Annotated in this window: 47 protein-coding genes (1 of these 47 running past the window's edge); 19 read left to right on the forward strand and 28 right to left on the reverse strand. The window is 45.4% G+C overall.

Annotated elements, in window-relative coordinates; all coding sequences use genetic code 11:
• Positions 1–219: 219 nt before the first annotated feature.
• The 3 genes from FHS57_RS10230 to FHS57_RS10240 are packed head-to-tail and all read right to left on the reverse strand — an operon-like array spanning position 220 to position 4,017.
• Positions 220–423: a hypothetical protein gene (locus tag FHS57_RS10230; protein ID WP_183973191.1), complete on the reverse strand. Its 204-nt coding sequence runs from the start codon at positions 421–423 to the stop codon at positions 220–222.
• Between the two features lie 44 nt (positions 424–467).
• Positions 468–1,445 carry a hypothetical protein gene (locus tag FHS57_RS10235; protein WP_183973193.1) on the reverse strand — a complete coding sequence of 326 codons (978 nt, stop codon included), beginning with the start codon at positions 1,443–1,445 and terminating at the stop codon, positions 468–470.
• Between the two features lie 4 nt (positions 1,446–1,449).
• On the reverse strand, positions 1,450–4,017 hold the full coding sequence (locus FHS57_RS10240) for a hypothetical protein (RefSeq protein WP_221225595.1): 2,568 nt from the start codon (positions 4,015–4,017) through the stop codon (positions 1,450–1,452).
• Between the two features lie 337 nt (positions 4,018–4,354).
• Between FHS57_RS10240 and FHS57_RS10245 the strand changes: the two genes are divergently transcribed.
• From FHS57_RS10245 to FHS57_RS10260, 4 genes are all read left to right on the forward strand, one after another.
• Entirely contained in the window at positions 4,355–4,882 is a 528-nt protein-coding gene (locus FHS57_RS10245; RefSeq protein ID WP_183973197.1) for a hypothetical protein, read from the forward strand.
• 103 nt (positions 4,883–4,985) lie between these two features.
• Positions 4,986–5,531: a hypothetical protein gene (locus FHS57_RS10250; RefSeq protein WP_221225596.1), complete on the forward strand. Its 546-nt coding sequence runs from the start codon at positions 4,986–4,988 to the stop codon at positions 5,529–5,531.
• A 122-nt stretch (positions 5,532–5,653) separates the two neighbouring features.
• Positions 5,654–6,328, forward strand: a complete 675-nt coding sequence (locus tag FHS57_RS10255; RefSeq protein ID WP_229601311.1) for a sensor histidine kinase — start codon at positions 5,654–5,656, stop codon at positions 6,326–6,328.
• 8 nt (positions 6,329–6,336) lie between these two features.
• Complete coding sequence (locus FHS57_RS10260; RefSeq protein ID WP_183973203.1) at positions 6,337–6,984, forward strand: response regulator transcription factor; 648 nt, start codon at positions 6,337–6,339, stop codon at positions 6,982–6,984.
• Here the strand turns inward: FHS57_RS10260 and FHS57_RS10265 are convergent.
• Positions 6,981–8,345 (reverse strand): monooxygenase, encoded by a 1,365-nt coding sequence (locus FHS57_RS10265; protein ID WP_183973205.1) that lies wholly within the window; start codon positions 8,343–8,345, stop codon positions 6,981–6,983. The genes FHS57_RS10260 and FHS57_RS10265 overlap by 4 nt on opposite strands.
• A gap of 626 nt (positions 8,346–8,971) precedes the next feature.
• Positions 8,972–9,184: a cysteine-rich CWC family protein gene (locus FHS57_RS32155; protein ID WP_183973207.1), complete on the reverse strand. Its 213-nt coding sequence runs from the start codon at positions 9,182–9,184 to the stop codon at positions 8,972–8,974.
• Between the two features lie 108 nt (positions 9,185–9,292).
• On the opposite strand from FHS57_RS32155, the gene FHS57_RS10275 reads away from it, so the two are divergent.
• Genes FHS57_RS10275 through FHS57_RS10290 form a run of 4 tightly spaced genes read left to right on the forward strand, consistent with a single transcriptional unit; the run spans position 9,293 to position 11,493 of the window.
• Positions 9,293–9,652: a PadR family transcriptional regulator gene (locus tag FHS57_RS10275; protein ID WP_183973209.1), complete on the forward strand. Its 360-nt coding sequence runs from the start codon at positions 9,293–9,295 to the stop codon at positions 9,650–9,652.
• Between the two features lie 31 nt (positions 9,653–9,683).
• A complete protein-coding gene (locus FHS57_RS10280) occupies positions 9,684–10,208 on the forward strand; it encodes a hypothetical protein (protein ID WP_183973211.1) in 525 nt (174 codons plus the stop codon).
• A gap of 40 nt (positions 10,209–10,248) precedes the next feature.
• A complete protein-coding gene (locus FHS57_RS10285) occupies positions 10,249–10,653 on the forward strand; it encodes an energy transducer TonB (protein WP_183973213.1) in 405 nt (134 codons plus the stop codon).
• Positions 10,654–10,671: 18 nt separating this feature from the next.
• Entirely contained in the window at positions 10,672–11,493 is an 822-nt protein-coding gene (locus FHS57_RS10290; protein ID WP_183973215.1) for an energy transducer TonB, read from the forward strand.
• 193 nt (positions 11,494–11,686) lie between these two features.
• Here FHS57_RS10290 and FHS57_RS10295 read toward each other — a convergent pair whose 3' ends face one another.
• A complete protein-coding gene (locus tag FHS57_RS10295) occupies positions 11,687–12,373 on the reverse strand; it encodes a hypothetical protein (RefSeq protein WP_183973218.1) in 687 nt (228 codons plus the stop codon).
• A 236-nt stretch (positions 12,374–12,609) separates the two neighbouring features.
• Here FHS57_RS10295 and FHS57_RS10300 point away from each other — a divergent pair, with 236 nt between their 5' ends.
• The 3 genes from FHS57_RS10300 (at position 12,610) to FHS57_RS10310 (ending at position 22,517) form a co-directional block, all read left to right on the forward strand.
• The gene (locus tag FHS57_RS10300) at positions 12,610–17,961 is read left to right on the forward strand and encodes a GEVED domain-containing protein (RefSeq protein ID WP_183973220.1); all 5,352 of its coding nucleotides are present in this window, start codon (positions 12,610–12,612) and stop codon (positions 17,959–17,961) included.
• A gap of 73 nt (positions 17,962–18,034) precedes the next feature.
• Entirely contained in the window at positions 18,035–19,843 is a 1,809-nt protein-coding gene (uvrC, locus tag FHS57_RS10305; protein WP_183973221.1) for an excinuclease ABC subunit UvrC, read from the forward strand.
• 34 nt (positions 19,844–19,877) lie between these two features.
• Positions 19,878–22,517, forward strand: a complete 2,640-nt coding sequence (locus FHS57_RS10310) for a DUF5686 and carboxypeptidase regulatory-like domain-containing protein (protein WP_183973223.1) — start codon at positions 19,878–19,880, stop codon at positions 22,515–22,517.
• Positions 22,518–22,579: 62 nt separating this feature from the next.
• Here FHS57_RS10310 and FHS57_RS10315 read toward each other — a convergent pair whose 3' ends face one another.
• Positions 22,580–23,920, reverse strand: coding sequence for a 3-deoxy-D-manno-octulosonic acid transferase (locus FHS57_RS10315; protein WP_183973225.1), 1,341 nt, complete (start codon positions 23,918–23,920; stop codon positions 22,580–22,582).
• Positions 23,921–23,983: 63 nt separating this feature from the next.
• Here FHS57_RS10315 and ytxJ point away from each other — a divergent pair, with 63 nt between their 5' ends.
• Positions 23,984–24,325 carry a bacillithiol system redox-active protein YtxJ gene (ytxJ, locus tag FHS57_RS10320; protein ID WP_122931923.1) on the forward strand — a complete coding sequence of 114 codons (342 nt, stop codon included), beginning with the start codon at positions 23,984–23,986 and terminating at the stop codon, positions 24,323–24,325.
• Here ytxJ and FHS57_RS10325 read toward each other — a convergent pair.
• From FHS57_RS10325 to FHS57_RS10355, 7 genes are all read right to left on the reverse strand, one after another.
• The gene (locus FHS57_RS10325; RefSeq protein ID WP_183973227.1) at positions 24,320–25,102 is read right to left on the reverse strand and encodes a class I SAM-dependent methyltransferase; all 783 of its coding nucleotides are present in this window, start codon (positions 25,100–25,102) and stop codon (positions 24,320–24,322) included. The two genes, ytxJ and FHS57_RS10325, sit on opposite strands and share 6 nt — an antisense overlap.
• 6 nt (positions 25,103–25,108) lie before the next feature.
• The gene (locus tag FHS57_RS10330) at positions 25,109–26,014 is read right to left on the reverse strand and encodes a glycosyltransferase family 2 protein (protein WP_183973229.1); all 906 of its coding nucleotides are present in this window, start codon (positions 26,012–26,014) and stop codon (positions 25,109–25,111) included.
• 79 nt (positions 26,015–26,093) lie between these two features.
• Positions 26,094–27,254 carry a DegT/DnrJ/EryC1/StrS family aminotransferase gene (locus tag FHS57_RS10335; protein WP_183973231.1) on the reverse strand — a complete coding sequence of 387 codons (1,161 nt, stop codon included), beginning with the start codon at positions 27,252–27,254 and terminating at the stop codon, positions 26,094–26,096.
• 417 nt (positions 27,255–27,671) lie between these two features.
• Positions 27,672–27,998, reverse strand: a complete 327-nt coding sequence (locus FHS57_RS10340; RefSeq protein ID WP_183973233.1) for a DMT family transporter — start codon at positions 27,996–27,998, stop codon at positions 27,672–27,674.
• A 71-nt stretch (positions 27,999–28,069) separates the two neighbouring features.
• A complete protein-coding gene (locus tag FHS57_RS10345; RefSeq protein ID WP_229601312.1) occupies positions 28,070–28,678 on the reverse strand; it encodes a Crp/Fnr family transcriptional regulator in 609 nt (202 codons plus the stop codon).
• A 16-nt stretch (positions 28,679–28,694) separates the two neighbouring features.
• Entirely contained in the window at positions 28,695–30,032 is a 1,338-nt protein-coding gene (locus FHS57_RS10350) for an amidohydrolase (RefSeq protein WP_183973234.1), read from the reverse strand.
• A gap of 13 nt (positions 30,033–30,045) precedes the next feature.
• A complete protein-coding gene (locus tag FHS57_RS10355) occupies positions 30,046–30,627 on the reverse strand; it encodes a YdeI/OmpD-associated family protein (RefSeq protein ID WP_229601313.1) in 582 nt (193 codons plus the stop codon).
• A gap of 144 nt (positions 30,628–30,771) precedes the next feature.
• On the opposite strand from FHS57_RS10355, the gene FHS57_RS10360 reads away from it, so the two are divergent.
• Together FHS57_RS10360 and FHS57_RS10365 are read left to right on the forward strand one after the other, a co-directional pair.
• Complete coding sequence (locus tag FHS57_RS10360) at positions 30,772–31,251, forward strand: N-acetyltransferase (RefSeq protein WP_183973236.1); 480 nt, start codon at positions 30,772–30,774, stop codon at positions 31,249–31,251.
• Entirely contained in the window at positions 31,241–31,753 is a 513-nt protein-coding gene (locus FHS57_RS10365; RefSeq protein WP_183973238.1) for a helix-turn-helix domain-containing protein, read from the forward strand. The genes FHS57_RS10360 and FHS57_RS10365 overlap by 11 nt, the downstream gene beginning before the upstream one ends.
• A gap of 489 nt (positions 31,754–32,242) precedes the next feature.
• Here the strand turns inward: FHS57_RS10365 and FHS57_RS10370 are convergent, their stop codons facing one another.
• The 4 genes from FHS57_RS10370 to FHS57_RS10385 all read right to left on the reverse strand — a co-directional run bounded on the left by FHS57_RS10370 (position 32,243) and on the right by FHS57_RS10385 (position 35,466).
• On the reverse strand, positions 32,243–32,719 hold the full coding sequence (locus FHS57_RS10370; protein ID WP_221225597.1) for a hypothetical protein: 477 nt from the start codon (positions 32,717–32,719) through the stop codon (positions 32,243–32,245).
• A 224-nt stretch (positions 32,720–32,943) separates the two neighbouring features.
• A complete protein-coding gene (locus FHS57_RS10375) occupies positions 32,944–33,336 on the reverse strand; it encodes a hypothetical protein (protein ID WP_183973242.1) in 393 nt (130 codons plus the stop codon).
• 194 nt (positions 33,337–33,530) lie between these two features.
• Positions 33,531–34,025, reverse strand: coding sequence for a hypothetical protein (locus tag FHS57_RS10380; protein WP_183973244.1), 495 nt, complete (start codon positions 34,023–34,025; stop codon positions 33,531–33,533).
• Positions 34,026–34,158: 133 nt separating this feature from the next.
• Complete coding sequence (locus FHS57_RS10385; RefSeq protein ID WP_183973246.1) at positions 34,159–35,466, reverse strand: hypothetical protein; 1,308 nt, start codon at positions 35,464–35,466, stop codon at positions 34,159–34,161.
• 140 nt (positions 35,467–35,606) lie between these two features.
• Here FHS57_RS10385 and FHS57_RS10390 point away from each other — a divergent pair, with 140 nt between their 5' ends.
• Positions 35,607–36,800: a DegT/DnrJ/EryC1/StrS family aminotransferase gene (locus FHS57_RS10390; protein ID WP_183973248.1), complete on the forward strand. Its 1,194-nt coding sequence runs from the start codon at positions 35,607–35,609 to the stop codon at positions 36,798–36,800.
• A 25-nt stretch (positions 36,801–36,825) separates the two neighbouring features.
• On the forward strand, positions 36,826–39,153 hold the full coding sequence (locus tag FHS57_RS10395; RefSeq protein ID WP_183973250.1) for a beta-N-acetylhexosaminidase family protein: 2,328 nt from the start codon (positions 36,826–36,828) through the stop codon (positions 39,151–39,153).
• Positions 39,154–39,243: 90 nt separating this feature from the next.
• Here FHS57_RS10395 and FHS57_RS10400 read toward each other — a convergent pair whose 3' ends face one another.
• The 6 genes from FHS57_RS10400 to FHS57_RS10425 all read right to left on the reverse strand — a co-directional run bounded on the left by FHS57_RS10400 (position 39,244) and on the right by FHS57_RS10425 (position 47,796).
• On the reverse strand, positions 39,244–40,749 hold the full coding sequence (locus FHS57_RS10400; RefSeq protein ID WP_183973252.1) for a 3-keto-alpha-glucoside-1,2-lyase-like domain-containing protein: 1,506 nt from the start codon (positions 40,747–40,749) through the stop codon (positions 39,244–39,246).
• Between the two features lie 33 nt (positions 40,750–40,782).
• Entirely contained in the window at positions 40,783–41,628 is an 846-nt protein-coding gene (locus FHS57_RS10405; RefSeq protein ID WP_183973254.1) for an energy transducer TonB, read from the reverse strand.
• Positions 41,629–41,770: 142 nt separating this feature from the next.
• Positions 41,771–42,934: an AraC family transcriptional regulator gene (locus FHS57_RS10410; protein WP_183973256.1), complete on the reverse strand. Its 1,164-nt coding sequence runs from the start codon at positions 42,932–42,934 to the stop codon at positions 41,771–41,773.
• A complete protein-coding gene (locus tag FHS57_RS10415; RefSeq protein ID WP_183973258.1) occupies positions 42,935–44,188 on the reverse strand; it encodes a sugar MFS transporter in 1,254 nt (417 codons plus the stop codon).
• Positions 44,189–44,256: 68 nt separating this feature from the next.
• Positions 44,257–45,117: an ROK family protein gene (locus tag FHS57_RS10420; protein ID WP_183973260.1), complete on the reverse strand. Its 861-nt coding sequence runs from the start codon at positions 45,115–45,117 to the stop codon at positions 44,257–44,259.
• A gap of 99 nt (positions 45,118–45,216) precedes the next feature.
• Complete coding sequence (locus tag FHS57_RS10425) at positions 45,217–47,796, reverse strand: family 20 glycosylhydrolase (protein WP_183973262.1); 2,580 nt, start codon at positions 47,794–47,796, stop codon at positions 45,217–45,219.
• A gap of 102 nt (positions 47,797–47,898) precedes the next feature.
• Between FHS57_RS10425 and FHS57_RS10430 the strand changes: the two genes are divergently transcribed.
• From FHS57_RS10430 to FHS57_RS10440, 3 genes are all read left to right on the forward strand, one after another.
• Positions 47,899–48,990: an acyltransferase family protein gene (locus tag FHS57_RS10430; RefSeq protein WP_183973264.1), complete on the forward strand. Its 1,092-nt coding sequence runs from the start codon at positions 47,899–47,901 to the stop codon at positions 48,988–48,990.
• A 257-nt stretch (positions 48,991–49,247) separates the two neighbouring features.
• Complete coding sequence (locus FHS57_RS10435; RefSeq protein WP_183973266.1) at positions 49,248–50,180, forward strand: metallophosphoesterase family protein; 933 nt, start codon at positions 49,248–49,250, stop codon at positions 50,178–50,180.
• A 19-nt stretch (positions 50,181–50,199) separates the two neighbouring features.
• Positions 50,200–52,614 (forward strand): hypothetical protein, encoded by a 2,415-nt coding sequence (locus FHS57_RS10440; protein WP_183973274.1) that lies wholly within the window; start codon positions 50,200–50,202, stop codon positions 52,612–52,614.
• A 54-nt stretch (positions 52,615–52,668) separates the two neighbouring features.
• Here FHS57_RS10440 and FHS57_RS10445 read toward each other — a convergent pair whose 3' ends face one another.
• From FHS57_RS10445 to FHS57_RS10460, 4 genes are all read right to left on the reverse strand, one after another.
• A complete protein-coding gene (locus FHS57_RS10445; protein WP_183973276.1) occupies positions 52,669–53,115 on the reverse strand; it encodes a cold-shock protein in 447 nt (148 codons plus the stop codon).
• 264 nt (positions 53,116–53,379) lie between these two features.
• On the reverse strand, positions 53,380–54,777 hold the full coding sequence (locus tag FHS57_RS10450; RefSeq protein ID WP_183973278.1) for a purple acid phosphatase family protein: 1,398 nt from the start codon (positions 54,775–54,777) through the stop codon (positions 53,380–53,382).
• A gap of 16 nt (positions 54,778–54,793) precedes the next feature.
• The gene (locus FHS57_RS10455; RefSeq protein ID WP_183973280.1) at positions 54,794–55,774 is read right to left on the reverse strand and encodes a Gfo/Idh/MocA family protein; all 981 of its coding nucleotides are present in this window, start codon (positions 55,772–55,774) and stop codon (positions 54,794–54,796) included.
• Positions 55,775–55,807: 33 nt separating this feature from the next.
• On the reverse strand, positions 55,808–57,671 hold the 3' portion of the coding sequence (locus FHS57_RS10460) for a hypothetical protein (RefSeq protein ID WP_183973282.1). The gene runs 257 nt beyond the window's last position; only the last 1,864 of its 2,121 coding nucleotides appear in the window; its start codon lies beyond the right edge, outside the window — the gene reads right to left on this strand; its stop codon occupies positions 55,808–55,810.

Consider the following 57,671-nt stretch of genomic DNA (forward strand, 5'->3'; position numbering starts at 1 on the left):
ATGAGAGAATCCTTAGCATGACCGTATTTTCAAAGAACGAAAAATGTACTTAACTAAATGTTATAACTTGTACTCAAATTTATGTCGCACAACAAGGTAGTAAAAGTTGGGGCGTTTTACAAGACAGCGGCAGCTCTTTTTGTCATTGACTGTTTATGCACAATTAGAAGTGCATTTTACTAATTGTGCATAAATAGTCAACTTTACAAAATCGTTAGGTTATGCTGCTCGTGAAACAGTTTTGTTTTGAGCATTTTTGGTAAAAATCAACGCTTGTCGCCGATTGCGCGGTCCAAACGAAACGTGTACCCAAGCGTCGAACTCTTGAATCAGTTGGTCGTAAGGGAGCGCAGAAGTTCGCACTAAGTCAAAAAGTTGTTGTACCGTAAATCCTTCGACGGTAAAGTGGGAAGTGAGGTTCATAGGGAAGGGAACTGCTCATCTATTTTGCATGGTTGTTATTTCCTTTACGGAATCGTAATCGTAGCTGTGGATGTAGTTTTAAGTGGCGTGATTATGCTGAACGCTGCGCGTAGTTTCTGGGTTGAGACATCGTAGAGCGAGTCTCGGGCTATTACAAAATAATCAGTATTGTCGGCCAAAGTTCTAAAAAACACGTTACCTGTTGCATCGGTTAATTGTGATTCTAAGACCCCCGTGGGTTTTTTGGCACTACGGGCGGTTTCTGCCTGGGTAGCATTGGCAAATACAAGCACTTCTGACCCAATCATAGGCTTCATAGCGGCATCTTTTACCGTAATGCTAAGTTTGATACTTGCCAGAGCAGGGGTAACCAGCGTAACTGGATGATGATTGATAGTCGTATAGTCGTTAAAATCAACTGTTGTTGTGGTAGTGACAACATCAAATACCTGTTTTTCGCGCGTTCCTGCTACGTAGTAGGTGTTGGGGGCTAAGTCATAGAAAAATGCGATACCGTTTTCATTGGTAGTTTCTTTCTTGATATGCCCTTTGGCCTCACCTGCTGCGACTGATCCTGCTAATGTCTTATTGACAAACAAATATACCTCTACACCATTGACGGGCTGTTTATTGCTATCCGTAACAATTACCTTGATTTTGCCTCGTGGGTAGCGGGGCGATAACATTAATTCTGTACCATTGGACAGTAACTTTATATTTCCTTTAAACAAGATGCCTCGGCTGTCTTTCCATTCGCCTACCAAACATAAATTCTCACGCTTTGGCTCAAAATCAATGGTGAATTTAGCTTCTTTGTCGGCTTTGAATTTGGTGATAAATGGGTCAGCTTCGGTATTGGGAGATATAAAAATGTCAGCCTCGGCAGCGAGATTTTTAGAGTTTTTGATTATGGTGTCTTGATAATATACTGTTCCCTGGGCTTTACTCGGCACAAACTCATCGCCTCTTTTACAATTTACTAATATGATGCTGATAGCTAAGAATAAAAATATCTTTTTCATGATTTTAGAAAGGGTTGATGAGTTGAACGAGACGCTTGAAAACCTCTACATCGGTGGTAATAGAATAATAGACACCCCCACTCGCAAGGCGTTCGTAGCTATTGAGGAGTTTGCCATTTTCTATTTCGTAAGATCGCTTGAAATAAAAGTTATAGCCCGCGTTTATATTGATGCCTGGAATAATGTCATAGCCAAGACCGACAAAATAGTTGCGGAGAAACTTGTAGCGCACCCCAAGACCCACAAACATCGACAGCCGATTGATATGGCCGTTACCGCGCAAGTAATCATAGCACTTGCCGTAATGCGTATATTTGGCCAACTTACAAGTTCGCATTTGGTTCATGGGTTTAAAAAGATAGATTTTTGCGCCTACTACAATATCTAACTGCTGTGGCTCGGCGTTATTGACAAATAGGCCTTTGGTTTCGTCATAGACTGAGGTATAGCGTGGCTTTGGTATGTAAGCCAGCCCCACACCATACCAGAACCTTGGTAAATCATACTGCTTATAAGAAGCATTTTTGACAACTTTGGTAGCTGTTTTGCCATCGCTTACCGATAAGTCGTAGCCTATTATTACCGCTCCTTTCTTCTCTTTAATCTCTCTGGCCTCGGCCCAGTCGGTGTGATAGAGAGTATCGGTATTGGGCTTTACATTGATTTGTAAAGGTGGGTTGGTTTGAGCATTAAGCCATTTTAGCTGAGCAGTAGCGAAGCTAAAACGTTGGCGCGATTGTAAAAAAACTTCTAACAATTTCTTTTTTTGCTTTATTTCGGCTCTCTCTTTATATAATTTAATAGTATCTTGCTTAAGTAGTTGATAACTTTCTATTGATTCAATAAGGGAGGTTTTTGTTATTTCTCCAAGTGTTCTAATAGCATTTATCTGTTCTTTACTGTTATTAATACTCGCTTTTTTGATTTTCTCAGCATCTTCTGTAATTTTTTTGTTTGGTTTTTTTTGTTGGGAATTTGGGCTCTCAATTTCACTCATTCGAAAAGTTTGTTGTGGTACTGTTGTTCCAGAATTATCAGTGAACGTTGCTAACGTTTTTGTAGTTTCAAAAGAAATTTTTACATTATCAAGAGATTTTCTTTTGGCCTCTAATTCATCATTTACTATTTTTTCTTTATTGCTTAAATTGGCTAAAATAACATTTGTAGCTGCTACTGAAGAACCTACATTATTGGCCTGAGCAAGAATACCATCAAACAACTTTCCCCAAGCATTGAAAGCATCAGTAATTGGAGTAGTGAGGGTGAAAGGGGTAACGGTTTCTTCGGCAAATGCTTTCGTGCCTCGTCTTAGGTTAAACACCAGCGGGCGCACTGCGTCAATGTCGGCTACTACGCTCGGAATGCTATTGGGGGCGTTGGATAAACGATAGTTGTTGAGAGCATTATAATGGGGCATCCAGTTTATCTGCTCCGCCTCAGATACAAACAGCGTACCTGCGTAGAGCAAATTAGAACTTATCTCGCGTTCAATCAACCATTTCTCGTAAGCTTCTTTTCGGTTGGTTAGGTCTTTTTTCTTATCGGTCAGTTCTACTACTTTTTGTTGGAGTGTGTCCAACTCGTTGAGGTATTTTTTGATGATTTTGTCGTTGTTGTCGCTTAGTTGGCTGTTTTTTATTACCAGTCCTATGGCATCAATCCGTCTTTGCGTGGCAGCAAGTTCTTTATCAACATTTAAAATACTATTGTTGTCTATCTTTATTTTGTCAAATGGATTCATGGCGGGGGTATTAAGCCCCGTGAGCCACAGCCATTTTTTCATCCATTCTTTATTTTCGGGTACGTTCAGCAGCGCTTTCTCCAAGTAGGTATTTACCGTTGTTAAGTTGTTGTTATCTTTCAGCAGTTTTTGAAGGTTTTCGCTTGGCAGTGAGTCTTTCACAGTGCCCATGAGTACACTGTAATCAAAAGCGTGTAGCGAGTCATCAATAACTTTGGCTTTTTTGATAAAATCGTTTTTTACTTTGTTAAAGTTAGGGGCATATTGTCCCCACTGTCCGTAGCAATCTTTATTTTCTTTGAGATAGCTGGCCATCAGTATGTTATCAATATTTTGGCGAGTAAGTGTGAAGCCAACTTGAGCTTCATCCAAATCGCAAGGCACCTCAAACACCTTAGAAATAGCAACCGAGTCGCAAGGTGCTTTGGTGATATCAAACGTTAGAGTATCTGTTTTGGGGCAATTTTTTTTTTCTTGCCATTGCACTGAGAGCGTATAAATAGAATTGATATCAATTTTATCAATTTGGGGAAGATAACTGCTTATGCTTTTTTTGTATTCTTCAAAAGCCGTACTATCTGGAAAAAGCAACTGGCTCTCTATACTCAAGTTTTTATATTTGATTTTACCTAACTTATCTTTGTATTCTTTGATTTTCTTTTGCAAAGGTGAGTTGGTGAAATCTGGGCCTTCGATGGCAAAAAAAAGTTTGTCGCCTTTTCTAAAAATGGAGGGCATATCGCCAACGAGTTGGCCTTTTTGGTTAAAACGAATGAAGTGTTCTCTATTGCCAAGGTAGTTCTGATTGAATATATCGCACTCGCATTTCATTATTATTTTACAATCATCAACACAGGGGCTTGGTTTATTTGTGGTTTTTGATTTTTTTCCTTGAGAATGAATGTGAGTGGGTAAAATCAAAAATATCCATATTGTCAACAAGTAAGGTATATTTTTCATAAATTTTAAGTTTTAAGGTATGCAAAAATTAAAAGTATGAATTTAATTGCAAAATTTCAATTCGTTTTTTTTATATGTTACGGGAAAATTCCCATATTTAACACTGTATTTTTCCCCAAGAAAAAAGGGGTTTTGCTCGTAAATGTACTTGACTTTTACTTATAGCTTTGTGAAATAATTTTAAAACACATAAATCCTTTTTATAGCTATGGCAAAATTGAGAAGTAAATCGAAGCTTTACCAAGAAATAGACGGAAAACCAAGCCAAGGAGGTATTGGGTTTTCTCCTGAAAAGGCTAGCGAAATGGTAAGGAGCTTGTATATTAATGAAAACAAGTTGAATCAGGGAGGAAAAGGTTTAATTCTCAATGGCAGCATTGTGGAAGCAACTTTTGATGAAGCTCAAATTCTGAGAATTTTAAGAACAAAAGGAGTAAGAGGAATTCGAGTTTATTTAGCTCTTTCTGATAGAAAGTATAATAAAGCTACTGACGAATGTGAAGAAGTACCACTCCATTTAAGTTTTGTTTTAGTCGGCATTGACGAAAATGGGAAGGACAATGTATTAGAGTTTGATAGTGGTAAAAAATTTCTTGTGACTTGTGAGTGTGGAGGAAACTGTGAGCGCTGCCCCCCTGTAGTTAATACTGAGGTGAGTGATTCTGCTTTAAAAATGATTTTAAGCGGCCAAAAATTTAATGGTATAGACACTGATTTAAGATTGCTTGAGTTTTAGTATGGCATTTTCACAGTATATATATCTATCTTTATTAATCTTGTGCTTTTTTATAAGCCTGTCCCAATATGTAAAATATGGACAGGCTTACACTTATAAGGTTTTGTTTTTTTTACTTGGTTTTGGCGTTTTTACAGAAGTTATTCAGTTTTACATGCAAGAAACAAGCAATAAAAATGTAGGATTTATCTATCATTTTTATAATCCTATAGAATATATATTGTATGCTTTCTTATACTTAGACTTTTATATTAGCACAAAAGCAAAGAAAACGCTTTTGTGGTCAATTCCAATTTACCTGATTTTCGCTATTCTTGGGTCATTATTTGTGTATGGAATACTTGATGGCAAAAAAGATGCTCATAATCATATTATTGGCGATCCGTTGAAAGTCATTTTACCATTGTATTACTTGTATGAATTATATAATGATGACTCGCAAGAATCAGTGATCATTTTACCTATGTTTTGGATTAGTGTTGGTACAATGTTCTTCTTTTCTTTAGTAGCTGTTTTTATGTCTATTCGAGTGGAACTTTCAAGTTTAGATAAAGAACTAGAAAGAACTCTACACTTTTGGCTTAATACTGTTCCCAATTATGTTATGTATATTATGTACAGTATAGGTATGTTATGGCACCGTCAATAGAACATTTGGTACTCGCAATTAGTATTGGAGCATTCCTATTTTTACTGTTAACCTCTTTTATAGTTATTTTTTTATTGTTACAAAAAAGAAAATATCAAGCTAATCAAAAAAAAACGGCTGCCATGCAAGCCGCCTTCCAACAAGAAATCCTGCAAACACAGTTAGAGGTGCAAAACCTCACCATGCAGCAGCTAGGGCGGGAGTTGCACGATAACATTGGGCAGTTGCTGTCGGTGCTGAGGCTCAATCTCAACGTATTAGAAGAAACAGTGGAAGACGAAGGGACGAGAGGGCAGATTGCGGAGAGTAATCAGATTGTCGAGCAGACCATCGCCGATGTGCGGGCGCTTACCAAAAGCCTCGATGGCGATTTTGTCAAAGATTTTGGGTTTATCGATAGCCTTTCGCATGAATTACAGCGGATTCGCAAAACCCGCCGCTACCAAACCGAGATTACTACTTCGGGCACCCCTTACTCGCTCGGGTATCAGCACGAAATTGTCTTGTTTCGGATAGCGCAAGAAGTAATCAACAATGCTCTCAAACACGCCGCCGCCACTACCTTGCACGTATCCGTAGGGTATGAGCCTACAAATTTTGGAATTACTATTAAAGATAATGGTAAAGGGTTTGATTACGAGGGTATTATGAGAAACGAGTTGAGCAAGTCGGGGGCGGGACTGCGAAATATCCAACGCCGCGCCGAGCTTATTGGTGGAAAGTGCGTAGTGGAAAGTAAAATAAACGAAGGGACTACCGTTTGTATTAAAATTGAACATTTTCCAGTGGGGAATTAAGGGGCTGTATGAAAACTACGATTGCAATTGTCGATGATCATGAGTTGATGGCTAGAGCGCTGTCGGGTTTGGTTCAAAAATACGAAGCCTACGAGGTGTTGTATGAAGCAACTAACGGTGAAGAACTGATTAAGCACATCAAACTTGGCATGATTCCCCAAATCGTGCTGCTCGACATCAACATGCCCGTGATGGATGGCTACGAAACGGCGATGTGGCTCAAAAATAACCACCCCGAAATCAAGATTTTGGCTTTATCCATGAATGACAACGAAGCGTCCATCATCGGAATGCTTCGCAACGGCGCGCACGGATACCTGTTGAAAGGCTGCAAACCCTTTGAATTAAAACAAGCGCTTGATTCTCTGGTAGAAAGAGGGCGTTATTACACCGATTTTGTCACGAGTCAGCTCATTAAAAGCTTGAATCCTGAAACGTTGCTGGATCCTGTGGCCGCTTTGCACCTCAATGACCGAGAGATGGATTTTGTCCGTTTGGCGTGCAGTGACCTCACCTATGTGGAAATTGCTGACAAAATGTGCGTCAGTCCGCGTACCGTCGATGGGTACCGAGAGAGTGTTTTTCAAAAAATGGGGGTCAAAACCCGCGTCACGATGGTGATGGAGGCTGTTCGTCTGAAAATCGTGGAACTTTAAGGCTCGTAATAATACCCAAAAATAATCCCCATTTCGTCTTCACTCGTCAGACCAAATCGTACTGCTTTGGTCGTAGTATTGTTGTAGGTAATCTCCGACATCAACCCTTCGCCTTTTTTAAATTCCAACGCCACGGGGAAATTTTTAATCACAGGGTGTTCCCAATCGGTACTTTCGTAAACCACTTCACCGTCGCGAGCGCCCCCCACAATTTTAATGACAAATTTTTCGCCGAGTTTATGATTGTGCGACGTGAGCATGAGTACTTTCGTGGGTTTTGAAAACAGAAAGTTCTTCGTCACTACCGTCCGTTTGCCTGCGGGTAAGTTTAGGTCTTGGTTGTTGAGGTCAAGCGAATTGGCCACAATTTTTACCTTCGACTTGTCTATTTTATACAAGTTGACATACACTTCTCCAGGGATTTTACCCGAAGTTTTGTTGACATAATGCGAGTTGAAATCAAACGAATAATTGGCAGGAACCCGAAGCGCAATGCCATCGGGGAAGCTATAATCATGTTCTTGGGTTTGTGTTCCTGCCCAGAATACGTGGTTTTGCATACTCAAAAAAGTAAGCAAATTGCTGGTGCCATCGGCATTGCGTAAATCACGTACTTGCCCTAAAGACGGAAGATTTGCTTGGTTTTTGAAATCATACAAAATAAAGTGGTGGCTTCCAGGCCGCATCCGAGATTGAATCCGATTGATGTACAATTCGGTGGTATTACCGACGGGTTTTCTGACAAAAATCTCCCGCTCAAACGTGTTTGAAACCTCAAAGGGTTCAAGGTGAAGTTGAAAGCCGTCATTTGGATTAGGCGCTTCGAGGGCAGTAAAATTACTGCCAAATCCTGAGCCGCAAAGCGGGACGGAATTAGTGATAAGTGCCGCATCGACCGACCCGCCCGACCGTGGCGCACCTGCTTCAATCCATTTGCGAACAAACTCAATTTCGCCCACCGAAAGGCTATTGGCGCCCAAAGGCATGGGGTTGCCGTACTGACGCCCTGCCAATAATGAGGCCCCACTGCAATTGATTTTGGTAAACAAAAAGCTTTTCGCAACATCCCCTGGCGTAATCAAGCGCATACCATCGTCTTTAGCGACGGTGTTTTTTGGGAATTTATTAACTAGATTGTCGTAAGAGACTTTGCTGGTAAGTACAAGGCCGTGTTGTTTGTAAGAAGCGTCTTGTTCGGACGAATGGCAGCCCGACGTGGCACACGATTTATCGAAAATTTGGGTCTGAACCAATTTGAAAGAGCCTTCTTCTAGCACTGTTTCCGATTCGGTATGGCACGAAATCAGAACGATAAATAGGGCCGAAAAGAGAAGTAGTAAAGTAAGGAAACGGGTTTTCATGCTAAAAAATCTTAAAATCGTGTGAAGATAACGAATAAAAGTAAATTGTTGATGTTCAGGTTATTGATGTGAGGATTAAATTTTCAAAGTACATCCGCCGTGGCATTGATTACTTCGTGGCATTGGTTACTCCTAACCAATGCAGAGGTTTCTCAAAACCTCGTGGCTGATTTTTTATGAAGGTTTTGAGAAACCTGATTCTTCTGGATATGAGTATCCAGAAGCACGTGTATTGTGGCATTGATTACTCCTAACCAATGCAGAGGTTTCTCAAAACCTCGTGCTGATTTTTCTTATAGAGGTTTTGAGAAACCTAATTCTTCTGGATATGCGTATCCAGAAGCACGTGTATTGTGACATTGGTTACTCCTAATCAATGCAGAGGTTTCTCAAAACCTCGTGCTGATTTTTCTTATGAAGGTTTTGAGAAACCTGAATCTTCTGGATATGAGTATCCAGAAGCACGTGTATCGTGACATTGGTTACTCCTAACCAATGCAGAGGTTTCTCAAAACCTCGTGCTGATTTTTCTTATGAAGGTTTTGAGAAACCTAATTCTTCTGGATATGAGTATCCAGAAGCACGTGTATTGTGACATTGGTTAGGAGTATCCAGAAGCACATACGCTACGTAGCCAGCAACACAGAAGTACGTGCTAGTTCCTGCAAACATTTTATGCACAAACAACCTTCATACTGCGTACGCAAATCAGAAAGTGTTTGTTCGGATAGCGTGATTTCTGAACAAACACATAAACCCTGTGTTGTAAGCTGACAACGAAATGCTTGCCCACAGCGAGGGCAAACTGGAATTGGGCTTGAATTTGAGGAAGTTGCCATAAAATGGAAAAAAAATTTCGCAGGTTGTTTGATATATAAAAAACTTATATATATATTTGTTCACACAATTTAAGAAAATAGTAAGAAAACGAGCTAACCACCGATTTTATGGAAGCATCAAGTAATGAATTTTTACGAGGCACGCTCAAAACGATAGTATTAAAGCTTTTGGCCGAACAAGGACGTATGTACGGATATGAAATTACGCAGTCGGTCAAAGAGCGTACGAGCGGTGAAATAACGCTAACCTTTGGCGCGTTATATCCTGTGTTGCACAAGCTTGAACAAGACGGATTCCTGATGACAGAGTCAGAAGAAGTGGATGGACGGCTTCGCAAGTACTACTCGCTTACTCCGAGTGGAAATGCGACAGCCGTTCAGAAAGTGTCTGATTTTGAGCGCTTTGTTGAAGCTATGCAAAGCTTGTTAAGACCCCAAAATGGGGAAATATCTCTCGCTAAACTCTGATTTTGGAATTGAATTCATAACCACTACCGACATGAAAAAATTAACTCCGCAACAACTTAGCACACTGCACGACCATCTTATTCGGCAAAACACCAATGATCGCTTAGTTTCCGAATTGCTCGATCACTTGGCTTGCGAAGCTGAAGAGTACCTCTGGAAAGGTTATAACTTTGATTTGGCGTTGGCAAAAATTACGCAAGAAGCCAACTCTATGGCTGTAAAGTACCTCCGAGATACCTACCAGCACGAGGTTGCCATGACCGAAGAACAACTTCAAAATGCGAGTTTGGACGATATTATCTTTGAGTTTCGCAACAAAGACTATGGTGCTTACGACCTGCGCCAAGCCTACCCATTTGCCTTGCGTAGTGCCTTAATTTTGGGAATTGGGTTGTTTTTGATGATGATGGCGTTTTTGTCGGGAATCGTCAAAGGCTCTTGGGACTTCTATTCTCCTTCAGGTTTAATGTGGGTGCTTGGCGTATCAGGGGTAGCCTATTCAATAGGCTCTTGGTTCCTGAAAAGCCGACAACTCAAGCAGTTGACAACCACTTAATTTGAAAATTGGTTAATTAATAACTAATTGATTTACAGCCATGAAACTGCTTCAATGGAAGTGGTGCGGTATTGCTTTGTGTTTTTTTGTTTCATTGTCGGTAGTGGCACAAAACAATACTTCACGCGAGCCCGTCTTTTCATTTGTGGAGCAACCCCCATCGTTTAAGGGTGGAAAGGATTCTCTATCTCTTTTTTTGAGAAAACACTTTGTCAATCCCGAAGCGGCCAAAAGTGCCAACGTGAATTGTAAAGTGATGGTCAAGTTTATTGTAGAACCCACAGGGCAGTTGTCCGATATTGAACTAGCTTGGAGTGCTGGTCATGGCTGCGACGAAGAGTCTCTGCGGGTTGTAAAATTATTTCCTCCTTGGGAACCTGGGCGGCAAAGCGGAAAAGCCGTGCGGGTTCGAGTTCATTTGACTCTTAACTATCCGTTTCAATAAAATAGCCTAAATACAACCATGAAGACAACAGTTTTAGCAGCGTATGATACGCTGGATGACATCGTTTTTGCCCAAAGGAATCAAGCCTATGGGGCGTATGAACTACGGAAGTCGTACCCTAAAGTGCTCCAAAAAGCGCTTATTATTGGAGTTACGGTGTTTTTGCTTATGTTGCTCGTTCCGACCATCTATGGAAAACTAAAAACGAATGAGCAGGCGCAAATAAACATGAAAGAATACACGCTTGAGAAAGTGCAAATGGAGAAAAAAGAAGAAAAGCCGCTACCCGAACTCGAAAAGCCCAAGGAAGAACCTAAGGTGGCGTCGGTTCGGTATCGGGTACCTGAAGTGGTTGAAAATCCGCCTATTGAGGAGATTCCTCCTATGGTAGAGGACTTGGAAAAAGCCAATCCAGGACAAGAAACGGTAGCAGGAACATCGGACGAAGTGGCGGTAGTGGCGCCCGTGGAAGATGCGCCTGCTCCCGAAATTACAAAATCGGTGGAGGTGGAAGCCAAAGAACCCGAAGTATTTGAACGCGTGGAGGTTGATCCTGAGTTTGCGGGAGGAATCAATGGCTTACGTACATTTTTGATGAATAATTTAAGGTACCCATCGCAAGCACAACGCAGCAACGTGCAAGGAAGAGTCTATCTGAGTTTTACGGTTGAGCCAGATGGTTCGCTGTCCAACATTAATGTTACCCGAGGAGTTGGGTTTGGTTGCGACGAAGAAGCCGTGCGTGTGATGAAACTCATGCCCAAATGGAAACCTGGCAAACAGTCGGGACGGGCAGTACGGGTAAAATTCAACATGCCCATTGTGTTTACGTTGGAATAAAAAAGAAAGACATACAGCTATCAGTTATAATTACATCTCACACACTTGACAAAGCCTCCCGAGAACGTTGCTGTTCTCGGGAATTGCTGTGTTATGAGTGGCCCTTTTCGACAAAACCAAGAAAAAGAACACTTGCCCTTTGCCTCTTGCTCCTCGCCCCTTGCCTCTTCACTTGCTCCTTGCCCTTTGCTTTCTACAATCCACCAATTCGGTAATTGATACCTACAGAGGCAAAATAGGGGCTTCCAAAGCCGAGCTCGCCGTTTAGTCCAATGCGTTCGGTGACGTAGCCACGTAGCCCGAAGACAATAACCTGTACTTGTGGCATGGCAAAACCTGCCCCTACTTTGTTGCCAATGATTCCGCGCCAAAGTCCGCCACCACCTGCTTCTTTGAAGATTTCATCCATCTTGCCATCTACCGCGCTAGAACTTCCACTGACGCCCCAAATTCCAATCCCAAGCCGTACGCCTGAGTACATGTCAAGCCGATTGGCATTGCCGTAGTGAAATAGCGCCCGCGCACCAATTGTAAGGCGCGACACCCCCAAGGTAACGTCGCCGAGATTTTCGTTTTTCTTATAGACAACGTCGTTGAGCTGGAGCAAAGATTTGTTAAAACTGACGGCGCCACCTACCGAAAACCAGTGGTTGATGCCGTAATCGTAGGCAAGGTTGATTTGCGGAGTAGTCGAAGCTCGCCCCGAAGAAAAAGCGACAGTCGTGTCAGACGATTGGGTAGAACCTGTGATATTCCCCCGAAAAAAAGAAAATAAACTTACGCCCGACTGAACGCTTACAACATGCTTGTAATCTTCATTTTGTGCCGATGCACCTAGCGAACAGGCGACTAAACTTGCAACGAGAAAACTTTTTTTCATGGCTTTTACAATTAAATTAAATTTATTTTTTGGTATATAAAACGATAAAAATTCTGCAAATGTAGTGAAAATCAACAATTAAGCATTTTTGACCGAGATGGAAGGTACTCTTTATCCCAAGAATATTAAAAAAAGCATTTGAAGAATACAGCATCATTATGCACTTTTGTAAAAAGCCCTACTGATAAACAACGTTTCAATGGTATTCTTTTCCAACTATTATTGGTATATTCCAAATGAAAAACATTTTATCAAGGCATCCGATTCGGTTAGTGTGGCTTTTAATATGTTTGTGGGTAAGTCATAACGGCTTTTCTCAGCGAACTATTGCCAATCAAATCAACCAAATAAAAGGGAAAGTAACGCCTAAGCGATACCGCCCTTTTTCAACACCCTTCTCTTCGGCCAGGATTGCGGCCGATACCGCATTTGTCGAAGGCGCAACAGTTCATCGGTTTTTGATGAATCAGCCAGAAGTAGGACAATTACAGCTGGACAACAGCAACTTTATCGAAATTTCGTTGCCAGTTTCGGCTACCAAGAACATTGATTTAGAACTGGTGCCTTACACTATCTTTGGTAAGAATTTCAAGGTTTTAAATGCCAAAAACGAAGTAGTTGAGCCGCAAAATTTGGGTAAATTTTACCAAGGAATTGTCAAAGGTGATAACCAATCTACTGCTTCAGTTAGTATCATTGATGGAAAAATCAGCGGGATAATTTCCCAAAAAGAAGGCAATTTTAATCTAGGCTTGGAGGGCGACTCGGGGAACTATATCCTGTTTAACGAGCAAGATTTAAAACAAAAATCGAACTTTACCTGTGCCGCCGATGAAATGCCTGTGCGGGTAATGGGCCAAAACTTGGTGAAGGAAACGCCCGCCACAAGTAGCCTCGCGAGCAACGTTGCGTGTGGATCGGTCGAAATTTATTTGGAAGCCGATTCGGCCTTGTTTGGCCAGCAAGGGAGTTCAATCGCCAATACGGTCAATTACATCAATTCGGTTTTTAGCAAAGTGGCGACTTTGTACAGCAACGAAGGGCTGTCGGTTGTTATTTCCGAAATAAAAGTGTGGAATACCACCGACCCTTACGTGGGTTATACGAGTACGGGTAATGTGTTAAGTGCATTCCGTAGTACGATTGGTACATCGTTTAATGGCCGTTTGGCACATTTTTTAAGCGGACGAAGCCTGGGAGGTGGGGTTGCTTATATAGATGTGCTATGTGCCAAATCGTACGGACATGGGGTGAGTGCAAACTTGAGCACATACAACCCTAATTTGCCTACTTATTCGTGGAATGTGGAAGTGATAACGCACGAGTTGGGCCATAATTTTGGCTCTCCCCACACCCAAAGCTGCTCGTGGCCAGGCGGCGCGCTCGACAACTGTTATGCCACCGAAGAAGGCTGTCCTCCTGGCCCTGCACCGACAAATGGTGGTACCATTATGAGTTATTGCCACTTGACATCAACGGGGATTAATTTTGCCAACGGATTTGGAATGTATCCTGGCAATTTGATTCGGAGTCGAGCGCAGGATTGTTTGGGAAGTGCCGTTGCGCCGTCTAATCTTGCTGTTCTTGAGGTGTATAATACCCAAGTGTTGGTTTCATGGACGCACACGGCAGGGCTTTATACTGTCGAATACCGACAAGTAGGGGCGGGGGCGTGGATTTTAGCGGGTACGTCGGGAAACAAAAATCGGACAATTTCGTCTTTAACTCCTAATACGGCTTACGAATGGCGCGTCAATGCCAATTGCTCCGATTTTGTTACGGGGACTTTTACCACCAACAATACACCTTCGCCAGGTACCTACTGCATTCCTACGCACACCAGTGGATGCACGTATGGTATTTTAATAACAAGTGTACTGCTGGGAGGAACCACTCTTAGCAGTAATTCAGACTGTGCTTCGGGCGGGTATAGTTTTATCACTTCTCCTGTTAAAAGCTTGACATTAGGGCAGTCAAATAGTTTTACGGTGTCATTGGAAGGATATTATAACCCTGCTCAAATTGCCATTTGGGTCGATTTGAATAAAGATGCTCAGTTTCAGGCAAACGAAAGGCTTTTTACCACAACTTCTGCCAGAACACAGGCAATCACAGGAACCATTACTGTGCCAGCAGGAAGCAGTATTGGCCAAACCCGAATGAGAATTATTGTCAATTTTAGTAGCACCCCCACCAACCCATGTGGTACTTATACGTATGGTGAAACCGAAGACTATTACGTCAACCTTGTTTGTCCAGCACCTACCGCTTATACGGTGACAGGTGGAGGTAGTTTTTGTAGTGGAGGAGCGGGGGTGGCTGTGGGGTTAAGTGGCTCACAGACAGGGGTATCGTATCAATTAAAACGTGACAATACCGACGTAGGAACAGCCATGACGGGGACTGGCAATGCGTTGGTCTTTGGAAATCAAACTGTTGCGGGTTCATACACTGTGTGGGCGACCCCGTCGGGTTGTACAGCGACAGCCATGACGGGTTCCGTCTCGGTAAGTGTCATGGCTAATCAGACCTTGGCAGCGGGAGTAACGGTAAATGCTACAAGCTGCGGAGGTACCAATGGTATCATACCTTTTACGACCACAAACGTATCAAATGGAAGTTATCAATTGAGTTACACGGGAGCAGGCAGTCCCAAAACCGTGACAGTAAGTAACAATGCGTTTTCATTAACGGGTTTATCCGTAGGGACGTATAGTAATTTTTCGATGACGGTGAATGGCTGTACCGCGAGTGATGCGACGACCAAAACGGTGAGTAATCCACCAAGTCCAGTATTGACTTCAGGGGCAATAACCAACGCCACCGTCTGTGGAGCTTCCGACGGGAGCATTGCTTTTTCAACGTCTTTTGTAACAAGTGGTACGTATCAGTTGAGTTACACGGGAGCGGGAAGTCCCAAGACCGTGACAGTGAGCAATAACGCGTTTATATTGGCGGGTTTGTCGGTGGGAACGTACAGTAATTTTTCGATTACGGCCAACAACTGTACGGGTACTGATGCGACGTCCAAAACGGTCGCTTATTCAATAGTGCCGACTTTAGCAGCGGGAGTAACGGTAAACGCTACAAGCTGCGGAGGAACCAATGGTAGCATACCTTTTACGACCACGAACGTATCGAATGGAAGTTATCAATTAAGTTACACGGGAGCAGGCAGTCCCAAAACTGTGACAGTAAGTAACAATGCGTTTTCTTTAACGGGTTTATCCGTAGGGACTTATAGTAATTTTTCGATGACGGTGAATGGCTGTACCGCGAGCGATGCGACGACCAAAACGGTGAGTAATCCACCAAGTCCAGTATTGACTTCGGGGGCAATAACCAACGCCACCGTCTGTGGAGCTTCCGACGGGAGCATTGCTTTTTCAACGTCTTTTGTAACAAGTGGTACGTATCAGTTGAGTTACACGGGAGCGGGAAGTCCCAAGACCGTGACAGTGAGCAATAACGCGTTTATATTGGCGGGTTTGTCGGTGGGAACGTACAGTAATTTTTCGATTACGGCCAACAACTGTACGGGTACTGATGCGACGTCCAAAACGGTCGCTTATTCAATAGTGCCGACCTTGGCAGCGGGAGTAACGGTAAATGCTACAAGCTGCGGCGGTGCCAATGGTAGCATACCTTTTACGACCACAAACGTATCGAATGGAAGTTATCAATTGAGTTACACGGGAGCAGGCAGTCCCAAAACCGTGACAGTAAGTAACAATGCGTTTTCTTTAACGGGTTTATCCGTAGGGGCGTATAGTAATTTTTCGATGACGGTGAATGGCTGTACCGCGAGCGATGCAACGACCAAAACGGTGAGCAATCCACCAAGTCCAGTATTGACTTCGGGGGCAATAACCAACGCCACCGTCTGTGGAGCTTCCGACGGGAGCATTGCTTTTTCAACGTCTTTTGTACCAAGTGGTACGTATCAATTGAGTTACACGGGAGCAGGCAGTCCCAAGACCGTGACAGTGAGCAATAACGCGTTTGTATTGGCGGGTTTGTCGGTGGGAGCGTACAGTAATTTTTCGATTACGGCCAACAACTGTACGGGTATCGATGCGACGTCCAAAACGGTCGCTCATTCATTAATGCCGACCTTAGCGGCAGGAACGGTAACTCCGTCGGCTACTTGTGGCGGTACGGATGGCGCTATTGCCTTTACGACAACCAATATTCCAAGCGGAAATTACCAACTTTCTTACACAGGTACTGGCAGTCCCAAAACAGTAGCTATTGCCAACAATTTGTTTACCCTAGCCAATATACCAGCAGGAGTGTATAGCAATTTTACTATTGTCGTGAATGGTTGCACGGCACTTGACCCAACCTCAAAAACGGTTAATACTCCTACGTCGATTGGGCTGTTGGCAAGTACAGTAACCAATCCTACGACCTGCGGAGGAGCCAACGGTAGCGTTGCGTTTACCACTACGAATATCCCCAGCGGGAATTACCAACTATCGTTTGTCGGTACAGGAAGTCCCAAAACCGTGTCGATTGTCAACAATGCTTTTACGTTAGCCAACCTCTCCGCAGGAACGTACAAAAACTTTTCTATTTCGTACAACTCCTGTGTTGCACTTGACACAACAACCCAAAAACTGGTCGAGCCAACACCTCCCAATGCAGGTAGCATTTCGGGAGCATTAGCTCTTTGTGTAGGTGTTCCTAATACGCTGACTACGAACGGAGTAGCGGGCGGAACGTGGAGCAGCGCAACGCCTTCGGTCGCGGCCATTCATCCAACTTCGGGGGTTATAACGGGGGGCAGTGCAGGAAGTAGCCTGATTACTTATACCGTAAATGCCAACGGATGCTCGGCCAGCACTACTGCCACCGTGACGGTCAACGTTGCGAGTGCTGGAGGTAATTTGGCAGGAAGTGGGGCGGTTTGTACGGGTACCAACAGCTCGGTATTGACGTTGTCGGGCTACACGGGGGCATTGCAAAAGTGGCAATGGGCACTCACGCCTGATTTTAGTTCGGCTACCGATGTTTTCATTGCCGCCACCAGCGTGACCACACAGAACCTGACGCAAACGATGTACTATCGTGTTATTATCAAAAACGGGGTTTGTGATGCAGTTAGTTCGCCTACTGCCACCATCACCGTCAATCCACTTCCAACGGTCGGTTTTAGCGGCACAGCATCTATCTTCGTGGGCAATACTACCACAGTGTTCCCCGCAACGGGCGGGACTTGGATAAGCAATAGTTCAGTCAAAGCCAGTGTTACAAACGCAGGATTAGTGACGGGTTTGGAAGCAGGAACGGCCACATTTACCTTTACGGATACGACAACAGGCTGTAAAAATACTACCTCAACTTTGGTCGTGACCAATAATAGTAATTCTCCTTGTAACCAGACGATTACGTTGACAAGCCCAACCGATGACATTGCGACGGGTAGTGTGCTGAAACAATCCAATAACAGCATTAGGGCGGCCAATCGAGTGACAGGTACAACGACGGCGGTGACGTACCAGTCAGGTTCTTCGGTAACGCTCCAGCCAGGTTTTCAGGCCGAAGCAGGGACGGTGTTTAAAGCGCAAATAGGTGGGTGTAATTAAACACCCCCATTTTTGATTGCCCTAAACTTTGGCGAACTTTGCGTTGGGTAAACATCCAATGCCTTTAATTACTATGTCTGTTTTTGACTATAAAGCTGAGTTAGCCAAAATCCCCGCCGAACCTGGGGTGTACCGTTATTTTAGTGAAGAGGGGGAAATTATTTACGTCGGCAAAGCCAAAAGTCTTAAAAATCGGGTCAGTAGTTATTTTGTCAAAAACCACGCCGACCGTAAGACGCGTCGTTTGGTAAGTCAGATTCGTCGGATTGAATTTACCATTGTACATACTGAATTTGATGCGCTGTTGCTTGAAAATCAGCTTATTAAACGGTATCAGCCTCGTTTCAATATCCTCCTGCGCGACGACAAAACGTATCCGTTTATCAAGATTTTTAATGAGCCCTTTCCACGTGTAGAATCCACCCGCCGCGTTGATAAAAAAACGGGAACTTACTTTGGCCCTTTTGCCAATCCACGGGCCATGTATAATCTGTTGGATATGTTTCGAGAATTGTATTCGTTGCGTACTTGTAACCTCAACTTGTCGCCCGAGCATATAAAGGCGGATAAGTACAAAGTGTGCATGGAATACCACCTCAAACGCTGCAAAGGGCCGTGCGTGGGCTTGCAGCCGCTGGAAGAGTATGAGCAGGAAGTGGCGCAAATTCAGCAGATTCTCAAAGGGCAAATGAGTATTCCGCAGCAGTATTTTAAGCAAAATATGGTGCAAGCGGCCGAAAAATTGGAGTTTGAGAAAGCGCACGACTGGAAGATAAAATTGGAATTACTCCAAAATTTTCAAACAAAATCGACGGTTGTCAATCCTAAAATTGGCAATGTCGATGTCATTGTGATTGCTTCCGACGAAGAGGCGGCTTATGTCAATTACCTCAAAATCGTGAATGGCTACATCATGGCAGCTCAGACGTTGGAGGTAAAGAAAAAACTGGAGGAAACGGACGAGGAAATTTTGGCCTTGGTACTCTTCGAAATGCGCACGACCTACGAAAGTGAGGCCAAAGAAATCATCACGAACATCGAGATTACCACCGATTTTAAAGCCGAAATCACCATTCCCAAAATTGGAGATAAGCGCAGTTTGCTGGAAATGGCGTTGAAAAACGTGCATTATTTCCGCAAAGAAAAAGCCGAACGCCAACTCATTGAGGCAAGTGCGACCACCAATCGCCGCGACCGCGTACTGATTAAACTCAAAGCTGACCTTCAGCTCAAAACATTGCCGCGCCACATTGAGTGCTTCGATAACTCCAACATTCAGGGGACAAACCCTGTTTCTGCCATGGTGTGTTTTAAAGAAGGACGGGCTTCTAAAAAAGATTACCGACATTTTTCGATTAAAACGGTGGTGGGTCCCAACGATTTTGCCAGTATGTATGAGGTCGTGACCCGCCGTTACACGCGTCTGTTGGAAGAAAATGCACCTTTGCCCGATTTGATTGTAATCGACGGTGGAAAAGGACAATTGAGCGCCGCTTGCGATGCTTTAAAAGCGGTCGGATTGTACGGAAAAGTCCCGATTGTAGGCATTGCCAAACGGTTGGAAGAAATTTATTTTCCCGAAGATACGCTACCGTTGTACATCGACAAAAAATCGGAATCACTGCGCCTGATTCAGCAGATTCGCGACGAAGCGCACCGCTTTGCCATCACCTATCACCGCGATAAACGTAGCCGAAATGCCATTGTGAGTGAACTTGAAAATGTGGACGGTATTGGTAAGAAAACAGCCGCCAATTTGCTCAAAGAGTTTAAAAGTGTGAAAGCCATACGTGAAGCAGATGCGGAGAAAATTGCAGCATTTGTTGGTAAAGACAAAGCCCAAAAAATCAAAGAGTATTTTGCCCAACAACAAGGAGAGTAATCCAACCGTTTTTATTTTTATAACAGCCAAATCTATGCGAATAATAGTTTCCCTCTTTTTAGTGATAATCAACCTGACAGCTTTGGCCTCAGGCATCAAAGGGACGGTAAAAACCACCAAAGGTGAGCCCTTGCCTTACGCTACCATTGCCATCAAAGGAACCAGCACAGGCACCACCGCCAACGCCGAAGGGCGCTATGAGTTGTCGCTTGCGCCTGGCAAATACGAGGTGGTGTTTCAATATTTGGGTTTCAAAGCGCTGACCAAATCCATCGAAGTCACCAATGAGACCATCACGCTCAACATCGCTTTGGAAGAACAAGCCCTTACCATCAATGAAGTCAGAATTGGTTCCAAAAGTGAAGACCCCGCCTACACCATTATGCGTCGTGCCATTGCCAAAGCGCGTTTTCATGCGTTGCAGGTGCAATCTTACAATGCGCGGGCGTATATCAAATCGTCGGGTTTAATAAAAAATATACCCTTTTATGCCGTGGGCTCGCTCAAAAAAGAAGGTATTGAAGAGGGGCGCCCGATTGTGAACGAAAGTGTGAGTGAAATTCGATTTAAACAGCCCAATACTTACAACCAACGCGTCATTTCGACCCGCAATACCCTCAACCAAGACGCCATAAGTCCCAATGCGTTTATTATGGCGAGTTTTTATAACGCCACGGTGGGAAATGCCGTTTCGCCCTTGTCGCCAAAAGCGCTAACTTATTACAAATTTGAGTACCAAGGCTCTTTTCGGGAGGGTGATTTGGAGGTAAATAAAATTAAAGTGATTCCGAAATCGTACGGAGAAGGAGTATTTAGAGGACAAATTTACATCATCGAAAACACCTGGGCCATTCACAGCCTTGACCTTGAAACAACGGCCGAAGGGCTTGATTTTCAGATGAAACAAGTCTATAATCCGTTGCAGGGTGTATGGTTGCCTACCACCAGCCGAATCCGTTTTGCGGGGTCGTTGTTAGGGTTTACGGGTGAGTTTAATCACGCAATTTCGCTGACTTACAACGACTTAAAAGTTAACCCTGCTTTTGTGGAAAATGTGGTGGTGTTGGACGAAAAAATCGAAAAGCCATCGAGTGATATTTCTAAAAAAGACCTTCGTACCAAAAAACTGAATGAATTGGCCGCGCAGCAAAAAGAGGTGTCGGGCAAGCAACTCAGAAAAATGCTAAAAGAGTACGAAAAACAAGACCGCAACGAGCGCAAAGCCCAAAAGGAAGATGTGAATGTGGTTCGTAGCGACTCGATTGTCATTGATTCCATGGCCAACAAACGGAATGATGCTTTTTGGAACGAAATTCGCACCATTCCGCTCACCGAACTCGAAACCAAAAGCTACCATCATTCGGATAGTGTACGGGTAGTAAAAGTGGCCAAAATAAAGGCTGATAGTACCAAGGCAAAGAAGGATTCAACCAATTTCGATTTGATGGCATTGTTATCGGGGCGCACCTTTAAGTTGTCGAAACAATGGCGATTGGAATACGAAGGGCCGCTGCGAGCGCAGAATTTTACCTACAATACCGTAGAGGGATATGTATTAGAAAGTAGCTTAAATTTTATTCGACGCTTCAAGCAAGCAAACACCTTTTACATCAAACCATTGGGGCGTTATGCCATTGGTCGGAGGGAGTTGTTGGGGACGCTAAGCACGGGTTGGCAGGGGCGCCGTCGCGGCATTTCATTGACGGGCGGGCGGTACGTGGCGCAGTTTAATCCAGCAAATCCTATTTCTCCTTCCATCAATACCTCAGCGACGTTGTTGTTTGAAAACAATTACATGAAAATATACGAAAAGGAATTTGGTCGATTGGCATTTAATTATGCGCGCTTGGCCGATGTGTTGAGTGTTTCGGGAGGGATTGAATTTGGACGTCGTTATGCCTTAGAGAACCTAGAAAACCAGCGCCCGTGGATTCGTTGGAATCAATACGCTTTTACGCCCAATGCGCCTTACAATCGTGAACATAGCCATCGACTCAACGCCCTCGAAGCCGATTCTTACTACACCTTTGCACCGCACAATGCCCTCACGTTAGACGTGGCCCTGACGTGGAAGCCTGGCCAAAAATACCGCCTGTACAACGGCCGAAAACGCTACCTCGAAAACAACAATCCGTCGCTGACGTTGCGGTACGCCAAAGGAATCCCGACGATTGGAAACAGTGCCGTTGATTATGATCGGGTGGAGTTTGATATTCGTCAAGACCTGGAAACGGGGATTAAAAGCGAACTGCATTATGCCGTTTCGGCGGGGGCGTTTCTTAATCGTCGGTCGGTGTATCTGATGGATTATAAGCATTTTATGGGAAATCGCACGTTCATCTTGTACGGCGATAGCTATACCCGATTTCGGTCATTACCCTACTACGAGTATAGCACATCCGAACGTTATTTGGAAGCACACGTTACCAACGTTTACCGCCGCCTTTTGCTTACTCGCTTACCTTTTGTGCGCTTGGCGGGTCTAAAAGAAAACCTGATGGTACATTATTTGCTAACTCCTATGGCCAAGCATTATACCGAAGTGGGTTATGCGTTGGATGGCCTTATTCCAGGGTTCCCGTTTTTTAGGGTAGAAGCGATTGCGGTCTTTAATAATTTCAAGTACGATCACACGGCATTTCGGGTGGGGACAACTTTTAAGTTTGGTAATTAAAACTTAACTTCCCGAAAGTTTAGACCTTCCCGAAAGTTTTAAACTTTCGGGAAGGTGGGAAGTTAAAACGCGCTGCGTATAGACGCCATGACTTTGGCCGTAGCACCCGCATTTTTCTGTACATAATCGTAGCAACTACCCGCCTTTTGCTGGCGGATTTCGAGGTTTTGATATACTTCAGTAAAAGCCGTCGTAAATTCTTGGGTAGTGGCAATCGTGGTAGCACCGCCTAACTGCAATAAGTCCAGCGCTTCTTGGAATTTCTGATAATAGGGCTGCCCAAAGAAAATCGGCATTCCATACACCGCAGGTTCCATCGTATTGTGCAATCCATCCTTAAATGCCCCACCGACGTAAGCAAAATCGGCATACCGAAATAGCGAAGCCAACATACCAATCGTATCTAGGAAAAGAATGTCGAGGGGAGAATGCAGAATGTCGAGTGGAGTTCCATCAACTCCAAACCGTAAACCGTAAACCGTAAACCGTTCACTGGGTTTCTTGAGGGCTTTTTGCCATTGTTGGATTTGTTCAGTATTGATTTCGTGAGGGGCAATGATGACCTTGAGCGGAGCTTCCCACTGGTTCAAAAACGGAATCAGTACCTCCATGTCGTCGGGCCACGCCGAGCCAATGACCAAAAGCGGGTCTGTGCCTTTAAATGCTTCAATTTCAGGATAACTTTTGGCTTGTTTGGCAATTTGCACAACGCGGTCGAGGCGGGTATCACCTGCAACGGTCGCGGACGCATAGCCTACGGAATTGAGCAAGTGTTTGGAGGCCTCGTTTTGTACTAAAATCTCGTTGAAACAAAACAACATTCGTCGATAAAAGCCTCCGTAGGGTTTGAAAAACAGTTGGTTGGGACGGAAAATTGCGGAAAATAAAAAAGTTGGAATTTGCCTTTTTTTGAGTTCGTGGAGGTAGTTGTACCAAAATTCGTATTTGATAAACAACGCGACGTCGGGTTGGACGCTATCCAAAAAACGCTTGACGTTTCGGGGGGTATCGACGGGTAAGTAACAAACTTCATCGACTTGGTCGTAATCTTTGCGGATTTCGTAGCCCGACGGCGAGAAAAAACTCAGCACAATACGCGCATGAGGGTATTCAGCACGAATGGCTTCGATGACAGGTCTTCCTTGTTCAAACTCTCCCAGCGACGCCGCATGAACCCAGAAAACTTTAGATTCCCGCACGGGCATCATACCTCGGAATGCCAAATCCTTCTTTGCCCTTTGCCCTTTGCCCTTTGCCTCTTGCCCTTTGCCCTTTGCCCCTTGCTTTTTGCTCTTCGCCCTCTGCCCCTCCACCCATTTGCGCGTTTTGGGATGGAAAAGTGCGACGATGTTGGCCAGAAAGACCAAAAGATGTAAGCCAAGGGTATAGAAAAATGCGAACAATTTTTGAATAAGTTACGTTAGACCAGTAAAAGTATTCAATCAACCTCTTACGTGTCAAATTAAATGAACTGGAATCGACTCACTGACGTCGCTCAATTAGAAGAAATCAAGGAAGAATCCCACCAACATCCTGTTTTACTTTTCAAACACAGTACCCGTTGTTCAATTAGTGCCACTACACTACGTCGGTTGGAAAGAGATTGGAACGAACAAGAAGTCGGTAATCTCAAGCCATATTACCTCGATTTGATAGCGTACCGACCCATTTCCAATAAAATTGCCGAAGAATTTGACGTATGGCATGAGTCACCCCAAGCCATACTGATTCGCAACGGAGAAAGTGTTTTCGACGCCTCGCACTACGATGTGACCTTCGACGCAATCAAAGAACAAGTGGCCTCATAGTTTGCTAAAAACAATACACAGGTGCTTGTGAAGGAGCACCGTCGGATGGGTATTGAGCTGGTGTTGTTCGCGCAAAACTTCCTTTTCTCGGTCATTGTGCGCGTGTTTTGCCATTTTCTTAAAAGTCAGAAAAGAACGTAAGTAGAGGTACGCCCCAAAAAACACAAACCAAACCAAAGAGCTTACACTCAGTTGGTTGGCATAAACAGCTCGGTACCGCAATCCTGCCAAACTCGCCATCGTTCGCAGGCGCTGAACGTTGCAGAGATACACCCGACCGTTGTAGAGGTGTTGGTCGTCGTAGCCGATCACCTCTGCTTCGTTCGACAAAAACATGTCGCTCCGTTCGGCTTCTACCCACACATTGGCCATTCGGCCGCTCATGCTGCTGTTGTTGGGTTTGGTGATAATCAGTAAGCCGTTGGGTTTGAGGATTCTAGTCAGCTCTTTTAGCAGAGAGGTCTGGTCAGGAATATGCTCAATCGTTTCCATCAAAAGCACATAGTCGGCGGAGTTTGACGCAATAGGCAAAGGCTTAGTCAAATCAATGGGAGAACAAGTCAACGCATCGCTTCGGAGGATGTCGGGGTGCATGTCAAAGGCACGAACGGTAGCACCTGCTTTGTGCCAAAGATTAGCCACGTAGCCCGACCCCGCTGAGACGTCAATCACGGTTTTTTGCCGAACGTCATTTTGGGCAAGGTATTGGTGGATAAACGTCAGTGCATTGCCTTTTGAATGCGGAACCAGCTTGATTTGCTCTTTTAAAGTTGACATAAGGTGTTAGGATATATCCACGGGGCGGCTTTTGAGTTTTACCTTCCAGCGATCAATTTGTTTTTTGAGCCGTAACGTGGTATTTTCTTCAGGTTCTGGAAGGACTCCCAAAAATTTTGCCCCAATTTTAAGGTAATTTTTGAAAAAAGTATTGCTACTCAGCCCCCATTTTAATATAAATTGCGTTCGACCGTCGTTGCGCTTGACCCGCGCGGTGCTTCGACTTGCAAAATGATACACCCTACTTTTGCCAATTCCCTTGTAATACCGAACCCCATAATGCCAGAGTTTTATCATAAAGTCGGGGTCGCTGTACATGCCAGGAAAAAACTCAATGCTTAACCCACCTACGGCCCGATACACAAACGTTGGTAACACCATCGGGTACCATTGGCTGCCATTCCAGTCGTCTTTGGGAAAGCTGGCGTATTCCGACAAAAAGGCTGCTTCGTCGAACTCTGAAGGGTGTTTGCCGTAGTTTTTGTTGGTAATCACACAGGCATTGCCATTGTCAAAACCTTCAATCATCGTTCCGCTGATGCACCACTTATCGTTTTTTTGCTGTTTTATTTCTTCCAACAAATAAAAATCCCAATCGGGACAAACATACATGTCGTCGTCGATAAACACCAAATAATCGGCCATGGCCAAGTGAGAAGCGGCGTTGAAGCCGTAACAAACCCCTGAGTTCTGGCTACTTTTGGTATAGCTAATATCTCCCTGCGCTTTTACCCATTCTTCGGTACCATCTTTTCCTTCGTTGACATGAACGACGATTTGGTGCTGATAACGGCTATTTTTTCGGAGGCTATTGACAAGACACCTGAGGTAGTCGAGGTTGTTCCACGAAGGAATGAGAATCGAAAAGACGGGAGAATAGGGGAGGGAGACTTTTGTGTGCGTAAACTCCATGAAAGTACTTTGAGAATGAAAAAACGGAGCCTCTCAGGGGGCGTTGATTGCCTCCTTGAAAAGCTCCGTCAAATTAAATTTACCAACCTTTTTGAAGAACGTACGCAATGTATCGAATGTCGTCTTCGGTCACGCGGGCGTGTAATGGAAGCACGAGATAGCGCTCTTCGATGGCATCCATTTTGGGGAATTGCCCTGGAGTACGGCCTCCAAAAATCGAATATTTATCGTTGCGATAATGCACTTGCCCCGACTCGATACCGTGTTCGCGGAGGTGACGCATGAGGTCTTCGCGGTGATCCACTTCGGCTGTGAGTAGCCATGCTGCGTGTTCACGATCTGTGTATTCACTACCAATCACCCGAATGCCTGGAATATCTTTGAGCAGCTCGCAGTACAAGCGGTAAAGCCGCTGACGATGTGCCAAATGTTCGTCAAATTCTTCCAAACCTGCCAAGCCTAAACTGGCCGCAATGTCGGTCATTTGGTATTTGTAACCTACTTCTACAATGTCGTTTTCCCAAATTCCTTTTTGTTTGCTGGTGCGGTCAATGCCAAACCAACGTAGTCGTTTTGCTTTTTCGACCAAGGTTGGGTCTTTTACTACCAACATGCCGCCGTCGCCCGTTGTAATGTGTTTGATGGCTTGGAACGAAAACATCGTAAAGTCGCTTTCGCTACCGATGTAGCGCCCTTTGTATTTGGCACCCACGGCGTGCGCCGCGTCTTCGATAATGAAGAGATTGTGCTTCTTTCCGAGTGCCCACAGCTCATCCATGTCGCAAGGAAGACCACCGTAATGAACGCAGACAATTGCCTTTGTTTTGGGCGTAATGAGTTGCTCCACGTGTTTTACGTCGATGTTGAGGTTGTCATCCACATCGGCAAACACAATGTTGACTCCCATGTAAAGGAATGGGATGTTGGTGGCCGTACAAGTAAATACGGGGGCAATGACTTCATCGTCTGGTTGCAAATCGGCCAACAAATACGCCAAGTGAAGAGCATCCGTCCCAGAGCCAACTGCCAAGCATTTGTTAGGGTACGTAAATTTTAACTCGAAGCGACGTTCAAATTCGTCCACTTTAGGGCCTTGGCCAATCCAACGTGAATGAAGGACTTCTGTGATGTTAGAAGCGGCTTTGGCAGGAATGTTAGGGTAGAACAGTACAATACCCTCCCTCGTATCCATAACAGGATACTCATTCATGGGTTTCTCCAGAATCTTGTCAAGAATCATACAAAGTTTGATAGATAATAGTACTCGTTTTTTCTCAAAATTGGGCTGTGGAAAGAAGTGTAGGCTAAGCACTTCTTTTGTTAGAGAGACAACATAACTTCTAATCGCTCAATAAAGATTCCTGAATATCCAAAAACCTTGTTTGTTTAGATATAAAACCGTATTGTCGAGACAAATATACAATAAATAGCGATAATGCAATATACAATATAGAAGAAAACAAGAGAAATCAAAATTATTTTTGAAGACTATTCCAGTATATTGATTTACAGTGAGTTATTGGGTGTGGGGTCCCAGTTTAGTGCTGGAAAAATGGTGATTTTTAATGATTTTTGGGCTATTTTAAGGACTTTTTAACCACTTTGTAGTGACTTTTTAATCTGAAATTGGGCGACAAAAGCATTTTTTTTCAAAAGTTTAGTGTGATACCGCTTTTAGCCCGATGATAGAGCCAATCAAAGTAACAAGAAATAGGAGTCTCCAAAAAGTGATGGGTTCTTTAAATACAATGATGCCAATCAAAACAGTACCGACCGCACCAATCCCCGTCCACACGGCATAAGCAGAGCCAAGAGGTAGCGTTCGAGTTGCTTTCAGCAAAAGCCCCATACTGGCACAAAGAGCGACCAAAAAACCAGCGTACCATGCATACATTTCGTTGCCCGTGCTTGTTTTTGCTTTACCCAAACAAAAGGCAAATAGTACTTCAAACAAGCCTGCGATGGTCAAGATAATCCAATTCATTCCTTTTTAATTTTGAGCAAAGGTCTGAAATTAGCTTGGGACGGTATTTTACAAATGATAAATAATGAGGTCTATTTGAGTTCGGCCCTGATTCGGCTCAAACTCACTTGGGTTATTCCCAAATAAGAAGCAATGTATCCTAGCTGAACGCGCTGAATGAGGGCAGGATTCTTTTGCAAAAGCTCGTTGTAGCGTTGGCTTGCCGTTCGGAACTGCCGAGAGATGAGCCGTTCTTCTGTTTTGATAAGCTCCTGTTCGGCAAATTTTCTACCCCAATTGGCAAGGTGAATGTCTTGGCCGAAAAGTTGTTGTAGGTCGTGTATTTTGAGTTGATATAGGTCACAGTTATCCAGCAACTCTACGTCTTCATAGCCTTTCTGGTTTTCGACGTAGCTTTTCATTGAAATAACAGTGTCGCCCTCTTGTCCAAACCAAAACGTGATTTCATTGTCGGGGGTTTGGGCATAAGCGCGGACAATCCCCTTTTTGATAAAATAAATATCCGTTTCGATCTTGTCGGCCCGCAACAAAATGTGCCCTTTGGGATAGCTCACTTCGCGAATATACCTTTTGAGCGAAAGTCTCGACGGCGCTGGAAGCAAGTATATTTTATCAAGTAGTGGGTCTAGTAAATCAGGCTGACTTGCCGATGCGTCGTCCATTTTGCCTTGTATGGTCATCGTACTATTCCATTGCTTAGTAAACAACCTTCCCTTGGTATATCAACGACTTAATGGGAGAGATGCGGGAAACTGCTTCGGCCGAACAGCTCGCATCTACCAATACCACATTGGCGTCGTCGCCTGCTTTGGGCCACTGCTGTTCGCCTTTGTCGGTAAGCGGCAAAGGGCCTGCGGTGGCCAATTTTAAGATTCTCGATAGCCCAAACTCCGTAGCATACCCGTACAGCTGAGCGGCTAAATTGGCTTTTTGTAATACGCTTCCTGTTCCGAACGTATTCCAATGATCTACAATGCTGTCGTTGCCCGTCATGACGTTGACCCCGTACTTCAACAGCGTAGGAATGGGCATGATGGTGTTCCCAAACGGAATGGTTGATAAAATTCCGATGCGGGCGGCCGCAAGTTTTTCGGCGATTTCTTCTTGTTTTCCTTTGTCGAGTTTGGCCAACGCAAAAGCGTGACTGACGTAGGTTTTGCCTTTTAACACAGGATTTTCGTTGACTTTTGCCATCAGGTACTCAATGGTTTTGAGCCCAGATTCTCCCGATTCATGCAAGTGAATGTCAATGCCTTTGTGGTGATCTAAGGCCAATTGGATGGTAAAATCCATGGTTTTTTCGATAGCGCCGTCTAGGGTAAACGGGTCAACGCCCCCAATGAAATCAATGTCCGTTTGAGCGGCTTCTTTCATGTACGGGGCTGAGTCGGTATAAAACACGCCATGCTGAGGAAATGCCACCAATTCAGCGCCAAAAACGTCTTTTTTGTTACGCAGGGCTGTTTGCAGGTTTTTCAACGATTGGAGCTTAGAAGTTGGCTCAATGTTGACGTGACTACGGGCAAATCCCGTTCCGCGCGATTGGAGCAATTCGATGAGTTTTTCGGCTTTTTGGGTCGAATTTTTGAGCATTTCGGGCAAAATCTGCTGCTCTAGCGCAATCATGCCTTTTACGCCGTTGGTTCGTCTTTTGGTCGCCTGCCACTTGTCGCCGTAGAACGTTTTGTCCAAATGGATGTGCATGTCTTTAAACGAAGGCAGCATCAAAAGGCCCTTCGCGTCGATGGCATCAGCGGGTGGTTTTTGGGAGCTAATGGTGGTGATTTTTCCATTCGTAATTTCCACCGAAAACAAGCCCGTTTTTGTGCCAATCACCTCCTCGCCTTCGTAGTCAAACCCTGTTTCAAGGCGTACGTTTTTTAAGGTATATTTGTTGCCATTGCCCGTGGAAGCCCCCCACGCAATTTCTTTTTCGGGAGAGAGCAGCGAAGCACTGGGTGCCAATGAAAGCCCAGATAAACCTACGATGGAGTGTTGAAGAAAGGCTTTGCGCGAAAGGGAGGACTGGTTCATGTGGTAAGTTGTTTTATCCTTTGGTAGATTTTTGATTGAGCAGCACCATCATTTCGTCAATGCGTTTTTGGCGTGTTTCGGGGCGTTTGGCAAAAAGCAATCGGGCCAATAGTTCTTTTTTAGCCGACTTACTCAGCCCCAAAAACTGAGTCATCAATCCCTCTTGACCCACAAGTGCTTGTTCCAAATCGGGAGGAATGACTAAGGCTTCCACATCGTCGAGCATAGTCCAAGAGCCATTGCGCTTGGCCACTTCGATACTTGCAAAACCCGCTTCCGTCATCAGTCCCGCCTCAATAAGCTGGTCAACCTTTACTTTATTAATTTTCGACCACGTACTTTTTGCTTTGCGAGGACAAAAAAACTGGTGCGATTTTTCAGAATCGACGGTTACTTTTTTGCTGTCTATCCAGCCAAAGCACAGTGCGACGTCCACAGCCTCGCTCCAAGTAATGGAGGGAATAGCCGACGATTTTTTATAAAAAACAACCCAAACGGCCTGTTGAGATTGGTGATTTTGTTCCAACCAAGCGCGCCATTCCGCACTATTTTTGGGGTAAAACACGTCGATAGTCATAGCTAGTGGCAGGGGCATCTCGCCCGTCATTTTTAACCAAAGACTCTCATACAGTTAATATCCTCCACACATCGCTTAAAATGCTCTATTTTAGAAGAGATTTATTTACAAATTTTTAAATAGTTTACATTTTTTGTAAATTTATACTCAAATAAAATACGGATGTACTTGCTCAATAGGGGTGCTAATCCACCTACGCCTGTTGAGGCCATTATTGAGCCTATAGCAGTTAGCGATTTGAAGAAACTGACCAAAAAGGATTTCCATTTTACTTGGAAAGACTTTACGGAAACTGAACTGTGGAAATTACGGATAGCAGACAGTAAAGATATGTTAGGGGCAATGTCACTAACATACTATCCACTTGAATATCGCATAGAAATTAACCTGATTGCTAGCCGAAGTGATAATTTTGGGCCTGGTAAGCAGTATGACCGAATTGCTGGTTGTTTAATTGGATGGGCATGTCGGCTAGCGGTAAAAGAATACGGCTATCTAGCCTGTGTATCGCTTAAACCAAAAACCCGATTGGTAAAACATTATCAAAATAAGTATGGTATGCTGGATGGTGGCCAGCAACTGTATTTAGAAGGAAGACCACTTTATACTCTCATTCAAACCTACATCGACCATGAACCTTGACGCAATAGCTCCCGAAGAAATAGTAGATGGCTTTATGTTACCGGCTAAAATGACTCTTGAGCAGAAACGCCAAGCCGACCAGCAATTAGCCGTTATCCGTCAAAAGAGATTAGTTGAGCAATCTGAACAGGAAAAGCTATATGGTCAATTGCTTCAATTGAAAATCCATATCGAGGATTATATCAAGCAGGATACGTTTGATCCCAAAAAAGGCTTTGCCTATTTCTTACAATTATATATTGAGCTTCAACATAAAAAGAAGATTGAGGTAGCTTCTGAACTTGATATTCATAAAACGAAGCTCAGTCAATTACTTTCTGGTCGTAGAGCACCTTCTGAAGATATTTTTATTCGATTAGAGTTTCATTCTAATCAGTTTATTTCTGCTCGTAACTGGTTTCGGCTTTCAATGAAACAACAGGAATATTCTATCATGACGAATTCTTCGCTAAGAAATAAAGAGAAGAAGCATGTTAAAGGCCATTTGGCATTAGAATTTTAATTAGATACATGACCGACCTCAACTTGTCGTCTCACATAAATCAATGTCTCATTTTGCAGGATGTGGGACAGCGTTTAATTGTGAAATATGTTTGCTACTAACGAGCGTCAGCGAAGGGGCAAGTACTGAAATTGAGAGCCCCTATTTATTGCTCCAGAGGAGCTACATCTTCGTAGAAAGCGTGAATCACATCCAAAATAAAGCCTCGCATTTACACAAGCTTTGCTCGCTGAAACAGATTTTGATGATGCCAAAATAGCCTCTTTGACAGGGGTAAGCCTCGAAGTTGTGCAAAAATTGAGGGCATTACAAAAATAAAACGTCACCTTGCGACCTCTGCGCTCTCGCCAGGATGACTTTTAATCATCATCTCTCACCAAGAGACGAGCCATTGCGAGGGCATCTCATCTAGCTAATATCCTCATGGGAAGTGATTAGGTGAAACCTCGATGATGCGGGCGTTTTGCGATGGAGATAGCCCACATTGTGTCAATTGCTATTCATCTTGACGACCCGAAAATGTATTCCAAATGAAACTGGGTTCACTTTATCTATTGTTTTAACAAAAGTCGCCTTAATTTCCGCTGAAAGGCTAGACTCAATGACTAAAGAATACCTTGGAATCACTTTTAACTCTACTCCAGCTCGTAAAAAAGCCCGATTTCGAAAGGTAGCACTACCTACGCCGAACGTCTGAGTTTCAATCGTATTTCCAAAATCATCCCTCCAGCGCTGATACTGTTTTCCGACGACATCTTGGGTTAAGCCACCTGTAGTTAGAATAGCAACCACGGGCGAGACGGAGGTTTTTCGCATTGCCCCCCATGCAATTTCAATCCCTCTTGTGTCTCTTTGTAGTAAAACAACCGCTGAGGAGCCACTGTAAGGCTGCAAACGATTGAGTTCAAAACGGCGTTGGTTATAGGAAAAATTCCAAAACCAATGCCAATGTTCGTGACGTTTCATTTTGTTTGTCCAGCCCAAGCTTAAGCTGAACCCGCCTCTAAAATGAGTGTTTTTATCGTTGTAATGACGTGAATTTCTGACCACCCCATATGTCTGAGTAGAGCCGTAATCTATGAAATAATTTTCCTTCTGTCCATAGGCTGAATTGCTTCTAATAAATACTAGAAACCAAAAAAGTGTAACGCGGCAGCCACTTGAAATCTGCTTATTTGCTCCTAACATAATCAATAATTTCTAAGGAGTGTGTCACTTTTTATAGTTACCATAATGGGAGTTTTCGCATTGATTCGCCGTAAGTCAACCGTAAAGAGAGAGCGTTCAAGTACTGGAATCTGTGTTTCTTTAAATTTTACAACCACTTTACAACTCAAATCAGAAAACCCTTCTACGTGTTCCAAATTATACAAGACATCCATAACTTTTTGATTTTGAAAATTTTTTACAACAATCGAATCGCCACGATAAGCAGGGAATTCATAATTGAAAAACTTGATAACAACCTTTTCAATTTCCAATCCACTTTCATTGGTAAGAGTGATTTTCATTTGACGGGTGTAGCCAAAAACAAAGCAACCCGAGAGGAATGCCGTTAGCAATGTGACAATAATCCATTTCATACGTGCTTAATTTATTTGTTCATTCCCTTTGACCAACAACTCAAAATTCTCAAATCGCCCTTCAATCATCCAATCGCAGAGATAATCACTTTGTAGATTTTTGAGTTTTATGCCTCTATCATAGGCGAAGGCACAGGCCGCTATCACAGGAGTACACCAATAACCTTTAAAACTAGGATTGGGATATCTAAAGATTAGACCCTGCTATAAATCATTAACTCACAACTTAGAGCAACGATAAAAGTATCACCTGTATCTGAGAATCCTAATGCTCTTAACTCGCAAGCTCCATCCTTACCAATCACTTTTATCTCTTGTTTATTGGGTGAAATCAAATAAAATCGTTTGATTGAGTATTTTTCAAAGGGTTTATCGTCGGGTTCAAGTTCAGATACCACCAAGCTCCAGTTATCTTGGGAAGTTTTAGGCAAATTATCATTTCCGTGAAGGCCATGTAGTTTGATTTTTATATTGGATAAAAAATCAAATCCAGTTACTGTGTGATTGACTTGGTCAAATTGAGCCCACCAGTGTAAGTCATCATATTTCCTTGCAATTTTTTCCCCCGTTTTGCAATTGAAGATTGCTTGCCCTTGGCTGGATACGACGATTAAAAAATCTTGGTTAGGTGCGTACCCCACATTTTCAAGACCACCGATAGCGAATGTATTTTTATGTTTCCACATCATCTTTTTAAAATAGTTGAATTATTTTGCTAGCCTTTGTTTGAGGGTAACTAGTAATAGCAAAAACGAGCGAAACCCTCGCACTACCCACGAAACTACACAAAAAAAGCGCTGGGCAACCAGCGCTTTTTTGCTTTTATTTCTTCTCTTCCACGGGTGGGGGAGCGCCAAAACGCTTGTGGCTGTTTTTGAGTTCGCCGTGTGAGTTAATTAAAATCAGCGTCAAGAGGGCAATGCTCGCGATGACAAGTACAAAGTTTTTGCCCCACTTTGATAGGTCGATGGCACGAGGCGTAAAATTGACCTCGGCGTTGCGGATAAGTACCGCCACAATCACCCAATTGACAACATAGAGGTATTGTTCAATGCGGTAGCTGCTCAAAAATGCCCCCGTTACCAGTAAGCTATACACTACATACAGTCCCCAATGTCCCAAAAACAAGGCATATACTTCGGAGGCGGAGTAGGAGAGCGGATTGGTTTTGGTGAGGTAGTAACGTACCCACCACAGCGCCGACATCAACAAAACAAAAGCCAACGCCACCAACTGCACCGTACGGTAAATGTCGCTTTCGGGGGCAAAATCGAGTTTGCTAAAGATACCTTGCAGGCGCTCGACCGAAAACGATTGTTCCCACACTACGTAAGGAATAAAGAGCATGGACATTAGCAGCGGAAACCAAGTTTTGGCCTTGGGTTGGGTTTCGGCAGTGCGTTCCCATTCCGAGGTAAACGTGCCGTAGGCCATGCCCAATCCACCAAAAAAGCCCAACGAATATTCCATCACGTTCCAGAAATTGAACTTGATGCCCGTCAGTCCGCCCAATACTTGCAGGAAATTACCAAACGCAAACCCAAAGCCGCCCCCAAGTCCCGAAAAGGCCGCTACGCGCAGGGCAGAGGTGTGGTTATTGCGGACGAGGTACCACGTCAGCGCGGCGGCCGCACCAAACACCGCCGCCCACATTTCGGAGCGGGGAGGGGTCATGTACCATTCAAATTCTTCAATCAGGAAAAAATACGCAACGGCCGCACCTACAACCATCTCAACGGTGACTTCGTGCCATTTGACGGGTTTTTGGGGACTGTCGGCCAGCGCCAACCCAAACAATGCTCCTCCTATGTAGCCGTACAAACCTCCAATCACAAAGAGCATGAGCAGCCCGTAATAGACGTTGATAAAATCATCGCCGCGCCCGTAGCCGACCAAAATTCCGTAGCTGGCGATTCCGCCCAACCCCCAGCCGATGGCTCCCGCGAGGGTAGCGGCAAAGAGCTTGGCGTACCAGTCGGTGCGGCGCGCGACAAATAGAATGCTGAGGGTGCCCACTGCCCCCGCCCAAGCCGCACCGTACTCGTGTCCGAATTGGCCGCGAATGGCCCAAGCGGTTCCGAGCGACATCGCCACGAGGAGCATGGGGAAGTAAAGTTGTTTGTTTTTCATTGGATAAGAAAGGTGTTTATCAGGGTTTAGTATCGTTTTTAGATATACCTTTTTGCCCTTGAAAAAGGCTATTTGAGTAGTCTAAAAAACTAGCTAGTCAGTATTGTAATTATCTGATAAACATTAAAAACCTCCCACCCGTGGAAATAACAGAAAAGACCGTCAAAAAGAGTTTTGCGTGGCCTATTTTTGACGAAACCGAAGTAGAAGCCGTCGCCGAAGTGGTTCGTAGTGGCAAATGGGGCAACCCTGATTGTGGTGATTTGGTCGAGGCGTTTGAGAAAGAATTTGCGGCTTATTGCGGTAGTAAGTACGCCATTAGCTGCGTCAATGGCTCGGTGTCGCTGCGATTGGCCCTGATTGCCTGCGGCGTCAAGCCTGGCGATGAGGTTATCGTTCCTCCTTATACGTTTATTGCAACGGCATCAACGGTGATTGAGGCCAATTGTGTGCCTGTTTTTGTTGATATTGACCCTGAGACGTACAACATCAGCCCCGCGGCCATCGAAGCCGCCATTACGCCCCGTACCAAAGTGATTATTCCCGTGCATTTTGGCGGGCAGGCTTGCGACATGGACGCGATTATGGACATTGCAAAACGCCACAACCTGCGCGTTATCGAAGACGCCGCGCACGCCCACGGTGCCGAGTACAAAGGCAAAAAACTGGGGGCGATTGGAGACGTAGGGAGCTTCAGTTTTCAGTCTTCTAAAAACCTGACGGCGGGCGAGGGCGGCATCGTTGTCACCGACGACGACGAACTGTACGCCATGATGCACTCCTTGCGTAACGTGGGGCGTATTGAGGGCGGGCAGTGGTACGACCACTACAACCCAGGTTGCAACTACCGTATTACCCAAATGCAGGCCGTGCTGTTGTCGGCGCAATTGAAGCGGTTGGAGCAACAAACCCTCGTGCGTGATGCCAACGGCCTTTATTTGAATCAATTACTGGAAAATATTGAAGGCATTACTCCTCTGAAACGCGGTTTTGGCGAAACCCGTCACTGTTACCATTTGTACATTATCAAGTACGACAAAACGCATTTTAATGGGTTGTCGAAAGTGGAGTTTGTAGAGCGTTTGGCGGCCGAGGGCGTCCCTTGTTTTAGAGGATACCCCCATCCGTTGTACAAGCAACCGTTGTTCCAAAACAAAAACTTTATGTGTTATGCCATCCCCGACTACGTGGATTACAGCCAAGTACATTGCCCCGTTGCCGAGTACGCCTGCAGCGACGAAGGAGTGTGGATTTTACAACACGGAATGTTAGGAACGAAGGAAGACATGGAGTCGTTTGCCGAAGCGATTCTGAAAGTAAAACGCGAGGCATAACCATCCACCAACCATTTCTCAACTCATGTTTAAACAACGTACTTTTTTGCTTTTGATAGCGGTGTTAGGTGGTATGCTGACGACCTATGCCCAATCGTTATCCCTCAAAAATGCTACCATTTTGGTATCGCCGTCGGTGCCAGTACCTATGCGCGAAACGGCTCCTAAAGTTTTTACGGAAGAAATCAACAAACGGACGCAGTTGCTACTCAAGCCCGCCACGGCTTGGCCCAAAACGGGCGTGACGGTGGCAATGGCGCTGTCGAGCGACCGAGAACTGTTCGGGAAAGCGTTGCCTGCTCGAAAAGCGGGCGATGCGGCCGAGACTCGGGCGGAAGGTTTTCGGGTGGTGGTCGATGGGCAAACGCTCTGGATTATCGGTGCCGATGCCCGTGGGGTGTTGTTTGGGACGGGCTGGGTGCTGCGCCATTTGGAGATGTCGGCGGGGAATGCGTTGCTCGCACCTACGACCGACGTCGCGACGTCGCCCGCGTACCCGATTCGCGGACATCAGCTGGGCTACCGCCATACCGCCAATTCGTACGATGCGTGGACGGTTGGGCAGTTTGATCAATACTTCAGAGAATTAGCGATTTTTGGTACCAATGCCGTTGAAGGGATTCCGTTTCACGAGGATGAAAAACCCAATCCGCATTTTAAAATTCCTGCCTCCGAAATGCGGGTGAAAATGGGGGAACTTTGCCAACAATACGACCTCGATTACTGGGTATGGACGCCCGTGACGTTTGAGCTGACCGATGCCGACAAGCGTGCGGCCGAATTGCGATTGCACGAAGAGTTTTACAAAAAATGCCCCCGCCTCGACCACATTTTTGTACCAGGCGGCGACCCTGGTGACAATCACCCCAAATTGGTGTTGCCTTTTTTGAAAGACTTACACCAGCTACTGACGAAGTACCACCCCAAAGCGAAAGTGTGGGTTTCGTTGCAAGGCTTTAGCGTGGAGCAAACTGATTATTTTTACCGCTATTTGGCCGAAAATAGCCCCGATTGGCTGCAAGGCGTAGTTTCGGGGCCAGGAAGTCCGCCAATGGCCGAAACGCGTTTTCGTTTGCCAAAAAAATACCAACACCGCCAGTACCCCGACATCACGCACAATGTTCGTTGCGAGTTTCCTGTGCGCGGTTGGGACCAAGCCTACGCGCTGACCCTCGGCCGCGAAGCGTCCAATCCGCGACCTTACGCATTCTCTGAAATCCACCAAACGTATGCTCCTTTTACCGATGGCTTTGTGTCGTATTCGGACGGTTGCCACGACGACGTCAACAAGGTAGTGTGGAGCATGAGAGGATGGAATCCTACGATGGATGTACGTGAGATTATGACCGATTATACGCGCTTCTTTTTTGGAAAAACCGCCACTGAAAGCGCCGCCGATGGCATTGCCGCCCTCGAAAATAACTGGAAAGGCTCGCTGGTTCAAAACGGTGGGGTAGAGGCTACGTTTGCTTTTTGGAAAGGGCTGGAAACGGCTAACCCTGCTTTGAAAAACAATTGGCGTTGGCAGATGCTTTTGCTACGCGCCAACTACGATACCTACACCCGCCGCCGATTGGTGTATGAGCAATCGCTTGAAAAACAGGCAAATGGAGTGCTTTCTCAGGCTTCAGAGCTAGGCACTGAAAAAGCCATGAACGAGGCGTTGACGCTGGTCAATCGGGCCGACCAACAAAATTGTGCGCCTGAGTTACGTCAAAAAATAGAACAATTGTGTGCCGATTTATTCACATCGATTGGGTTGCAAACAAGCGTCAAAAAACACAATGCCAAAGGCTATGAGCGTGGTTGTGTATTGGATTTTGTGGATTATCCGCTCAATAACCGTTGGTGGTTGGCCGATGAGTTTAAAAAAGTGTCCACTTTACCCTCGGAGGAAGCCAAAAAAGTACGTTTGAAAGAAATAGCCACGTGGGAAAATCCAGGGATAGGAAGTTTTTACGACGACGTGTCGAGCGTAGCGAAAGGGCCGCGGGTGAAGACGATTTCCGAAGATGCTACCGACGTGGCATGGTGGGAAGACGGTTTCAGTCGGACTCGTTTGTCGGCGCAATTGTTTCAGAAATGCCCTGAATTAGAATACGATAACCTCCAAATGGACGCGCGGTATATTGTTCGGGTAGTTGGGTCAGGAGAAGCGCTGTTGCGCGTGGATGGGCGACGTTTGGAGCCGATTACCTATAGTCGCGAACCTAATGGCGTTAAAGAATGGATTGTGCCCTTGACGTTGACCCAAGACGGAAAATTGCACGTTACGTTTGATGAACCCGAAGAGTCACACCTAAACTGGCGAAAGCAATCCAAAATCTCGGATGTTTGGTTGCTGAAGCAGTAGTTGCAACCATATAAGACATATAAGGGATTATAAGAAAAACTTATAGGCCCTTATATGTCTTATATGGTCCCAAAAATTAGCTGCAAAAAACTACAACTCCCGAATCCGAATAGCTCGGAAAGTGGCCTCGTCGCCGTGGTCTTGAAGGAGAATATGCCCCCCAGGCATTCCAAAATCCTCCACCTCCTTAAACTTACTCGCCGCCTTCGCCTGCTTAAACTCAGGGCTGCCAATGGTATATTCGACCACTTTTACGCCGTTGAGCCAGTGCGTCACGCGTTTGCCCTCTACCCGAATCCGTCCACGATTCCATTCTCCGATGGGCTTTTGCTGGCGTGAATTGGGTTCTATCAATTCATACAAACTCGCCGTACGTCGCTTGTCGTTGGTATCGTTGGCAATGTCTTTGTTGCCCAAATCGTCAATCAGTTGATACTCTGGCCCTAACAGAGAACCGTTGGGGTATTTTTTGACAAAATATTTAAGACCTGTATTGGCACCAGGAGCGAGCTTAAATTCAAATTCTAAATCAAACTGCGAGTAGGTCTTTTTGGTAATAATATCTCCTCCCCGCACTACAGCCTTGCTTTCCCCTCGGCCTTTGTTGACCACCAATTCATTGTTTTCGATGGCCCAGCCTTCTTTAGGGAACTGGTCACTTTTGGCCGAAGTCCAGCTTTGGGTTGATGTGCCGTTAAACAGCCATTCCCACGGACTTGGGGTGTGTAATTGTACCGATGGGTGCATGGTATATAGGCGGAATTGTTTGCCATCGTTTACCAGCATCCCGCTCGATTTGTCGCTTCCGAGAATAGGGTTTCGGTCGTATTTTGTCCAGTGAATGAGGTCATTAGAAACGGCCACATTGGTGCTCCATTCGCGCCAATCTTTAAAAGCCGAGGCGTGGTAATAACCGTAGTATTTCCCTTGGTACTTGATGACTTGGTTCATCGCTACCGCAAATTTGTCGTAGCCATCAGGGCCTAAAGCAATGACAGGTTCATCTTGAACGTTCTTCCAAATTTTCAAATCGCGGGAGGTCGCGAGCCAAATTCCCAAGTCGGCCCGCTCGTAAAAGAGGTACCACGTTTTGTTTTCGTACCAAATCGCAGGCGTCCCGTAAGCCCCTTTGCTGATGGGTGTTCCGTTGGTTTGGCGAATGTCCAAATTGCCTTTTTCTTTCCAGTGAATACGGTCGGTAGAAGTAAGTAAATGAGCGACGTCGTCGCGGCCTTCGGCAAACATGTAATAAACGCCATTCACTTTCACCACCGACATATCTTCCACCCAATCCAGCCTATAAATAGGGTTTTGAGGATGGCGCTTCCAGTGAATTCCGTCCGTGGACGAGGCGTAACCGAGAAATTTGGTGGATTTGGGTTCGTTTTTGTAGCCCGTGTACCAAAGGTGGTAGGTATTTCCTTCGCGCAGGATATATCCCCGTTCGCGAATTTTTTCGTCCCACGTTTTTTGGCCTGTTCCTTCAAAAACGGGATTTTGAGGGTAGGCTTTGAAGTCCACGATTTCGGAGGGAAATTGGGCGAAACTTTGATTAAAATAACAGCAAGAAAGGGCGAGGAAAAGGAGTTTTTTCATAGTGGGAAAATAGAAATGGAAGGGAGGGGAAATTTACTCTTTCCCCAGTGAAAATGTGATGCCAAACGTGTTTTGGAAACGAACGGGTTTGCCCCATTTAACGGCGGGACTCCAGTTGTTCATTAATTTGATGAGACGTATTGCTTCTTCGTCGCAACCGCCACCGATGCCCTTGATGACCCGTACCGATTCGGGAATGACTTTCCCTTTTTCATTGATGATAAAGCCTAGCCATACCTTGCCGCTGATTTTCTCTTTGGCGGCCTTTTCTGGATATTTCATGTTGTTGGCAATGACATTGCTTATGCCTTTTAACCCAGAAGCGTAGGCGGCAGGAACTTCCACGTCGGGGGCGATAAAACCTTCGGTGAGACTTTTGGCGTAGATGTCGCTGCTATCGGCCAATACCCTCGCTTCGGCAGTGTAAGGCGATTGGGGGTAGCCGCTCACTTTACGAAAGAGTTCTCCTGCTCGTTGGAAGTCGAGTTGTTGGTAGCGTTGTTTGGCAAGGGTCCAATAGTTGGTCATCAGCGTGGCTTGTACGGTGCTGTCTTTGGGATTAATGTCTAATATTTTTTCATACACAGTCATGGTTACTTTGGCGGCGTCCGCATCTTTAGATAACTCCTGAATCGAATGCCAAAAACCTAAGCACTTGTCGCAGTTTTCGAGTTGCATGATGAGGTAGTCATCATTTTCATTGCCAGTTACTTGTTTTGCCTTTTCGTACAGTTCTTTGGCTTGTTGATACTTGCCTGCTAAAAAGAGTTTGTCAGCTTGAGCTTTGTGGCCAGTGCTGTCTTTGGGTGGGGTAGATTGCGCATGTAATGCGTTACTTATCAGGAATGTTAGTAGGGTCAGTAGTGTAAGAAATTTCATATTTTTGGGTTAGATAATTTTGGGCAAAAATACCTTGATTTCTTAATTCTCCCACTATTTTTAATGTCGCTTTATGCCTTTTTTCTTTTTAAAGTTCAACTATTTCATTATTCTCTAAAACTAAGAATGACGGCAAAATTCCCTATTTTCCTGCTAAATACTTATTGCGATATTCGATGGGGGTACAGCCTTTGATTTGCCGAAATTGCCGCGCAATGTTTTTACTGTCGGTGAGGCCCATGTCAAGCGCGATTTCAAAAACCGTCATGTCAGTTTCGAGCAATTTTTGGGTAAATTTCTCGATACGTAAATTAAAAATGTACTTGTAAATCGGGTAGCCCGTAATGTCCTGAAAACGTTGCTCCAACGCCCGCCGCGACAACGGTACTTGTTTGACTACGTCATCGACTTGCAGGTTTTTGTCAATATTTTGGTGAATAAATTTCAAAGACGAAGCAATGTACTTGTCGTTGGTAGCATAAATGTCAGTGGACTGGCGCGTGATTACCTGCGTTGGTTTTACGTAAATGTCGTAAAAATCCGACGTTCCGTGCTCAATCATGTGGTGCAACAACTTGGCCGCATCGTAGCCACCTTTTTCGGTGTCTTGGGCAATGCTCGAAAGCGGTGGGTCCGAAAACTCACAAATCATTTCGTCGTTATCGACGCCCAACACGGCCACTTCTTCGGGGATACGGATATTGGCCAAACGACAGGCTTCCGTAATGTGCTGCCCTTGGTTGTCGTCGCAAGCCATGAGGGCAAGCGGTTTGGGGAGCGAATTGAGCCATTGGCTCAGGGGGCTAGGTTTGTAGTACCACAGTTCACTCGACCGCGACATGGCGTGCTCAAAATAATGCACAGGGTAGCCCGCTTTCCGTATGCGTGCCTCAAAACCTTCGGCCCGCTCGCGCGACCAAACGATGTCTTTGAAACCGTAAAAAGCAAAGTGTTTGAAGCCTTTTCGGAGAAAATACTCGGCGCCTAGGTGTCCTGCTTCGTAGTGATCGCCTGTGATGTTGGGAATTTCTTTGAAACGCTCTTTAAAGTCTTGGGCAATGACGGGAATTCCTGCTTCCACGATTTTAGAAATCTTGGGGTCGTTGTACAACTGTCCAATGATGCCGTCGGCTTCCCATTCGAGCGCCCATTCCAAAATCCCGTCGATACCAATCGTTTCGCGCTGAAACAGGGGCATTCGACAAAAAATCCACGGGCCATGCTCTTTCGAGTACTTCGAAATTCCTTGAAGTAAGCCTTTGCTGTATTCTTCGGCAAAGTCGATGAGAAGGATAATTTTGTACATCTAGGAAAAAAGTTCTTTCCAACTTTTAATGGTCGCGTTGGTCACAAGGGGTTTTGCCCAAAAACCAATGCTCAAAATATATCCCAAAGTAATCATCAAAAACAACATCGCCAAACGTAAGCCTACTAATTCGGCCAAGCCCCCAATGATGAGTGGCACCACCGCGCCGCCCGCGATGCCCGAACACAAAATCCCCGAAAACGTCCCGTGGTGATAAGGAACGGAATTGAGGGCCAACGAGACGATAATCGACCACATCACCGAAGCAAAAAAACCGCTCATTGGAAAGGCATACAGGGCCATTTCGAGCGGCCCAAACAAGCCTACTAACACCGAAACAATGGCTCCAACGGTGAAAAGCAGCAGTACCCGACGGCTATCGAAGAGTTTCAACAAAACAAGCCCTAAAATACAGCCAATGGTGAGCAAGCCCCAAAAATACGAAATCACCGAAGCTCCTTCCGTCGCTGGGTCAACGTTGTGGTAGGTTTGCAGAAATTTTGACGTCCAGTTAGCAATGCCCTGTTCCGTACCGACGTACGCAAAAATCCCTAGAAAAAACAGGTAAACGTAGCGGTTTTTGAGTAAGTCGTTGAAGGCGTTTTGGGTATCAATCTTCTCGTCTTCTTTGAGTTCTACTTCGGGAAAATGTACCATTTTTACGATGAAGACCATCAAAAGCGCTACCACCGCAAACACCCAATACAACGAAACCCATTTCAACTCAGCAGGTACGATGCCGTTGAGCGTAGAAATAAAAGCATTCACTTCTTGTCCCGAATGAACATTCAGTACTAAGTAGCTGTAAAGCATGGGACTCAAAAAAGAAGCACCGCCAAAAAATAACTGCGCCATCACGGAGTTGAAGGCAAAATTTGCTTCACCTCCTGCCACGCGAAGTAAAGGGTTAATTACCACTTGAAGCATGGCCATGCCGATGCCGATGATAAAAAGTGATAGGAGCGATACGGTAAACGTAGGAACTAGCGCGAATAACAACGCCCCACCAAATGCCAACAAAAAAGCCCAGAAAAGCACCTTTTTCTCACGGTATTTTTCGACCAATATCCCCGAAGGAATGGAGGCCACCCCGTAGGCCACAAAAAAGGCAAATGGTAAAAAACCCGCCAAGCCAATGCTGAGGTTGAAGCTATCGACAATGTCGGGGATAATGGGGCCAAGAATATTACTCAAAAACGATATAACGAAGAAGATAACGAAAATGAGAATAACAATAAAGGTGTTTCTTTTCATGTGGTTTTGGGTTTTGGATTTGGTCGGGTTGTGAGCAACCCGCTGCACATTTTACTCGACACTCCCTCTTACCTCAAGCTGCTCACAGGTACTTTGGCATCTTGCAATACCAACGCCGCAGCACCTAAGAGAGCGATGTCGTCGTTTTGAGACTGAAGGATTTTGATTCTTTTGAGGGTTTCGGGATAGGCGAAATCCTCAAGCGCTTCGCGCATTCCTCCTTCAAAAAACGAGTAAGCTTTGGCAATAGAACCACCCAATACAATGGCTTCGGGGTCGTAGGTGTACATGGCCGCTTTGATGGCAAAACCCAAATGTACACCAAATTCTTGCCATAAACGAAGGGCTTTTTTGTCGCCGTCGAGTGCGGCGTTGCTCACAAGCAGGGCCGTAGTGCCGTGAATGGCTTCAAAGAAGTTGCTCCCTGCGTAGTATTCGAGGTTGTGCTCGCGGTAAGGCAAAAGACCGATTTCGCCCGCGCCGCAGTTGCTCCCGTTGTATAACTGATTGTCGATGATAATGCCTGACCCTAAGCCAGTTCCAATGGTCATTCCAACGACAGAGTTGTAGTGTTGGGCAACGCCATAACGATGCTCGCCGAGGCTAAAACAGTTGGCATCGTTGTTGACATAGACGGGTATGTTAAATTCTTCTTCCAAAATATCACGTAACGCTACTTTTTCCCACGAAGGGATATTGGCTACGTTATAAACGATGCCTTTTTCGACATCGACGACTGAGGGGACACCAATCCCAATGCTTCCAATGGGATGTTGGGTGAGAGGACGTATCAGGTCAAACAACTGCTCTAAAGTAGCCGACATGGACTCCTTCTCTTGGAGGAAAACTGTGTTTTGGTGGATAATTTCCCCGTTAAACTCTATTCCCGCTTTTACTTTGGTCCCTCCTAAATCTACTCCTATTTTCATTGGTGCTACTTTTTAAGTGTTAACGTTGCGTATGTACTTGAGCGAACGCGTGGTGGGTAATTATGAATTACGAATGATGAATTACGACTTACGAATGGGCTACTTTACTTCGACGGTGCGGCTTGCTTTGCCTGCGGCGTCAAATGCTTTGAGCTTGATTTTTCCTGTTACTTGGACAGGGGCGGTGTATTCGGGTGACTTATCGGTGGGCTCGCTGCCGTCGGTGGTGTAGCGTACCCGAAGCCCAGGATAAGCGATATTGGCCTTCAATGTTCCGTTTTCGACTACTGCCCCTGGCAGCGGAATGCGGTAGTTGTAGCCACCGTTGAGGTAGCTAAGGCGAGGTAGGTCTTTTTGGGCGAGGGTATTTACAAAAATATTCCAGCTTGCCTGAATCGCTTTTTCGCGCGCGGTGCGGTCGGCAATGGTTTCCCAAGGGCGCTCGGCGCTCCATGCACTTTCTGCAAAGCCCATCAGTTTGGGTAAGGTATAGTATTCGAGCATGTCACGGCCTTTGATGGTCTCGCTCCACAACTGGCATTCTACGCCAACGATATTTTTGCGGGCATCGGGCCGTAAACGCTCTACGTTGTTGAATACCAAAGGCTTGCCGAAATTATTGGTATAAGTAGTTTTAAACATGTCGTACGGGGCAAACGTGTAGTTGTCGCGGGTATCGACAAAGCCAGCCCAGTAAAGACCCGGCTCTTGCGACTCATTGTTGTAGGCCAAATCAAAATAAAAATTGGTGACGTTGCACAACACTACGGGGTAGCCTGCATTGGCCAAACGATAACCTAAATCGGGGTCGTAGAGGTTGTTCCACACGTAAGGGACCACGTTTTTGCCCGCAAACTCAGGATTGATCTTGAGCGCACCGTCTTTGGTTTTTGTTAATCCTACTTCCTCCCAACCGTGTACTTGGAGGCCGCGTTTTTGTAAACGAGGCAACAAACGGCGAATGAAATAAGCGTGGAGGTTATGAAATTCGCCGATGCTCGGGTCTTTTTTGAGCAGGTCTTGTGCCCAAGGTGACTTGGTCCACGCACCTCCTGCAACTTCGTCGCCCCCAATGTGGAAAATATCCAACGAAAGCCCCGCTTCTTTGTACATTTTGATGATTTCGTCGGTCACTTTTTCGTAAAAGCGGTAGGTGGACTCTTGCGTCACATCTGTCACGTTGTCTTTGTAGCTTTGCGCCGACAAATAAACGGATTCGTCCTTGGGATCCACCAAGCGGTATTCGTTGGCTTCTTTTTCTTTGCCTTCTTTCATCAAACGTTGATAACGCGCTTCCATCGCTTTGATGGCCGCCCGCGCGTGGCCAGGTAGGTTGACTTCAGGGATGATTTTGATGTGGCGAGCGTGGGCGTATTTTAAAATTTCAATAAAATCAGCTTTGGTATAAAACCCACTTCCGTGGCTTCCTTTGCCATAGGCTTGGGGGCCAGAGCCGTAGCCTGGGTGTAAGGCGGCATCTTTGTACGACTTAACATGCTGACGCTGACCGCCTACTTGCGTAAGTTCAGGCAAACCGTCGATTTCAACGCGCCAGCCTTCGTCTTCCGTTACGTAAAACAAAAAATGGTTGAGTTTGTAAAATGCCAACACATCCAACTGACGAAGAATGGTCTCTTTGGTTTGGAAATTACGGCCGACATCAAGGTGCATACTGCGGAACGAAAAGCGAGGAGCGTCTTCGATTTGCAGAGCTTCCAACGAAATGGTGCCTGATTTTTGGGCTAAAGCCGCCGTTGGAATGAGCGCAACAAGGCTCTGTGTGCCGTAAAACACGCCCGCTGCGTCGCTGCCAACGATGGAAACCCCTTGCGGACTCACGCCTAGTTTGTAAGCTTCTTTGCTAATTCCTTTAACACTCAACGCGGCGGTACTCAACGAAATGGTATTGGGTGCGGGCGGCGCGTTTTTGGTTTTAAACTCGCTACCTGTTAGCTCTTTGAGGCGTTGAGCCAACAAATTGGCTTCGTTTTCAAGTCCTGCGGCGTAGTGAATTGGGGTGGATGAGGTCAATGAAAAAGAACCTTGCCCCGTCACCACACTGATGGGAGAGGGGATAATGCGTTGTAATTGATTAGCGGCCACGGGGCTTACTTGAAGATTTTCGTTGTAGCGTGAGCTAGCCGTAATGATGGGGTCTTGGTCGTTGGGGCCGCGCAAAAGTTGTTCTTTGCGCGTAAACGGCACAATCGCACATTTTTCTATGGGAACAATTTGTGATTCTTCGCCTTTGGCATCATAAAAGACAAAATATAATCCCAGTGGCGCATCAGTTTCTTTGATAACGCTCTCGGTACCACGGTAGCTAATGGCAACCGAATCGCCAGGCGCAAGACGAAATCCTTTGTTAGGAGAAAGCTTGTACCAGTCGCCGTTGATGTGCTCCAGTGTCGCGAGCTGGGGGGTAGGCGTGGGCGTAAGCGGGCGAGGAGCCATGTTAAAAAACAGTGCCCAAGCGCTATCGCCAAGGGTAAGTGAGCCATTGTTTTTGAGGTAAAATTTTGCTTCAAAAACATCATTAGGCCCTGCAAAATTGCTGGTCAATTCCCACGAAATAGCAATGTTACTTGCCTGATCGAACGCTCCTTCTGACGCAGATTTGCAGCCACTGAGCCACCAAATAAAAATACATAAAACAGTGATAGACGAAATAGTACGCATAAATACCGAGGTTAAGTAGCCCTAATAGTACGCTGATGCGTATTAAAAATACCATTCTGGGTACAGTATTTTTAATTCTTTCTTTAACCGACACCAACTAAGATGTCTCTTTCAAGCTCCCGTCTTATTTCGCTCGACGCGCTTCGTGGGTTTACGGTGGCCGCCATGATTATGGTCAACTTCCCAGGTAGTAGCGACCACGTCTTTTTTACGCTTCGCCACACCGTTTGGAATGGCCTTTCGTTTACCGACTTGGTAGCGCCTATTTTTTTGTACGTCATTGGGGTGTCCATTGTGTTGGCCTACTCAAAAAAGAAGGACGGCGACAAAAAAGAGTTGTATAAAAAAATCGTTGTTCGGTCGCTGAAAATCTACGCGGTTGGGATGTTTTTGAACCTGATGCCTGATTTTAATCTTGCCGAAGCCCGTTGGACGGGAACCCTTCACCGCATTGCGTTTGTGTTTTTGGGATGTGCAATTTTGTTTTTAAATACTAATTGGCGACAGCAGGCGTGGATAACTGCTAGTATTTTGGTAGGTTATTGGTTGGCCTTAACCCTCATTCCTACCCCAGGTGTAGGCAAAGTAATGCTCGAACCAGGCGTCAACATTGTGGCGTGGTTTGACTCAAAGTTCTTGCCAGGAAAAATGTGGCAAGGCACGTGGGACCCCGAAAGTATTTTGAGTACGTTGCCTTCAATCGCTTCGGGTATCACGGGGATGTTGGCGGGACGCTTGTTAATCACCGATTTAAGCCCAAATCTGAAGGTCAATTACCTGATGACAGCGGGGGTGATTTCGTCGGTGCTGGGGTATTTTTGGGGACTTGGGTTTCCTGTCAATGAAAACCTTTGGACGAGTTCTTTTGTGTTGGTAACTTCTGGTTTTGCGAGTTTGCTGTTGGGGGCATTGTATTTTACGGTTGATATTTTGGGAAAAACGAAAGGAACGCAAGTGGGAATCATCTTTGGAGCCAATGCTATTTCGGTATATGTGCTTGGTGACATCTTGGCCTTGTTTTTTTACGGAACCAAACTCGGTGATAAAACCCCAAACGAACACGCTGTCAATACCTTGGTGGGAATGGGAATGAGCCCGAACCTTGCAAGTTGGCTTTATGCCTTGTTTTTTGTAGCCATCAACTTCATCCCTGTCTATTGGCTGTATCGAAAAAAGATTTTTATCAAATTGTAACAGGGTCAGACGACAGTCAGACCCTAATCAGGTGATAGCAAACGGTCTGACTATTGTCTGACCTGCGTACAACACCAAGCCTATTTTGGGTCAGACGGTAGTCAGACCCAAAATAGATGATAGCAAACTAGTAAACGGTCTGACTATCGTCTGACCTGCGTGTAACATCAAGCCCATTTGGGGTCAGACGGTAGTCAGACCCAAATAACAAATTTTAAACATAAACGGTCTGACTACCGTCTGACCTCTGTGAAAGTATGAGAAAACAACTCATTTGCCTTTGTTTTGCGTTGTGGGGAATCCAAGCCACGGTGGAGGCGCAAAAAGTAAAATTCGGGGTGCTTTCGGACGTACACGTTCCGACCATGCACGATGCCAAAGAACGCTTGACGGCGTTTGTGGACAGTATGAAAACGGCCAAACCCGATTTTGTCGTTGATTTGGGCGATTTTGGAACCCCCGCGCCCAAGTATGCCTACGGTTTTGAGATTTGGAATAGCTTCCCTGGCCCAAAATACCATGTCATTGGCAACCACGAAATGGACGGAGGTTTTTCGCTGAAACAGGCGTTGGAGTATCGAAAAATGACTTCGTCGTATTATTCGTTTGAGCAAAAAGGATTCAATTTTATCGTCCTAGACGGCAACGACAAAAAATCGTCTGACGTAAAAGGCTATCAAGAACACTTGAACCCGCCGCAAATAGCGTGGCTACGCGACGAACTTATGAAGGCCAAAGGCCCGATTGTGATTTTCTCGCACCAAGGCTTAGGCAAAGATGGGGTGGACAATGCGGAAGAAATTCGACAAATTCTTGAAAACCACAATGCAAAGGCGAAAAAGAACAAAGTGATTGCCAATTTCTACGGTCACATTCACTACGACCGCGCCGATAACATCAACGGAATCTGGTACGTCTGTATCAACTCCATGTCTTACAAATGGCTTGGGGAAGAATACGGTCGGGTTCGCTACAGTGAGGAAGTTGATAAAAATTTCAAATGGATAAAATACACGGCGCCCTACCGTGATCCGCTGTTTACGGTGATTGAAATCTCTAAAAAAGGCAAAATTACTATGTCAGGGAAGAAATCGCAGTGGGTTGGGCCTTCGCCCAAAGAAATGGGTTTTCCCCAAGATAATAAAGACTACGATGTCCCCGAAATTCGTCCAAAAGTATTAAAGTTTTGACGGGTAAAAGCCTCTTTTTATGACAAAACTGCCACTATTATTGATTGCTTTTTTTTCAGCGTTTATGAGTTTGGCCAAACCCATTGACCTCACCAAAGCGCGCATTTATACTTCTATTTCGGACAAACAAGTACTGCTCCGAAGCATTGAGATGCTTCAAGAAGAAGTAAAAAAACGAACCCAAGTAACGTGGGAAGTAACGGATAAACTACCAACCACTGCGACGCCGTTGGTAGTGATTGCGCTGGAAAAAGACGTAGCTCTTTTGCCGACTGCGTGGCAAAAGGAGGTACAAAAACTGTCCACTATCTCAGCGGAAGGGTTTAAATTAGTGACAATTCCCGCCTCGCAGGCCGTATTGATAGTGGGTAAAGATGCGCGCGGTGTTTTGTATGGAGTAGGGCGTTTACTCCGAAAATTAGCCATGTACCCCCAAAAAATAACCATAGAGGAGGGGGTACAACTAGCCACGAGTCCGCGCTATCCCGTGAGAGGACATCAGCTGGGGTACCGACCTAAAACCAATGCCTACGACGCTTTTTCGGTGGCACAATTTGACCAATACATCCGTGAACTTGCCCTTTTTGGGGCCAATAGCATCGAACTCGTTCCGCCTCGCACCGACGATGATGTGAAAAGTGGGCACATGAAACTGCCTGCCATGGATATGATTCGGGAGCAGTCGCGGATTTGTAAAGAATATGGGCTGGACGTTTGGATGTGGTATCCCAACATGGGCTCGAACTATACCCATCCCGATTCCATTCAAATTGAACTTGACGAGCGTCACAAAGTGTTTTCGGCCATTCCAAAGCTTGATCACGTCTTTGTGCCTGGAGGTGACCCAGGCGATTTAGAACCCGATATTATGTTTGCGTGGCTTCAAAAAATGTCGGTGGTTTTGAAAAAATACCATCCCAAAGCCAAAATATGGGTGTCGCCGCAGGTATTCAAACCTAGTAAAAAGTGGTTCGATTCGTTTTTTGCTCAGGTCAATCGAGGGTATCCGTGGTTTGGTGGAGTGGTGTTTGGGCCGTGGGTAAAAATGCCCGTGCCAGAAATTCGTCGCATCACCAAAGCGTCGATTCCGATTCGGCATTATCCCGATATTACCCACAATTACAGTTCTCAATACCCCGTTCCTCATTGGGATTTGGTTTTTGCGCAAACCCTTGGTCGTGAAAGTATTAACCCTCGCCCGCACGACGAAAAAACGATTCACAATGCCTTGGATGAATACGGCGTTGGAAGCATCAGCTATTCAGAAGGCACCAACGACGACGTGAATAAATTTGTGTGGAGCGACCAAGATTGGAATCCCGAAACGCCCGTCATCGAGACGCTTCGCGATTATGCGCGTTTGTTTGTCGGAATGGATTACCAAGAAACCGTAGCACAGGGGCTTATTTCGCTCGAAAATACATTCCGAGGGCCGTTGTTGACCAACGAGTCGGTGGAAAGAACCCTGATGCAGTGGCAATCTATGGAGCAAAAGGCATCGTTGGCAGTTTTGCAAAATCCCCGTTTTCAAATGGGGCTGATTCGGGCGTATTACGATGCTTATACGCGCCGTCGATTGTTGTACGAAACCGAATTGGAGCAACAGGCAAAAGATGCACTGCGGGGGGCGGTCAAAGGAAATTCGTTGGCGGCGATTCAACAAGCCAAAACGACCTTGGAACGGGCGTGGAAAGTGCCAATTTTGCCCCAATACCGTCAAAAATGCGTTGATTTAGCCGATTCTCTCTTCAAAAGTATTGGCGCACAGCTGACGGTTGAGCGTCACGGGGCGGTATCGGGACGTGGAAATTTTGTGGACAACATCGACCTACCGCTCAACGATTCGCCTTGGTTGTTGGACGAACTTGGTAAGATTGAAAAATTAAATAACGAAGCCGAACGTCAACAGAAAATAGACCAACTGCTCCACCGCACCGACCCGGGCGCGGGAGGTTTTTACGACCATTTTGGCGCACCCGAAAGCTGGCATCGGGTAGTTTCGGATGTTTCGTGGGAGAAAGACCCAGGTAGTTTACAATCACCACGGGTAAGTTTTGGCGTTGGAATTGTAGGGGAAGAGTGGGTGGACGAAATCAGGGCAACTGGTTTTAAAGGACAAGTAACGCCAAGAGCGTGGATGAAGCAGGTAAAAACCTTGTATGAGGAGCCGTTAAAGATTGCTTACAACGAGCTAGACCCCAAGGCAACCTACCGAATGCGGATTTCTTACACGGGGCGTTTTCGGTCACGAATGAAACTAACGACGGATGACGGGGCCCTGATTCATGATTTTTTTCAAACGGGCGAAGAACCTCTCTTTGAGTTTGATGTTCCCCAAAAATCTACTGCCGACGGGAAAGTAACCTTTATTTGGACGTGTGGTGAAGGCGGTCAAGGCCCGCAAGTCACCGAAATTTGGCTAATGAAGAAATGATTTTACGACCTTCCCGAAAGTTTTAAACTTTCGGGAAGGAGAGTCAGTATGAAATTACCCTATTTTCTTGACTTCAACTGCCACGGGGCCTTTGGGTCGCATTTTTATTTGGAATGAAACTTTGTCTTTCTCTTTAACAGGCTCCTTCAATTCGTTGATATGCACAAAAATACTTTCGTTGGTCTTCGCATCTTTAATAAAACCGTACCCTTTTTGCTCGTTGAAAAAATGAACACTACCAATGCGCTCCGAAGCCTCTTCCTCGGCGTTTTGAATCTCGGGCGAATACTCGCGGGGTTTTTCAGGTTGTTTTTTTACAAGTGAAGGTGGCACACTCGATAAGTTGCCATTTTCATCCACATAGGCCATCATGTCTTCTAGTCCTTTTCCTTTGCTAGACGACGCCAACCGTTCTTCTTTTCGTTCTTCTTTTCCTTTACGTTTCTTTATTTTTTTTTGTTCGCGCTCTTTCTTGGTAAATGTTGTTTTTGATCCGCTCATTTGGTACTTGGTTTAATGATGGTATTTCTTTGAATTAAATTGTGTAGCAGAGATACCAAAGAATTAAAGAATGCGGTTTGACGGCGTAGATTAATTGCCTTGTGTGATTGTACAACTAAAGGGAAGCGAACAAAAACAGGAAGTATTGGTATGCTGATAAACTTTCTAACAACAAACATACCATTATAATTTCACTATCTCTTCCCAAAAGTTTCAAAACTTTTAGGAAGAGGTAATTTCGCCCTTCAGATGGCGTATATTGGTTTATTTTTTCTTGTCTTTACGCGCTTTGTATTCCTTAAATCGGTTTTCGTACTCCTTGATTTGCTCGGGGGTAAAGCGGTTGAGGTAGGTCTCTGGCAAAGCGAGGAGTTCGGGCGCTAATTTAGGAGCGGTGTCGATTAACTTATTGCGACCACCCGCATTTTTGGTTAAGTCAAAAACATCGTAAAGCTCTCCCGCCACCGTATAGGCTTTGTACGAAAGCTTGTTGCCATCGACCGAAATGATTTGGTACAACTGCGTGTTAGAACCTGCTCTGTCCATCCAGTCTTGCAAGCCAATCGTGTACATTTTAGGCCCGCTCACCGACACTACATAGATAGGGCCATCGGGGTATTTACGGCTTTGCCCCAAAGGCATGTTAAGCCCACGCCCGTAGGTGTGGTCATGGCCTTGTAAAACCAAATCGACGTTGTATTTTTTGTAAATAGGTTCCATTTTTAAACGCCATTCATCGTTGTTACGCCCGTTGGCAGTCGAATAAATTGGGTGGTGGTGCGTTACAATTGTCCAACGATTGGGGTTTTTCTCCAATACGCTTACCAACCATTTGGCTTGTTCTTCCAATACGTTGGCATCAAGTAAGGCGGCTTGGGAGTTTAAAGAAACAAAACGTACGCCTTGATAATCAAAGTAATAGGCGGTTTCTTTGAGACTTGCTGGGCCATTTTCTGGTAAAACAAACGACGGCCGCCAATGGATAGATAATGACGATTTGCCAGCGGGGTCGCGGAAATATTCGTGATTGCCTGGGCTGGCTAGGGTTGGTACCATGCCGTTGATCCAGCCGCCAGCCTCAAACCACTCGCCCCATTGCCAATCGGCGTTGGAAGTTGTGATGAGGTCGCCCGCGTGAATCATTAAGCTCACGGAAGGCATGGCTGAATACGCCCCCCGAATGGTACGCGACCAGAGCGAACGAATGTCGTTTTGGGCATCTCCAAAATACAAAAATGAGAATGGAACGGCTTGGTCGTTGGCGGTTTTGAAATGAAACCACTCGCTCCAATATTCGCCCGCCCCCACACGGTAGCTGTATTTAGTGTTGGGTTTGAGGTTGGTAAAATGAACTGTATGATAAAGCACACGCTTGCCATCCACGACTACAGTTTCGGTAGTGGCAGGTACCAAGGTGGCTTTTTTGACAAAATCGGGCGACGCATCGGCTTCGTGAATGGCGCCAATGGCCGCAACAATGGTGGAATCCGTTCGCCAGTTGATCGACTGCGACGTGGCGGCGTTGTTTTCCTGCCAACCCATAATAACGCGGTCGGGATAAGGGGTGGGTGTGTAAGGTTTGTGCGTTTGTGCCGCGCTCGTTAGGGCTAAAAAACTGCCTACTAGGAGGCCAAAAACGCCTGATTTTTGGATAACTTTCATAGTAAAGGTCACTGACTTATGATTGTACAATTTGATCCATGAGGAGGTTGGCGCGGGCGCCAGTTTCACCCGTGCTTGGGCAGGTGCCTTCACCTCTGAGTTGCTGAACAATTGTTTCAATGAGAGGTTGTTGAACGTGTTCAGGGTACGGTATTTCAAAGGTTTCGGTACCTTCGGCGGTTTCAACGCGAATAGTAAAGCGCTCGAAAAATGAAAAAGTGATTTTTCCTTTTGAACCAATAAACTCTGATTCGTCGAGGCGTTGTTCGGGGTTGAGCGTGTAGCACCAGCTGCCCGTTCCCAATACGCCCGACTCAAATTCAAAGGAGGCAACTACAATGTCGTCGGCTTGGTACAAGCCTGCTTGGTTTCTGCTAATGCCTTTGCCCGACGCAATAGGGCCAAAAATATATTCTAACAAGTCGAACTGGTGCGATGCCAAATCGTGGAAATGCCCTCCACCCGAAATCGCGGGGTCAACGCGCCAACGCGGTTGGGCTCCGTCCCCAATTTCCTCGGAGTAGGGGTTGTAATGAATTTGAACTTTTACCAAACGTATATCGCCAATCGCTTTTTGGTCCACCAATTCTTTGAGTTTGAGAAAATATGGCAACTGACGACGATAGTAGGCCACAAACAACGGCACACCCGTTTCGCGACTGATTTGGTTCATTTGTTCGCATTCGTCGGCACTGAGCGCCATCGGTTTTTCTACATACACGGCCTTGCCCGCTTTCATGGCCTTAGCGGCATATTCAAGGTGAACGTTGGGCGGGGTAGCAATGTAGATGGCATTGACGTCGGGGTCGTTGATAAGTTCATCGACATCGTTGTACCATTTGGGTACACCGTGACGTTGGGCATAATCGGCGGCTTTTTGGGCATCGCGACCCATGACAGCGACGAGCGATGAATGGGGCACTTTGCTAAAAGCAGGCCCACTTTTCTTTTCGGTTACGTTGCCACAACCAATCATTCCCCAGTTGATATGTTCCATAAAAGCGAAAGTTTTCAATGAATACGTTGTTGTTTATTTGTGCTTGGCGTTTTTAAGATTGGGCTTGGAGCGCCATGTAGCTTCAGGCCCGAAACGGGTAAAGTACGTCTTTTTATCTAATTTTTCGTACGGTGGATACGCATAAATAAAGCGATTGGTTGACAAAAAAAAGACACTGACAACGGCAACGGTACTCAGTGCGCGTATCCAGGCTTTTTTATACAAACCGCTAAAAGATTGTTGTTGAAAATGGCTAAAGGTTTCACTACTATCAAAAATAGGCTCGTGCTCGCGTGGTAAGGTCAGTAACAGGAATGAAACCAGCATGGCATTGACGGTAATGACCCATTCGGTGAGCAAACGCGATGGATGCCAGCCAACGAGCGCGCGTTCAAAGTTGCCAATAATCATAACCCAAAGCAAGACCAGCAAAAGTAATTGTCCTTTGCCCAACCACGTTTTGGGGAATAAAGCAAGGGGCTCTTTGAAATGGCGTTTGAGGAGGAAGGCAAACAAGGCTACCAGCAGCAACCACGTCAGTCGAAACCAACCTTCGGGCGTAAAATGGAGAAAATCAATGTAAGGGAGGCGGCCCAAATAGGGGACATCCCAAAGCGCAGGGACGGTTTCGGTACTTCCGTCGGAAAGTGTGATAGCCTGAGTCCAAACTTCTTGGTTGAGTCGTTCGCCCCATTCACTAACATTTTTAAATAGGTTGACGTACGTAATTCCGAGTAATACAAAAAGCGTCATTCCGCCCAATGCCCATTTTTCAGCCGACGTTTTTTGCGGTGAAGGGGCTGATAAAGGCAGACGTGCCGCTAAGATGGCAAACAAAGCCGCGATGGCAATGCCATTGACGAAACCATAGCTTTGTTCCAAGAAACTATGCCAGTTTTGTTGTTGCCAATTGCTCCAAAGCGCCAGTTGTTGAGTTTCGGTAGCAGGTAAAATTCGGGGACTTCCAAAGGCCATCAAGAGTTGTTTTATCCACTGAATGCCCGAAAAACCCAGCCCACCTATCGTGCCGCAAACAATGGATGCAAACGCTACTGATTGGTAACCATTACGTCGCATCCAGAGAATCATTCCTACAAATACGCCCGTAATCCCTGCCCAGTCGTCGCTGCGCGGAGGTGTCATGCGCAAACCGCCAATGGACGTAAAAAAAAGGCTTCCTAGCACGGGGAAAATCAGAAACGAAACCAGCCACCCGCCTGCCATATATACAATGAGTGAAGAGCCATCGCGGAATTTGCCGAAACGATTAAAATAAAAGGTAATGCCTACCACGGCTCCGATGAACCAACCGACGTGCTGGGGGTAATCGCCAAACCATTGAGGCCAGTTGTTCAGGAAGTTATGGGCGTCAAAGGCCACTTTTTTCGTTTCGGGGTCGATGTAGGTAGGGTCTCCCAGCGTATAGGTAAGCGCAGCGGCAAGCGATGGTAATACCCCCGTTTTTTGTAAAACCCATTGCCCTACTAAACCCACGAGCGCACCGCCTAGCAAGCAGAGCGGCAACCAAAAGCTCTTTTTGAAACGTTGTTCCCACGTATCGTACAAACCCGCCGCGAGTAGTGCAAAAAAGGCAGGTAGGTAGTCGGCATCAAACCAGTAAAGCGGGCTTTTGTGCCGTGACCAAGTATGGTCAAATGCAATGCCCGACTGTAGCCAGTTGGCAACAGGATCTTCGATGAGGTCTAAGACGAGCCAAGTCGCAAATAACCACCAAATGGGTTTTGTCAGGCGAATAAGGGTCGATTTGTCGGCAGCAGCGGCTAGTGCCGTTCCTGCACCTCCCAAGGCGGCCCACAAAAAACCAATGTAGAACAAGGTGACATAACCGTAGAGTTGAGAAGGGGCGTGGCCGCTTTCGGTGGATGAAATGACTTGC

The sequence above is a fragment of the Runella defluvii genome (assembly GCF_014195535.1).
GTDB classification, from domain to species: domain Bacteria; phylum Bacteroidota; class Bacteroidia; order Cytophagales; family Spirosomataceae; genus Runella; species Runella defluvii.

What these genes read in the sequence shown, in the direction of transcription:
- FHS57_RS10230 (WP_183973191.1), bottom strand. Translation starts at nt 423, where the DNA reads ATGAACCTCACTTCCCACTTTACCGTCGAAGGATTTACGGTACAACAA.
- FHS57_RS10235 (WP_183973193.1), bottom strand. Translation starts at nt 1,445, where the DNA reads ATGAAAAAGATATTTTTATTCTTAGCTATCAGCATCATATTAGTAAAT.
- FHS57_RS10240 (WP_221225595.1), bottom strand. Translation starts at nt 4,017, where the DNA reads ATGAAATGCGAGTGCGATATATTCAATCAGAACTACCTTGGCAATAGA.
- FHS57_RS10245 (WP_183973197.1), top strand. Translation starts at nt 4,355, where the DNA reads ATGGCAAAATTGAGAAGTAAATCGAAGCTTTACCAAGAAATAGACGGA.
- FHS57_RS10255 (WP_229601311.1), top strand. Translation starts at nt 5,654, where the DNA reads ATGCAAGCCGCCTTCCAACAAGAAATCCTGCAAACACAGTTAGAGGTG.
- FHS57_RS10260 (WP_183973203.1), top strand. Translation starts at nt 6,337, where the DNA reads ATGAAAACTACGATTGCAATTGTCGATGATCATGAGTTGATGGCTAGA.
- FHS57_RS10265 (WP_183973205.1), bottom strand. Translation starts at nt 8,345, where the DNA reads ATGAAAACCCGTTTCCTTACTTTACTACTTCTCTTTTCGGCCCTATTT.
- FHS57_RS32155 (WP_183973207.1), bottom strand. Translation starts at nt 9,184, where the DNA reads ATGGCAACTTCCTCAAATTCAAGCCCAATTCCAGTTTGCCCTCGCTGT.
- FHS57_RS10275 (WP_183973209.1), top strand. Translation starts at nt 9,293, where the DNA reads ATGGAAGCATCAAGTAATGAATTTTTACGAGGCACGCTCAAAACGATA.
- FHS57_RS10280 (WP_183973211.1), top strand. Translation starts at nt 9,684, where the DNA reads ATGAAAAAATTAACTCCGCAACAACTTAGCACACTGCACGACCATCTT.
- FHS57_RS10285 (WP_183973213.1), top strand. Translation starts at nt 10,249, where the DNA reads ATGAAACTGCTTCAATGGAAGTGGTGCGGTATTGCTTTGTGTTTTTTT.
- FHS57_RS10290 (WP_183973215.1), top strand. Translation starts at nt 10,672, where the DNA reads ATGAAGACAACAGTTTTAGCAGCGTATGATACGCTGGATGACATCGTT.
- FHS57_RS10295 (WP_183973218.1), bottom strand. Translation starts at nt 12,373, where the DNA reads ATGAAAAAAAGTTTTCTCGTTGCAAGTTTAGTCGCCTGTTCGCTAGGT.
- FHS57_RS10300 (WP_183973220.1), top strand. Translation starts at nt 12,610, where the DNA reads ATGAAAAACATTTTATCAAGGCATCCGATTCGGTTAGTGTGGCTTTTA.
- uvrC (WP_183973221.1), top strand. Translation starts at nt 18,035, where the DNA reads ATGTCTGTTTTTGACTATAAAGCTGAGTTAGCCAAAATCCCCGCCGAA.
- FHS57_RS10310 (WP_183973223.1), top strand. Translation starts at nt 19,878, where the DNA reads ATGCGAATAATAGTTTCCCTCTTTTTAGTGATAATCAACCTGACAGCT.
- ytxJ (WP_122931923.1), top strand. Translation starts at nt 23,984, where the DNA reads ATGAACTGGAATCGACTCACTGACGTCGCTCAATTAGAAGAAATCAAG.
- FHS57_RS10325 (WP_183973227.1), bottom strand. Translation starts at nt 25,102, where the DNA reads ATGTCAACTTTAAAAGAGCAAATCAAGCTGGTTCCGCATTCAAAAGGC.
- FHS57_RS10330 (WP_183973229.1), bottom strand. Translation starts at nt 26,014, where the DNA reads ATGGAGTTTACGCACACAAAAGTCTCCCTCCCCTATTCTCCCGTCTTT.
- FHS57_RS10335 (WP_183973231.1), bottom strand. Translation starts at nt 27,254, where the DNA reads ATGATTCTTGACAAGATTCTGGAGAAACCCATGAATGAGTATCCTGTT.
- FHS57_RS10340 (WP_183973233.1), bottom strand. Translation starts at nt 27,998, where the DNA reads ATGAATTGGATTATCTTGACCATCGCAGGCTTGTTTGAAGTACTATTT.
- FHS57_RS10345 (WP_229601312.1), bottom strand. Translation starts at nt 28,678, where the DNA reads ATGACCATACAAGGCAAAATGGACGACGCATCGGCAAGTCAGCCTGAT.
- FHS57_RS10350 (WP_183973234.1), bottom strand. Translation starts at nt 30,032, where the DNA reads ATGAACCAGTCCTCCCTTTCGCGCAAAGCCTTTCTTCAACACTCCATC.
- FHS57_RS10355 (WP_229601313.1), bottom strand. Translation starts at nt 30,627, where the DNA reads ATGCCCCTGCCACTAGCTATGACTATCGACGTGTTTTACCCCAAAAAT.
- FHS57_RS10360 (WP_183973236.1), top strand. Translation starts at nt 30,772, where the DNA reads ATGTACTTGCTCAATAGGGGTGCTAATCCACCTACGCCTGTTGAGGCC.
- FHS57_RS10365 (WP_183973238.1), top strand. Translation starts at nt 31,241, where the DNA reads ATGAACCTTGACGCAATAGCTCCCGAAGAAATAGTAGATGGCTTTATG.
- FHS57_RS10370 (WP_221225597.1), bottom strand. Translation starts at nt 32,719, where the DNA reads ATGAAACGTCACGAACATTGGCATTGGTTTTGGAATTTTTCCTATAAC.
- FHS57_RS10375 (WP_183973242.1), bottom strand. Translation starts at nt 33,336, where the DNA reads ATGAAATGGATTATTGTCACATTGCTAACGGCATTCCTCTCGGGTTGC.
- FHS57_RS10380 (WP_183973244.1), bottom strand. Translation starts at nt 34,025, where the DNA reads ATGATGTGGAAACATAAAAATACATTCGCTATCGGTGGTCTTGAAAAT.
- FHS57_RS10385 (WP_183973246.1), bottom strand. Translation starts at nt 35,466, where the DNA reads ATGAAAAACAAACAACTTTACTTCCCCATGCTCCTCGTGGCGATGTCG.
- FHS57_RS10395 (WP_183973250.1), top strand. Translation starts at nt 36,826, where the DNA reads ATGTTTAAACAACGTACTTTTTTGCTTTTGATAGCGGTGTTAGGTGGT.
- FHS57_RS10400 (WP_183973252.1), bottom strand. Translation starts at nt 40,749, where the DNA reads ATGAAAAAACTCCTTTTCCTCGCCCTTTCTTGCTGTTATTTTAATCAA.
- FHS57_RS10405 (WP_183973254.1), bottom strand. Translation starts at nt 41,628, where the DNA reads ATGAAATTTCTTACACTACTGACCCTACTAACATTCCTGATAAGTAAC.
- FHS57_RS10410 (WP_183973256.1), bottom strand. Translation starts at nt 42,934, where the DNA reads ATGTACAAAATTATCCTTCTCATCGACTTTGCCGAAGAATACAGCAAA.
- FHS57_RS10415 (WP_183973258.1), bottom strand. Translation starts at nt 44,188, where the DNA reads ATGAAAAGAAACACCTTTATTGTTATTCTCATTTTCGTTATCTTCTTC.
- FHS57_RS10420 (WP_183973260.1), bottom strand. Translation starts at nt 45,117, where the DNA reads ATGAAAATAGGAGTAGATTTAGGAGGGACCAAAGTAAAAGCGGGAATA.
- FHS57_RS10425 (WP_183973262.1), bottom strand. Translation starts at nt 47,796, where the DNA reads ATGCGTACTATTTCGTCTATCACTGTTTTATGTATTTTTATTTGGTGG.
- FHS57_RS10430 (WP_183973264.1), top strand. Translation starts at nt 47,899, where the DNA reads ATGTCTCTTTCAAGCTCCCGTCTTATTTCGCTCGACGCGCTTCGTGGG.
- FHS57_RS10435 (WP_183973266.1), top strand. Translation starts at nt 49,248, where the DNA reads ATGAGAAAACAACTCATTTGCCTTTGTTTTGCGTTGTGGGGAATCCAA.
- FHS57_RS10440 (WP_183973274.1), top strand. Translation starts at nt 50,200, where the DNA reads ATGACAAAACTGCCACTATTATTGATTGCTTTTTTTTCAGCGTTTATG.
- FHS57_RS10445 (WP_183973276.1), bottom strand. Translation starts at nt 53,115, where the DNA reads ATGAGCGGATCAAAAACAACATTTACCAAGAAAGAGCGCGAACAAAAA.
- FHS57_RS10450 (WP_183973278.1), bottom strand. Translation starts at nt 54,777, where the DNA reads ATGAAAGTTATCCAAAAATCAGGCGTTTTTGGCCTCCTAGTAGGCAGT.
- FHS57_RS10455 (WP_183973280.1), bottom strand. Translation starts at nt 55,774, where the DNA reads ATGGAACATATCAACTGGGGAATGATTGGTTGTGGCAACGTAACCGAA.